Source organism: Streptosporangium sp. G12 (genome assembly GCF_052983175.1).
On sequence record NZ_JBRIQO010000030.1, the window covers coordinates 57,672 to 113,665 of the forward strand.

At 70.5% G+C, this 55,994-nt stretch carries 55 protein-coding genes, 1 tRNA gene, 2 pseudogenes and 2 riboswitches (2 of these 60 cut by a window edge); of the genes and pseudogenes, 27 read left to right on the top strand and 31 right to left on the bottom strand.

What is annotated here, in order from left to right:
• On the top strand, window positions 1–485 hold the 3' portion of the coding sequence (locus tag ACVCAG_RS37060; protein ID WP_440086928.1) for an ATP-binding cassette domain-containing protein. 475 nt of this gene lie to the left of the window's left edge; only the last 485 of its 960 coding nucleotides appear in the window; the start codon falls outside the window, past its left edge; its stop codon occupies window positions 483–485.
• A 19-nt stretch (window positions 486–504) separates the two neighbouring features.
• Window positions 505–1,254, top strand: a complete 750-nt coding sequence (locus ACVCAG_RS37065) for an ABC transporter permease (protein WP_440086929.1) — start codon at window positions 505–507, stop codon at window positions 1,252–1,254.
• Window positions 1,255–1,311: 57 nt separating this feature from the next.
• On the opposite strand, the gene ACVCAG_RS37070 is transcribed toward ACVCAG_RS37065, so the two are convergent.
• The 10 genes from ACVCAG_RS37070 to ACVCAG_RS37115 all read right to left on the bottom strand — a co-directional run bounded on the left by ACVCAG_RS37070 (window position 1,312) and on the right by ACVCAG_RS37115 (window position 10,516).
• The gene (locus ACVCAG_RS37070) at window positions 1,312–2,136 is read right to left on the bottom strand and encodes a MurR/RpiR family transcriptional regulator (protein ID WP_440071244.1); all 825 of its coding nucleotides are present in this window, start codon (window positions 2,134–2,136) and stop codon (window positions 1,312–1,314) included.
• A 250-nt stretch (window positions 2,137–2,386) separates the two neighbouring features.
• Complete coding sequence (hutU, locus tag ACVCAG_RS37075) at window positions 2,387–4,042, bottom strand: urocanate hydratase (protein ID WP_447191256.1); 1,656 nt, start codon at window positions 4,040–4,042, stop codon at window positions 2,387–2,389.
• Window positions 4,043–4,440: 398 nt separating this feature from the next.
• A complete protein-coding gene (locus tag ACVCAG_RS37080) occupies window positions 4,441–6,222 on the bottom strand; it encodes an ABC transporter transmembrane domain-containing protein (RefSeq protein WP_440086931.1) in 1,782 nt (593 codons plus the stop codon).
• A 347-nt stretch (window positions 6,223–6,569) separates the two neighbouring features.
• A complete protein-coding gene (locus tag ACVCAG_RS37085; RefSeq protein ID WP_447191257.1) occupies window positions 6,570–6,767 on the bottom strand; it encodes a hypothetical protein in 198 nt (65 codons plus the stop codon).
• Between the two features lie 162 nt (window positions 6,768–6,929).
• Window positions 6,930–7,391 carry a hypothetical protein gene (locus ACVCAG_RS37090; RefSeq protein WP_447191258.1) on the bottom strand — a complete coding sequence of 154 codons (462 nt, stop codon included), beginning with the start codon at window positions 7,389–7,391 and terminating at the stop codon, window positions 6,930–6,932.
• Window positions 7,376–7,600 (bottom strand): hypothetical protein, encoded by a 225-nt coding sequence (locus ACVCAG_RS37095; protein WP_447191259.1) that lies wholly within the window; start codon window positions 7,598–7,600, stop codon window positions 7,376–7,378. The genes ACVCAG_RS37090 and ACVCAG_RS37095 overlap by 16 nt, the downstream gene beginning before the upstream one ends.
• A gap of 69 nt (window positions 7,601–7,669) precedes the next feature.
• Complete coding sequence (locus ACVCAG_RS37100) at window positions 7,670–8,356, bottom strand: nucleotidyl transferase AbiEii/AbiGii toxin family protein (protein WP_362840868.1); 687 nt, start codon at window positions 8,354–8,356, stop codon at window positions 7,670–7,672.
• Window positions 8,353–8,793 (bottom strand): hypothetical protein, encoded by a 441-nt coding sequence (locus tag ACVCAG_RS37105; protein WP_440086935.1) that lies wholly within the window; start codon window positions 8,791–8,793, stop codon window positions 8,353–8,355. The genes ACVCAG_RS37100 and ACVCAG_RS37105 overlap by 4 nt, the downstream gene beginning before the upstream one ends.
• A 49-nt stretch (window positions 8,794–8,842) precedes the next feature.
• A complete protein-coding gene (locus tag ACVCAG_RS37110; protein ID WP_440086936.1) occupies window positions 8,843–9,595 on the bottom strand; it encodes a hypothetical protein in 753 nt (250 codons plus the stop codon).
• A 201-nt stretch (window positions 9,596–9,796) separates the two neighbouring features.
• The gene (locus ACVCAG_RS37115; protein WP_447191260.1) at window positions 9,797–10,516 is read right to left on the bottom strand and encodes a FadR/GntR family transcriptional regulator; all 720 of its coding nucleotides are present in this window, start codon (window positions 10,514–10,516) and stop codon (window positions 9,797–9,799) included.
• A gap of 87 nt (window positions 10,517–10,603) precedes the next feature.
• Between ACVCAG_RS37115 and ACVCAG_RS37120 the strand changes: the two genes are divergently transcribed.
• Genes ACVCAG_RS37120 through ACVCAG_RS37130 form a run of 3 tightly spaced genes read left to right on the top strand, consistent with a single transcriptional unit; the run spans window position 10,604 to window position 14,066 of the window.
• Window positions 10,604–11,947 carry a glutamine synthetase family protein gene (locus tag ACVCAG_RS37120; RefSeq protein ID WP_447191261.1) on the top strand — a complete coding sequence of 448 codons (1,344 nt, stop codon included), beginning with the start codon at window positions 10,604–10,606 and terminating at the stop codon, window positions 11,945–11,947.
• A 2-nt stretch (window positions 11,948–11,949) separates the two neighbouring features.
• Window positions 11,950–13,296, top strand: a complete 1,347-nt coding sequence (locus ACVCAG_RS37125; protein ID WP_447191262.1) for an aldehyde dehydrogenase family protein — start codon at window positions 11,950–11,952, stop codon at window positions 13,294–13,296.
• A 5-nt stretch (window positions 13,297–13,301) separates the two neighbouring features.
• On the top strand, window positions 13,302–14,066 hold the full coding sequence (locus tag ACVCAG_RS37130) for a 3-oxoacyl-ACP reductase (protein ID WP_447191263.1): 765 nt from the start codon (window positions 13,302–13,304) through the stop codon (window positions 14,064–14,066).
• Between the two features lie 59 nt (window positions 14,067–14,125).
• Here the strand turns inward: ACVCAG_RS37130 and ACVCAG_RS37135 are convergent, their stop codons facing one another.
• Window positions 14,126–15,145: a substrate-binding domain-containing protein gene (locus tag ACVCAG_RS37135; protein WP_440086941.1), complete on the bottom strand. Its 1,020-nt coding sequence runs from the start codon at window positions 15,143–15,145 to the stop codon at window positions 14,126–14,128.
• A 353-nt stretch (window positions 15,146–15,498) separates the two neighbouring features.
• Here ACVCAG_RS37135 and ACVCAG_RS37140 point away from each other — a divergent pair, with 353 nt between their 5' ends.
• From ACVCAG_RS37140 to ACVCAG_RS37160, 5 genes are all read left to right on the top strand, one after another.
• Window positions 15,499–16,194, top strand: a complete 696-nt coding sequence (locus ACVCAG_RS37140; RefSeq protein ID WP_447191264.1) for a gamma-glutamyl-gamma-aminobutyrate hydrolase family protein — start codon at window positions 15,499–15,501, stop codon at window positions 16,192–16,194.
• A 73-nt stretch (window positions 16,195–16,267) separates the two neighbouring features.
• Window positions 16,268–16,366, top strand: a riboswitch (glycine riboswitch).
• Window positions 16,367–16,461: riboswitch (glycine riboswitch) on the top strand.
• Between the two features lie 33 nt (window positions 16,462–16,494).
• Window positions 16,495–17,586, top strand: coding sequence for a glycine cleavage system aminomethyltransferase GcvT (gcvT, locus tag ACVCAG_RS37145; protein ID WP_447191265.1), 1,092 nt, complete (start codon window positions 16,495–16,497; stop codon window positions 17,584–17,586).
• Entirely contained in the window at window positions 17,583–17,975 is a 393-nt protein-coding gene (gcvH, locus tag ACVCAG_RS37150) for a glycine cleavage system protein GcvH (protein ID WP_440086944.1), read from the top strand. Before gcvT ends, gcvH begins: the two co-directional genes overlap by 4 nt.
• Before the next feature lie 73 nt (window positions 17,976–18,048).
• Window positions 18,049–19,425, top strand: a complete 1,377-nt coding sequence (locus ACVCAG_RS37155) for an L-serine ammonia-lyase (protein WP_447191266.1) — start codon at window positions 18,049–18,051, stop codon at window positions 19,423–19,425.
• A gap of 93 nt (window positions 19,426–19,518) precedes the next feature.
• On the top strand, window positions 19,519–21,612 hold the full coding sequence (locus ACVCAG_RS37160; RefSeq protein WP_447191267.1) for a hypothetical protein: 2,094 nt from the start codon (window positions 19,519–19,521) through the stop codon (window positions 21,610–21,612).
• A 224-nt stretch (window positions 21,613–21,836) separates the two neighbouring features.
• Here the strand turns inward: ACVCAG_RS37160 and ACVCAG_RS37165 are convergent, their stop codons facing one another.
• Window positions 21,837–22,499 (bottom strand): DUF6286 domain-containing protein, encoded by a 663-nt coding sequence (locus tag ACVCAG_RS37165; RefSeq protein ID WP_440086947.1) that lies wholly within the window; start codon window positions 22,497–22,499, stop codon window positions 21,837–21,839.
• A 140-nt stretch (window positions 22,500–22,639) separates the two neighbouring features.
• On the opposite strand from ACVCAG_RS37165, the gene ACVCAG_RS37170 reads away from it, so the two are divergent.
• Both ACVCAG_RS37170 and ACVCAG_RS37175 read left to right on the top strand, forming a co-directional pair.
• A complete protein-coding gene (locus ACVCAG_RS37170; protein WP_440086948.1) occupies window positions 22,640–23,746 on the top strand; it encodes an RNA-guided endonuclease TnpB family protein in 1,107 nt (368 codons plus the stop codon).
• 265 nt (window positions 23,747–24,011) lie between these two features.
• Entirely contained in the window at window positions 24,012–25,205 is a 1,194-nt protein-coding gene (locus tag ACVCAG_RS37175) for an amino acid deaminase/aldolase (protein ID WP_440086949.1), read from the top strand.
• A 235-nt stretch (window positions 25,206–25,440) separates the two neighbouring features.
• Here ACVCAG_RS37175 and ACVCAG_RS37180 read toward each other — a convergent pair whose 3' ends face one another.
• Both ACVCAG_RS37180 and ACVCAG_RS37185 read right to left on the bottom strand, forming a co-directional pair.
• On the bottom strand, window positions 25,441–25,956 hold the full coding sequence (locus tag ACVCAG_RS37180) for a hypothetical protein (RefSeq protein WP_440086950.1): 516 nt from the start codon (window positions 25,954–25,956) through the stop codon (window positions 25,441–25,443).
• Window positions 25,957–26,076: 120 nt separating this feature from the next.
• Window positions 26,077–26,406, bottom strand: coding sequence for a DUF3618 domain-containing protein (locus ACVCAG_RS37185; RefSeq protein WP_440086951.1), 330 nt, complete (start codon window positions 26,404–26,406; stop codon window positions 26,077–26,079).
• Window positions 26,407–26,517: 111 nt separating this feature from the next.
• Here ACVCAG_RS37185 and bcp point away from each other — a divergent pair, with 111 nt between their 5' ends.
• Window positions 26,518–26,982, top strand: coding sequence for a thioredoxin-dependent thiol peroxidase (bcp, locus tag ACVCAG_RS37190; RefSeq protein WP_447191268.1), 465 nt, complete (start codon window positions 26,518–26,520; stop codon window positions 26,980–26,982).
• A 187-nt stretch (window positions 26,983–27,169) separates the two neighbouring features.
• Here bcp and ACVCAG_RS37195 read toward each other — a convergent pair whose 3' ends face one another.
• Together ACVCAG_RS37195 and ACVCAG_RS37200 are read right to left on the bottom strand one after the other, a co-directional pair.
• Complete coding sequence (locus tag ACVCAG_RS37195; protein ID WP_440086954.1) at window positions 27,170–28,261, bottom strand: hypothetical protein; 1,092 nt, start codon at window positions 28,259–28,261, stop codon at window positions 27,170–27,172.
• A complete protein-coding gene (locus tag ACVCAG_RS37200; protein ID WP_440086955.1) occupies window positions 28,258–28,752 on the bottom strand; it encodes a SigE family RNA polymerase sigma factor in 495 nt (164 codons plus the stop codon). The genes ACVCAG_RS37195 and ACVCAG_RS37200 overlap by 4 nt, the downstream gene beginning before the upstream one ends.
• A 253-nt stretch (window positions 28,753–29,005) precedes the next feature.
• On the opposite strand from ACVCAG_RS37200, the gene ACVCAG_RS37205 reads away from it, so the two are divergent.
• The 10 genes and pseudogenes from ACVCAG_RS37205 (at window position 29,006) to ACVCAG_RS37250 (ending at window position 39,348) form a co-directional block, all read left to right on the top strand.
• Window positions 29,006–29,785 (top strand): transposase family protein, encoded by a 780-nt coding sequence (locus ACVCAG_RS37205; RefSeq protein ID WP_447191269.1) that lies wholly within the window; start codon window positions 29,006–29,008, stop codon window positions 29,783–29,785.
• Between the two features lie 156 nt (window positions 29,786–29,941).
• Window positions 29,942–30,723 (top strand): annotated as a pseudogene (locus tag ACVCAG_RS37210) (transposase family protein).
• Between the two features lie 226 nt (window positions 30,724–30,949).
• Window positions 30,950–31,990: a hypothetical protein gene (locus ACVCAG_RS37215; protein WP_440086957.1), complete on the top strand. Its 1,041-nt coding sequence runs from the start codon at window positions 30,950–30,952 to the stop codon at window positions 31,988–31,990.
• Window positions 31,991–32,158, top strand: a pseudogene (locus tag ACVCAG_RS37220) (IS5/IS1182 family transposase); the annotation flags it as partial.
• A gap of 549 nt (window positions 32,159–32,707) precedes the next feature.
• Window positions 32,708–32,780 (top strand) — tRNA-Leu (locus ACVCAG_RS37225).
• A 652-nt stretch (window positions 32,781–33,432) separates the two neighbouring features.
• Window positions 33,433–34,629, top strand: a complete 1,197-nt coding sequence (locus ACVCAG_RS37230) for a histidine kinase (RefSeq protein WP_440086958.1) — start codon at window positions 33,433–33,435, stop codon at window positions 34,627–34,629.
• 23 nt (window positions 34,630–34,652) lie between these two features.
• Window positions 34,653–35,318, top strand: coding sequence for a response regulator (locus ACVCAG_RS37235; RefSeq protein WP_440086986.1), 666 nt, complete (start codon window positions 34,653–34,655; stop codon window positions 35,316–35,318).
• A 9-nt stretch (window positions 35,319–35,327) separates the two neighbouring features.
• Window positions 35,328–35,888, top strand: a complete 561-nt coding sequence (locus tag ACVCAG_RS37240) for a DUF1707 SHOCT-like domain-containing protein (RefSeq protein ID WP_440086959.1) — start codon at window positions 35,328–35,330, stop codon at window positions 35,886–35,888.
• 171 nt (window positions 35,889–36,059) lie between these two features.
• Complete coding sequence (locus tag ACVCAG_RS37245) at window positions 36,060–36,830, top strand: ATP-binding cassette domain-containing protein (protein ID WP_440086961.1); 771 nt, start codon at window positions 36,060–36,062, stop codon at window positions 36,828–36,830.
• Between the two features lies 1 nt (window position 36,831).
• Window positions 36,832–39,348, top strand: a complete 2,517-nt coding sequence (locus tag ACVCAG_RS37250) for an FtsX-like permease family protein (RefSeq protein WP_440086962.1) — start codon at window positions 36,832–36,834, stop codon at window positions 39,346–39,348.
• 141 nt (window positions 39,349–39,489) lie between these two features.
• On the opposite strand, the gene ACVCAG_RS37255 is transcribed toward ACVCAG_RS37250, so the two are convergent.
• Window positions 39,490–39,759: a hypothetical protein gene (locus tag ACVCAG_RS37255; protein WP_344919251.1), complete on the bottom strand. Its 270-nt coding sequence runs from the start codon at window positions 39,757–39,759 to the stop codon at window positions 39,490–39,492.
• 94 nt (window positions 39,760–39,853) lie between these two features.
• The gene (locus ACVCAG_RS37260; RefSeq protein ID WP_440086963.1) at window positions 39,854–40,609 is read right to left on the bottom strand and encodes a toxin glutamine deamidase domain-containing protein; all 756 of its coding nucleotides are present in this window, start codon (window positions 40,607–40,609) and stop codon (window positions 39,854–39,856) included.
• A 327-nt stretch (window positions 40,610–40,936) separates the two neighbouring features.
• On the opposite strand from ACVCAG_RS37260, the gene ACVCAG_RS37265 reads away from it, so the two are divergent.
• On the top strand, window positions 40,937–41,761 hold the full coding sequence (locus tag ACVCAG_RS37265; protein ID WP_440086964.1) for an SAM-dependent methyltransferase: 825 nt from the start codon (window positions 40,937–40,939) through the stop codon (window positions 41,759–41,761).
• A gap of 150 nt (window positions 41,762–41,911) precedes the next feature.
• Here the strand turns inward: ACVCAG_RS37265 and ACVCAG_RS37270 are convergent, their stop codons facing one another.
• From ACVCAG_RS37270 to ACVCAG_RS37295, 6 genes are all read right to left on the bottom strand, one after another.
• Entirely contained in the window at window positions 41,912–43,603 is a 1,692-nt protein-coding gene (locus tag ACVCAG_RS37270; RefSeq protein WP_440086965.1) for a molybdopterin-dependent oxidoreductase, read from the bottom strand.
• A 124-nt stretch (window positions 43,604–43,727) separates the two neighbouring features.
• Window positions 43,728–44,411, bottom strand: a complete 684-nt coding sequence (gene rdgB / locus ACVCAG_RS37275) for an RdgB/HAM1 family non-canonical purine NTP pyrophosphatase (RefSeq protein WP_440086966.1) — start codon at window positions 44,409–44,411, stop codon at window positions 43,728–43,730.
• Window positions 44,408–45,124, bottom strand: a complete 717-nt coding sequence (gene rph / locus ACVCAG_RS37280; RefSeq protein ID WP_440086967.1) for a ribonuclease PH — start codon at window positions 45,122–45,124, stop codon at window positions 44,408–44,410. Before rph ends, rdgB begins: the two co-directional genes overlap by 4 nt.
• A gap of 5 nt (window positions 45,125–45,129) precedes the next feature.
• Entirely contained in the window at window positions 45,130–45,882 is a 753-nt protein-coding gene (locus ACVCAG_RS37285) for an MBL fold metallo-hydrolase (RefSeq protein ID WP_440086968.1), read from the bottom strand.
• A gap of 120 nt (window positions 45,883–46,002) precedes the next feature.
• A complete protein-coding gene (murI, locus tag ACVCAG_RS37290; RefSeq protein WP_440086969.1) occupies window positions 46,003–46,824 on the bottom strand; it encodes a glutamate racemase in 822 nt (273 codons plus the stop codon).
• A gap of 229 nt (window positions 46,825–47,053) precedes the next feature.
• Window positions 47,054–47,845, bottom strand: a complete 792-nt coding sequence (locus tag ACVCAG_RS37295) for an acyl-CoA thioesterase domain-containing protein (RefSeq protein WP_440086970.1) — start codon at window positions 47,843–47,845, stop codon at window positions 47,054–47,056.
• 350 nt (window positions 47,846–48,195) lie between these two features.
• On the opposite strand from ACVCAG_RS37295, the gene ACVCAG_RS37300 reads away from it, so the two are divergent.
• Window positions 48,196–50,088: a DUF3352 domain-containing protein gene (locus ACVCAG_RS37300; RefSeq protein WP_440086971.1), complete on the top strand. Its 1,893-nt coding sequence runs from the start codon at window positions 48,196–48,198 to the stop codon at window positions 50,086–50,088.
• Between the two features lie 219 nt (window positions 50,089–50,307).
• Here the strand turns inward: ACVCAG_RS37300 and ACVCAG_RS37305 are convergent, their stop codons facing one another.
• The 6 genes from ACVCAG_RS37305 to clpS all read right to left on the bottom strand — a co-directional run bounded on the left by ACVCAG_RS37305 (window position 50,308) and on the right by clpS (window position 53,458).
• Window positions 50,308–51,255: a cysteine synthase gene (locus tag ACVCAG_RS37305; RefSeq protein ID WP_440086972.1), complete on the bottom strand. Its 948-nt coding sequence runs from the start codon at window positions 51,253–51,255 to the stop codon at window positions 50,308–50,310.
• Between the two features lie 155 nt (window positions 51,256–51,410).
• Window positions 51,411–51,689 (bottom strand): MoaD/ThiS family protein, encoded by a 279-nt coding sequence (locus ACVCAG_RS37310; protein WP_030906436.1) that lies wholly within the window; start codon window positions 51,687–51,689, stop codon window positions 51,411–51,413.
• An 87-nt stretch (window positions 51,690–51,776) separates the two neighbouring features.
• Entirely contained in the window at window positions 51,777–51,914 is a 138-nt protein-coding gene (locus tag ACVCAG_RS37315; RefSeq protein WP_440086973.1) for a hypothetical protein, read from the bottom strand.
• A gap of 139 nt (window positions 51,915–52,053) precedes the next feature.
• The gene (locus tag ACVCAG_RS37320; RefSeq protein ID WP_350973579.1) at window positions 52,054–52,470 is read right to left on the bottom strand and encodes a M67 family metallopeptidase; all 417 of its coding nucleotides are present in this window, start codon (window positions 52,468–52,470) and stop codon (window positions 52,054–52,056) included.
• A gap of 9 nt (window positions 52,471–52,479) precedes the next feature.
• On the bottom strand, window positions 52,480–53,004 hold the full coding sequence (locus tag ACVCAG_RS37325; protein ID WP_362680058.1) for a DUF2017 domain-containing protein: 525 nt from the start codon (window positions 53,002–53,004) through the stop codon (window positions 52,480–52,482).
• A gap of 166 nt (window positions 53,005–53,170) precedes the next feature.
• The gene (gene clpS, locus ACVCAG_RS37330) at window positions 53,171–53,458 is read right to left on the bottom strand and encodes an ATP-dependent Clp protease adapter ClpS (RefSeq protein WP_329091067.1); all 288 of its coding nucleotides are present in this window, start codon (window positions 53,456–53,458) and stop codon (window positions 53,171–53,173) included.
• Window positions 53,459–53,498: 40 nt separating this feature from the next.
• Here clpS and ACVCAG_RS37335 point away from each other — a divergent pair, with 40 nt between their 5' ends.
• Together ACVCAG_RS37335 and ACVCAG_RS37340 are read left to right on the top strand one after the other, a co-directional pair.
• Window positions 53,499–54,788 carry a nicotinate phosphoribosyltransferase gene (locus ACVCAG_RS37335; RefSeq protein ID WP_440086974.1) on the top strand — a complete coding sequence of 430 codons (1,290 nt, stop codon included), beginning with the start codon at window positions 53,499–53,501 and terminating at the stop codon, window positions 54,786–54,788.
• A gap of 4 nt (window positions 54,789–54,792) precedes the next feature.
• Complete coding sequence (locus ACVCAG_RS37340) at window positions 54,793–55,368, top strand: nicotinamidase (RefSeq protein ID WP_440086975.1); 576 nt, start codon at window positions 54,793–54,795, stop codon at window positions 55,366–55,368.
• Window positions 55,369–55,374: 6 nt separating this feature from the next.
• On the opposite strand, the gene ACVCAG_RS37345 is transcribed toward ACVCAG_RS37340, so the two are convergent.
• Window positions 55,375–55,994 carry the 3' portion of a hypothetical protein gene (locus ACVCAG_RS37345; RefSeq protein WP_440086977.1) on the bottom strand. The gene runs 55 nt beyond the window's last position, so 620 of the gene's 675 nt are visible here — the last part of the coding sequence; its start codon lies off the right edge, out of view; its stop codon occupies window positions 55,375–55,377.

Sequence of the window (55,994 nt, forward strand, 5' to 3'; positions counted from 1 at the left end):
ACCACCCGCCGCTGTTCTTCCTCGACGAGCCCACCACCGGCCTCGACCCGCAGAACCGCGCCAACCTGTGGGACGAGGTGCGCTCCCTGCGCGAGCGGGGCACCAGCGTGCTGCTGACCACCCACTACCTGGAGGAGGCCGACGCGCTCTGCGACCGGCTGGTCATCATCGACCACGGCCGCGTCGTCGCGGAGGGCACCCCCGCCGAGCTCAAGAAGGAGGTCGCGGGCGACGTCGTCACGCTCCGCCTCGACCGGGCCGGCGAGGCGCGGGCGCTCCTCGACGCCGAGCCGTACGTCAGGGAGGTCCGCGAGGAGGAGGACGTCCTGCGCGCCTACCTCGACGACGGGGAGCACAACCTGCCCGCCCTGCTCCGCGCCCTGGAGGCCGGAGGGCTGCCGATCCGGTCGATCTCCCTGGACCGGGCCACGCTCGACGACGTGTTCCTGCGCCACACCGGCCGTTCCCTGCGCGACGCGAACTGAACGACGACAAGGACCTCCCGTGCTCCGACACACGATGTTGTTCCTGGGCTACGAGCTCAGGGCCACCCTGCGCAACCCCGTCTGGCCGCTGTTCGGCCTGATGCAGCCCGTCCTGTACCTGCTCCTCTTCGCGCCGCTGGTGGCCAACACCACCGCGGGCGGCACCATGGGCGACACGCTGCGGATGTTCACGCCCGGCGTGATGATGATGATCGCCCTGTTCGGCTCGCTCTTCGTGGGCTTCGGCATGATCAACGAGATCCGCAACGGCTACCTGGAACGGCTCGCGGTCAGCGCCGTATGGCGACCCGCGATCGTGCTGGGCCGCACCCTGCGCGACATGATCGTGCTGGTCGTCCAGGCCCTGCTGGTGATCGCGCTGGCCACTCTGATGGGCATGCGGGCCAGCCTGCCGGGGCTGGCGCTCATGCTGGTGCTGATGGCCGCCACCGGGCTGCTCGCCTCCGGCCTGTCGTACGGCATGGCACTGGCGCTGCGCGACGAGAACGGCATGTCGCAGATCATGCAGTTCTTCGCGATGCCGCTGATCCTGCTCACCGGCATCATGCTGCCCATGTCACTGGCCCCCGACTGGATGCGGGCGGTCGCGCAGTTCAACCCGCTCTACCACGCGGTCGAGGCCGGCCGGGCGCTGTTCGACGGCGACTTCTCCGACGGCTCGATCCCGCTGGCCTTCGGCCTCATCCTGGTCCTGTCCGCGGTCAGCCTGCGCTGGTCGGTCGGCTCGATGAGGCGGCTCGCCGGATAGGCCCGGCCCGATCCCGCGACGGCGCCTCCCACGGAGCGCGGCGGGGCTCTCGCGCCGTCAGTCGAGCTGCTCGGTGAAGACCCCGGCCTGGTCGGTCATCCGCTCGTACTCCTCCAGCCGGGCCTGCGTGCGCAGCGGTGCCGCGTCGGCCATGGCCTCCACCAGCACCATGGCCAGGGCCAGCGGCGCCGCGTGCGAGTCGAAGACCAGCCGCTCGCCGACGGGGGCGGCCAGCACCACGTCGGCCTCGAAGGGCACGTCCCGCCGGTCGGTGATCACCGCCGTACGCAGGCCGAGGTCGCGGGCGCCCCGCAGGGCCTGCACCGCCTCGGCCGGGTAGCGGGGCAGGACCACCGCGACCAGCCAGCCGGCCCCCGCCCGGCGCGCGGCGTGCAGCCCGTCGGCCAGCTCCGAGCCGCCGTGGGTCAGCAGGCGGACGTCGGGGTGGATCCGGCGCGCGAAGTAGGCGAACGTGGTCGCCAGCCCGCTCGACACCCGCAGGCCCAGCACCGGCAGGGGCTCGCATCCGGCCAGGTTGGCACCCAGCTCCGCGAGGTCGGAGGGATCGCTCAGCGTGTCGCGCACGCTCCGCAGGTTGTCGATCTCCACGTCGATCGCGGTCTGCAGGTCGTTGGCCCGAGACGGTTTCCTGCCGCCCACGACGAGGGGCCGCAGCGCCTGCCTGAGCTCGGGGTATCCCGCGAACCCGAGGACCACCGCGAACCTCGTCACCGACGGCTGGCTCACCCCGGCCCGGTCGGCCAGCTCCACGCTGGACAGGAAGACGGCCTCGGACAGGTGGTCGCCCAGGTAGCGCGCGATCCGCCGCTGGACGGGCGACAGCCGCCGCCCCTCCAGAAGCCGATCGAGTCCGTCGCCCACGCCCCCTCCAACCGCTCGAAGGCCCACGAGCATTCCCTCCCCCCGTCCCGCCCCGATGTCGTTCATACACCCGGCCGGGAGGAAGCGAGCGGCGCCCGGAGGATTCACTCCCCGGAATCGGGGCGCGGCACGGGGCACGGGGGCCGGGACACGGACCGACGCACGCGGATCGGGACACGGATCGGGACACGGATCGACGCACGTACGGCCCGGTCACGACCCGCGTATCCCGGTCACGACCCGCGCCCGGTCAGGACTCGCGCATCGGGATGCGCACGCCTCGCTCCTCGGCCACGGTGACGGCCTCGTCGTACCCGGCGTCGACGTGCCGGATGACCCCCGTGCCCGGGTCGTTGGTGAGGACCCGGTTGAGCTTCTCGGCGCCGAGCCTGGTGCCGTCGGCCACGGTGACCTGCCCGGCGTGGATGGAACGGCCGATGCCGACGCCGCCGCCGTGGTGGATGGAGACCCACGCGGCGCCGGAGGCGACGTTGAGCATGGCGTTCAGCAGCGGCCAGTCGGCGATCGCGTCGGAGCCGTCGGCCATGCCCTCGGTCTCCCGGTAGGGGCTCGCGACACTGCCGCAGTCGAGGTGGTCGCGGCCGATCACCAGCGGGGCCTCGATCTCTCCCGAGGCCACCATGTCGTTGAACCGCTCCCCGGCCAGGTGACGCTCGCCGTACCCGAGCCAGCAGATGCGGGCGGGCAGTCCCTGGAAGTGGACCTTCTCCCCGGCCAGCCGGATCCACCTGGCGAGCGGCTCGTTGTCGGGGAACAGCTCCAGGATCGCGCGGTCGGTCTTGGCGATGTCGGAGGCGGCGCCGGACAGCGCGGCCCAGCGGAACGGGCCCTTGCCCTCGGAGAACAGCGGCCGGATGTAGGCGGGCACGAAACCGGGGAAGTCGAACGCGCGGGTGTAGCCCGCGAGCTGCGCCTCGCCCCGGATGGAGTTGCCGTAGTCGAAGACCTCGGCTCCGGCGTCCTGGAAACCGACCATGGCCTCCACGTGGGCGGCCATGGCCTGGCGGGCCCTGCGGGTGAAGCCCGCCGGGTCCTTCTCCCGCTCGTCGGCCATGTCCTCGAAGGCCACGCCGATCGGCAGGTACATCAGCGGGTCGTGGGCGGACGTCTGGTCGGTGACGACGTCGATCTCGGCGCCCCTGCGGAGCAGTTCGGGCACGACCTCGGCCGCGTTGCCCTCGACCCCGATGCTCAGCGGCCTGCGCTGGTCGCGGGCCTCGTACGCCAGGCGCAGCGCCTCGTCGAGGTCGGCGGCGCGGACGTCCAGATAGCGGTGCTCGATCCGCCGGTCGATCGACCTGGGGTCGCAGTCGACGCAGATCGCCACGCCGCCGTTCATGGTCACGGCCAGCGGCTGGGCACCGCCCATGCCGCCGAGCCCGGCGGTCAGGGTGATCGTCCCGGCGAGGCTCCCGCCGAACCGCTTGGCGGCCACGGCCCCGAAGGTCTCGTAGGTGCCCTGCAGGATGCCCTGGGTGCCGATGTAGATCCAGGAGCCGGCCGTCATCTGCCCGTACATGGTCAGCCCGGCGGCCTCCAGGCGCCGGAACTCCTCCCAGTTGGCCCAGTCGGGCACCAGGTTGGAGTTGGCGATGAGCACCCGGGGGGCCCACTCGTGGGTGCGGAACACCCCGACGGGGCGGCCCGACTGCACCAGCAGTGTCTCGTCGCCCTCCAGGGTGGTCAGGGTACGGGTGATCGCGTCGAAGGAGCGCCAGTCGCGGGCGGCCTTGCCCGAGCCGCCGTAGACGACGAGCTGTTCCGGATGCTCGGCGACCTCGGGATCGAGATTGTTCTGGATCATGCGGAGCGCCGCCTCCTGCGGCCACCCCTTGGCGGTGAGCGTGGTACCGCGCGGCGCGCGCACGATCCGGCTGCCGGACATGCCCGACCTCCCCCTCAGGAATGAATGAATGTATTCATATTTGGTCACCCGGAGGCTACAGGTCAACCCGGAAAAGGGGGTGCCGCGGGCAGCACGCCCGCGACACCCCCGGTGGTGGCCGTAACGATCGTCACGCCCCCATCCTCGTCCCGCACGGACGGGACCGGGTGATCGAATGCGGCGAGCGCCCGATGGGCGCTCCGATGCGAAGGAGAGGCTTCGCACAGGCGGGGATTCCCGATTCACCGGACAGCGAATCAGCCCCCCGGCCCAGTGTCCGAATTATTCCTTTATGAGCGATATGAATTTACACAACCGAGCCAGTGGCCGCAGGACCAGGTGGGCGCCGGGAACCACGGCCGGCGGTGCCGGCCGACGGCCGGCACCGGGGCGCGACCCTAGGTGGGCAGCAGGAACTGGGTGGTGGCCAGCTCGCGGTAGAGGGCGTCGTCGGCGAGCAGCTCGTCGTGGGTGCCCACGGCCCGCACCCGCCCCGCCTCCATCACCACGATCCGGTCGGCCCCCGCCACGGTGGAGAGGCGATGGGCGATCACCAGCACGGTCGTCTCCGCCGCCACCTCCGCGATCACCTCGCGGAGCCGCAGCTCGTTGACCGCGTCGAGCTGGGAGGTGGCCTCGTCGAGCAGCAGGAGCCGGGGGCTGCGCAGCAGGGCGCGGGCGATGGCGACCCGCTGGCGCTCGCCGCCGGAGAGCATGATCCCCCGATGGCCGACCCGGGTCTCCAGCCCCTCGGGAAGCCGGGAGACCAAATCCTCCAACCGGGTGCGGGCGAGGACCCGCCAGATGTCGGCCTCGTCCACACCCGGCGCGGCGAAGACGAGGTTCTCCCTGAGCGTCCCGTCCAGCACCGGCGCGTCCTGCTCGACGTAGCCGAGACAGGCGCGCAGCTCGGCGAGCGGCCAGTCCGCGATGTCGCGGCCGTCGATCGTGATCGTCCCCGCCTGCTGCTCGTAGAACCGCTCCAGCAGGGCGAAGACCGTGGACTTGCCCGCCCCCGAGGGCCCCACCAGGGCGGTCAGCCCGCCCGCGAGCACCTCGAAGGAGACGTCGTCGTGGACGACCGGCCTGTCGTCGCCGTAGCGGAAGGCGACGCCCTCGAAGACGACCCCGGCCGGGACCCTGCCGACCTCGTACACCGCGCCGTCCGCCGCCTCGGCGGGCAGTTCCTCGATCTCGCGGATCCGCTTCACCGCGGCCAGGCCGTTCTGCACCTGGGTGAAACCGTTGACCAGCTGGCCGATGGGGGCGACCAGGTAGAACAGGTACAGCAGGAAGGCGATCAGCGAGGAGACCTCCAGCGAGCCCGAGGAGACCCGCGCACCGCCCACGCCGAGCACGGCCACGAAGGCCAGCTGCGCGGACACCCACGCCGAGACACCGGCGATCGAGGTCAGCCACGCGACGGCGATCCCGCGGTCGCGCGCCTCGCGGGCCGCCTCGCCCACCGCGGCGATCTCCCGCTCCTCGGCGCCGCTGGCCTTGACCGTGCGGAACGCCTGGAGCACCCGGTCGAGGACCGCGCCCATCTCGCCGACCGCGACCTGCGCCTGCATCGAGGCGCGCTGGATGCGGGGCATGATCAGGCTGACGAACCCGCCGACCACGACCAGCACTCCCAGCGTGATGAGCAGCAGCACCCCGTCGATGACCGCCATCATCACCACGGCGCCCACGAGCATGAACAGCGAGCTGACCGTCTCGACCACACCGTTGGTGAACACCGCCCGCAGCAGCGTGGTGTCGGAGGTCACCCGGGACATCAGGTCACCCGGCTTGAGCCGGTCGACCTCGGACACCCGCAGCCGCAGCATCCGGTCGACCAGGGTACGGCGGGCGGAGAAGACGATGCCCTCGCCCATCCGCTCCAGCACGTAACTGCCCAGCGCGCCGATGGCCGCGCCCAGGAGCACGGCGGCGGTCAGGCCGAGCACCGGGCCGAGCAGGGAGCGCTGCTCGCCGAAGGCGTCGATGACCGTCTTGGCCAGGAGCGGCATCGCCAGCCCGGCCAGCGAGCCGACGAGGCTGAGCACCCCGCCCAGCAGCAGCGCTCTGCGGTGGGGCCTTATGTACGCGACCAGCAACCGCCAGGACGCGGTCTCGGGCCGCGCGTCCCCCGGCCCCGTGTCGTCCCTGTCCCCCGGCCCCGTGTCCCCCGGCACTGTTTCGTCCGGCAATGTGACCCCCGGCAATGTCTTCCTCTCCGAAGCGACGTGGACGGCCTCCGGCCGCTTTTCCTGTCTACCGCGCATGAGTCCGTCTCGAGCGTCTCGCCCTGTTTCGTCGACAAAAGTCGATGCCGTCAACATAAGTTGACGGCATCGGCGTTGTCAATCCAGGTTGACCTCAAGGGGCGCACGAAGTGCGGGTGACGGGGAGTCCGCGCGGTCGCGGGAGGGTCGGGGGGCGCCTCGGGGCGGTCCGCCACATGCCGGTGTCCCGCCGATGCGGAGTCGGCTCCGAGGAGCCCATCGGCGGGACACCGGTGGCCGGTATGGCCGTGCGGGGGTCAGCGGCGGCGGGCGCCGTACTCCTTGCGCATCTCCGCGACGGTGTCCAGGATCTCGTCCTGGGTCTTCAGAAGCTTCGCCTCGGCCTCCTCGGTCCTGGCCTCGGCCACCTTCCGGCGGTTGCCCGTCCGGCCGGCGAGCTTCAGCTTGGCCCTGGCCTTCATTTCACGCAGGTTGAGCTTCTCCATGAGACCCATGATCAGCACCCTTCGGCAGAGAGGACCGTCAACTGCCCGGCGGGCGGCCGAGTATGCGTCACAGGAGTTTTCCCGTCCCTCTCGGGTCCCCGGCCTCACCACCGGCCCGCCTCCGGCGGCCCTCCGGATCCGGCGGGCCGGTTCTCCGAGTTCGGCGGACTTCTAGAGAGGAACCCACCCCAGCGGAGAGGCCCGCCTGAGCCTGGCTGCGGCGATCAGCTTGGGCACGCGTGAGGCGTCGCCGGACGTCACCCTCGCCGGCCCGCTTCCGGTGGCGGCGGTCGCGACCACGAGGGCGTCGACCACACATTCGTGTCCGTCCAGACCCGTGTCCTCAAGCAGCAGGGCGGCGAGGTCGGCGACCGCCTCAGAGGCGGGAATCACCGTCAGGCGTGACCGCTGCCAGGCCAGGCGCCTACCCACCTGGCCGGTACGGCGCACCTCGGCCAGGGTCACGATGCTGATCGCGGGAACGAACCCCTCCTGCCGGGCGACCGCGATACGCGCCACGATCCTGGGATCGTCCTCGGCGAGAAGCGAGAACGGCTGAGCGTCGAGAACGAACAGTGGGGTGGGAAACGCGACCTCCGGCGGCGCGTTCCGCCCTCTCACTCTCCGTGCCACGCGCGTCTGGCTTCTTCCAGATCCGCCTCCGACAGAGGAGCGACCCTGGTCTCGTGGTCCTCCACGATCTCCTGAGCCTTCAACAGCGCGAGCCCGTACCCGACCGACTGATCGACGAAGTGTGAGAAGCCCCGGGGACCCGTCCTGGACTCCACCTCCTCTGCGACGGATCGGCGCAGGGTGACCGACTTCTTGATCGTTGGATCCACGGGCCGAGGCATGGCCATACGCCAACTATGCCACTGCTGGTGGCATAGTTGGCGTCCTTTTCCGCTTCCTCAGTCGGGGTCGGGGACGTCGTCGTATTCGACGTCGCCCTCCTCGGCGCGGCGCAGGCCGATGTCCTCCACCCAGGCGCAGGCGAACCGGCGGATCTCCATGATCTGCTCGCCGTCCACGCCGTAGGCCTCGAAGTCCTCGTCGGCGATCAGGTCGACGAACTCCAGCCGCATCACCAGCTCGGCGAGCGAGAACTCCTCGTTGTGCAGGCGGGCGAGGTGTTCGAGCTCGCGGAAGCCGTACAGGTGGGAGACCGAGGCGATGTCGATGACGTCGCGGGCGAGGCTGCGCTCGTGCAGGGCCCGCATCTTCAGGCCGACCGCGTCGTCCAGGGAGACGACGGAGACGTCGCCGACGATCACGGGCTGCCGCTGGAACGCCTCCCTGAGCAGGTCGAACTCGCAGCTCTGCTCGGTCACCGGGTCGCTGACCACGAGGCGGCCCATCCGGGGCGTCACCTCCGTCAGGGTGACCTCCAGCCCGGCCTCCCTGAACGCCTCGGCCATTCCCTCGGCGACCTCGGGCAGCGGCGTCTCCGCGGCGGTGGCGAAGTCGAGGTCGTTGCTCGGGCGTTCGGTGAGGCCGTGCGCGTTCATCGCGTAACCGCCCGCCAGGACCAGCCCGAACCGGGTGCAGGCGGGCAGCGCGGCCTCCAGCATCCGCTGCTGGAAGGGAGGCAGGATCATCGTTCCCACCCCGGCGTCACGGCGCCCGCCCCGGTGTCACGACCCGCCGCGGTTTCCCGTACGGCGTCACGCCCGCCCCCGGACCCCGCCCCGGTGTCACGGCCCGCTCCGGCGTCAGGCCGCCACCCCAGGGCGGCGATCTTGGTTTCCCAGGCCCTCCGGTAACTCGGCCCGATGCCCCGGCGCAGGGTCGGCCAGTCGGCCACGAGGAGCTCGGCGTTCAGATACGACTCGGCGTCGGACCGGCCACCGCCGGTGATGACCGTACGGTAGAGGCTCATTCGCAGCAGCGGGTTCACCAGGTCGAACTCGGTGAGCCCGGACCAGCCGAGATGCACGGGCAGGGCGACCGTCCCCGTCGCCGGACCGCGCAGGTCGGCCAGCGATTCGGGGACGCGCTGCTCCACGCCGTCCCATCGGGACGGAAGCGTACTCACGTCCCCCAGTATGCCCGCCATTCGCCCGAGGTCCACGGGGCGCGCGGGCTCAGAGGCGGGAACGGCGGCGGGTGGAGGGGAGGTCGTGGCGGCCGGAGAGGAACTCCTGGAAGGCGATCTTGCCGCGGATCACCGGGCGGCGCCAGCGCTCCTCGCGGCCCTCGGCCCTGGCCATCTTGCGGGGCTGCGGGCGCCGGGAGTCCGGCGCGAAGAACCAGTGTGCCCAGGGCGATCCCGGGCGGGCCAGCCGTACCGCGCCGGGCACCAGGAGGATCGGGACGAACAGTCCGGCGAGACCCGTCCAGATCTTGCCCTTGAGCAGCGTGATCACGGCGAGCGCGAGGTTGGTCACGATGAAACCGACCGTCAGCAACGTGCCGCGGGGTTCGCTGTCGTAGTCCTCCCAGCCGAGGGGGCGCAGGCCGAGCAGGAGCAGGGCGGTGATCGCGACGGCGATGAACACGGCGTCGACCGACGCGCGCCCCTCCTCCTCCCAGTAGACGTCGTGCAGGTGCAGGATCAGCGCGAACTCGTCCAGGATCAGGGCGGCTCCGGTGCCGAAGACGGCGGCCGTCACCGCGTACCAGCCCTCGGAGACGCCCGAGACGACGAGACCGGACACCCCGCCGAGCAGGGTCAGCACCACCCCGAAGACCACGTGGTGGATGTGCATCTCACCCACGTTGACGTTGCCGAACCAGCCGATCTTGGCCCGGATGAGCCGGACGTTGATCCTGGTGAGCAGGAAGACGACGATCAGCGCGACGAAGAAACAGAACAGCGGCAGCCGTCCTGTGTCCATGATTCGCTCTCGGAACAAATCCCCCACCGTCCCCCCAGGCTATGCGAGGGAGGCCTCCCGTCAGGCACGGGAGGCACGACGGCACGGCGGTTTTCCCGGGCGTCCGCGCGGGGCACGGGCGCCCGCACGAGGTACAGGCGACCGTTGCGAGGCCTGGGCGTCCGCGCGAAACGCGGGCGCCCGCGCGTGGCACGCCGCGCGTCAGGTGAGGAACCCGCGCAGCAGCGCCGCGGTCCCCTCGAGGTGCTCGGCCACGGCGCGGCTCGCGCCCTCCGGGTCCCCGGCCAGGATGGCCGTCACGATCGCCTCGTGCTGGACCGCGGCGTGCTCGATGTTGCGCTGGAGCACCGGGATGGCGTTGAGCAGGTCGGCGACCCGGAGCCTGGCGTCGGCGCAGGCCCCGGCGAGCAGGGCGGAGCCGGTCAGCTCGGCGATGGCGAGGTGGAAGGCCGTGTCGAGGCGGCGGTAGTCGTCGGGCCCCGCCGAGTTGACCTCGCGCAGCCTCTCCCGCAGTGCCTCGCGCCGCTCCCCGGTCAGCGGGGCGGTGGCGAGCACCTGGGCCGCGCCGCACTCGACCGCCATCCTGAAGGTGAGCGCGTCGGACAGGTCGTCGGTGCCCATGTCGGCCACGGCCCTGCGCAGGTCGTCCCGGTGCGGGCGGGGCGGGGCGTAGGTGAGGAAGGCTCCGCCGTACCGGCCGCGGCGCACCTCCAGGTAGCCCGCGTCCTGCAGCTCGCGGATGGCCTCGCGCAGGGTGACCCTGCTGATGCCGAGCTGGGCGGCGAGCTCCCGCTCGGGCGGCAGTTTCTCGGCCACCAGCCCCAGTTTGATGACCTGGAGCAGGCGCTCCACGGTCTCCTCGAACGCGTTGCCCGCGCGCACCGGCCGCAGCACGGCGGTCAATCGCGACACCTCGTCCAATTATCCCCTCCGGCCCTTGACAAGGCTCCCCCCGCTACACGTCAATGGTCTGACACTAGCCCAATAGGACCCCGACGAGGAGGGCATGTGGACGTCACCGAGCTCCACGACGAGGTGCGGGCAGGGCGGATCGACACCGTGCTGCTGGCGGTCGTCGACATGCAGGGGCGTCTTCAGGGGAAACGCCTGTCGGGGCGCTACTTCCTGGAGGAGGTGCTGCGGCACGCCTCCGAGGGCTGCAACTACCTGCTCGCGGTGGACGTCGACATGAACACGGTCGACGGGTACGCCATGTCGTCGTGGGAGCACGGATACGGCGATTTTGTTATGAAGCCCGACATGTCCACTCTGCGCCGCGTGCCGTGGCAGGAGGGGACGGCCCTGGTGATGGCCGACCTGGTCTGGGAGGACGGCTCCGACGTGACCGCCTCGCCGCGCCAGATCCTGCGCCGGCAGCTCGCCCGGCTGGACGAGCGGGGCTGGGGCGCCTTCGTCGGGACCGAGCTGGAGTTCGTCGTCTTCGACGACACCTACGAGGACGCCTGGCGCCGCGGCTACCGCGACCTGACGCCCGCCAACCTCTACAACGTCGACTACTCCCTCCTGGGCACCGCCCGGGTCGAGCCGCTGCTGCGCAGGATCAGGCTCGGCATGGAGGGCGCGGACATGTACGTCGAGTCGGCCAAGGGCGAGTGCAACCTCGGCCAGCACGAGATCGCCTTCCGCTTCGGCGAGGCCCTGTCCAGCTGCGACAACCACTCGATCTACAAGAACGGCGCCAAGGAGATCGCCTCCCAGGAGGGCATGGCGATCACCTTCATGGCCAAGCCGAACCAGCGCGAGGGCAACTCCTGCCACATCCACATCTCGCTGCGGGACGCGGACGGGGAGCCGGTCATGGCCGGTTCCGGGTCACACGGCCTGTCGGCCGTGGGACGGCACTTCATCGCCGGGCAGATCGCGCTGATGCGCGAGCTGACCCTGCTGTACGCGCCGAACATCAACTCCTACAAGCGGTACGTGCCGGGCAGCTTCGCCCCCACCGCGGTCAAGTGGGGCGTGGACAACAGGACGTGCGCGCTGCGCCTGGTCGGCCACGGCCCCTCGCTGCGGATCGAGAACCGGGTGCCCGGCGGCGACGTCAACCCCTATCTCGCGGTCTCGGGGCTGATCGCGGCCGGCCTGCACGGCATCGAGAACGAGCTGCCGCTCGAGGACGCGTTCACGGGGAACGCCTACTCGTCCGGCGCGGAGACCGTGCCGAGCACGCTGCGGCACGCGCTGGAGCTCTGGGAGGGCTCCGGGTTCGCGACGGCCGCCTTCGGCGAGGACGTCGTGGCGCACTACGCGAACAACGCCCGGGTCGAGCTGGCCGCCTTCGACGCGGCGGTGACCGACTGGGAGCTTTTCCGGGGATTCGAACGGATGTGAACATGAAGATCATCAACCCGGCGACGGAAGAGGTCGTCGCCGAGGTCGGGATGGCGGACGCCGCCGAGACCGACCGGGCCGTGGAGCGTGCCAGGCGGGCGTTCGCGACCTGGCGGAACGTCGGCCCGGGAGACCGGGCCCGGCTGCTGCGCCGTTTCGCCTCGCTGGTGCGCGAGCACGCGGAGGAACTGGCCCTGCTGGAGGTCGCCAACTCCGGGCACACGATCGGCAACGCCCGCTGGGAGGCGGGCAACGTCGCCGACGTGCTCGACTTCTACGCGGGGGCGCCCGAGCGCAACCACGGCCTGCAGATCCCGGTGCCCGGCGGGCTGGACGTCACCTTCAGGGAGCCGCTGGGCGTCGTCGGCGTGATCGTGCCGTGGAACTTCCCGATGGTCATCATGACCTGGGGGCTGGCCCCGGCGCTGGCCGCGGGCAACACGGTGATCGTCAAGCCCGCCGAGTGGACGCCGCTCACCGCGCTGCGGGTGGCCGAGCTGGCCCTGGCCGCCGGCCTGCCCGAAGGGGTCTTCCAGGTCCTGCCCGGGGCCGGGGAGGTGGCGGGCGCCCGGCTGGTCGAGCACCCCGGCGTGGCGAAGATCGTGTTCACCGGCTCGACCGAGGTCGGCAAGGAGATCGCCGCCACCTGCGCCGGGCAGGTCAAGCGCCTCACCCTGGAGCTGGGCGGCAAGAGCGCCAACGTGGTCTTCGCCGACGCCGACCTGGAGCGGGCGGCGGCGACCGCGCCTTACGCGGTGTTCGACAACGCGGGCCAGGACTGCTGCGCGCGCTCCCGGATCCTGGTCGAGCGCTCGGTCCACGACGAGTTCCTGGCCCGGTTCGGGGAGGCGGTGCTGAACGTCAGGGTCGGCGACCCCCGCGACGAGGCCACCGAGATGGGCCCGCTGATCAGCGCCGAGCACCGGGACCGGGTGGCCTCCTTCGTCACCGAACCGCCCCACCTTCAGGGCGCGTGCCCGCCGGGGCCGGGGTTCTGGTTCCCCGCGACGGTCCTGACGCCCCGGTCGGCGGACGACCGGGCGTTCACCGAGGAGATCTTCGGGCCGGTGGTGTCGGTGGTGCCGTTCGACGACGAGGCGGACGCCGTGCGGATCGCCAACGACACCCCGTACGGCCTGAGCGGGTCCATCTGGACCCGCGACGTCGGCCGGGCGCTGCGGGTGGCCAGGGCGGTCGAGGCGGGCAACCTCAGCGTCAACTCCCATTCGAGCGTCCGCTACTGGACCCCGTTCGGCGGTTTCAAGCAGTCGGGCCTCGGCCGCGAGCTGGGCCCCGACGCCCTGTCAGCGTTCACCGAGATCAAGAACGTCTTCATTTCCGAGGAGTAGTAGCGATGCTGCGTTTGCAGGACCGGGTCACCGTCATCACCGGCGCCGGAAGCGGGATCGGCCTGGCCACCGCGCGCCGGTTCGCCGAGGAGGGCGCCCGCGTCGTGTGCGTGGACCTGGACGAGACGACCGGTCCGGCGGCCGCCGACGAGGTCGGCGGGCTGTTCGTGCGGGCCGACGTGACCAGCGAGGACGACGTCGCCCGCGCGTTCCGGACCGCGTTCGACACCTACGGCAGCGTGGACGTCGCGTTCAACAACGCGGGCATCTCGCCGCCGGACGACGACTCGATCCTGGAGACCGGCATCGACGCCTGGCGCCGGGTCCAGGAGGTCAACCTCACCTCGGTCTACCTGTGCTGCAAGCACGTCATCCCGTACATGCGGCGGCAGGGCAAGGGGTCGATCATCAACACCGCGTCGTTCGTGGCCGTGATGGGGTCGGCGACCAGCCAGATCTCCTACACCGCGTCCAAGGGCGGGGTGCTGGCCATGTCGCGCGAGCTGGGCGTGCAGTTCGCCCGCGAGGGCATCCGGGTGAACGCCCTGTGCCCGGGGCCGGTGAACACGCCGCTGCTGCAGGAGCTGTTCGCCAAGGACCCCGAGCGGGCGCAGCGCCGCCTGGTGCACATCCCGGTGGGCCGGTTCGCCGAGGCGTCCGAGATCGCCGCCGCGGTGGCGTTCCTCGCCTCGGACGACGCCAGCTTCATCACCGGCTCGGAGTTCCTGGTGGACGGCGGCATCTCCGGCGCGTACGTCACCCCGTTCTGACGCCCGTCACCGGCGTCCCCGGCACGCCCGTGCCGTCCGCCACCCCGTGACGGCGTCGGTCACCGGCGTCCCGGCACGCCCGTGCTGCCCCGTGGCGTGAGCCGGGCCGTCTCGGTCCGGACTCCGGTGACGTGCTCACCGGCGATCAGCGCCAGCAGGCTCCGCGCGGCCTGCGCCCCGGAGTGGGGGATGTCCCGGCCGAGAGCGGTCAGGGCCGGTCGCACCACCTGGGAGAGGGGCGAGTCGTCCCAGGCCACGAGGGACAGGTCCGCGGGCACCTCCAGCCGCATCTCCTGCGCGACCGAAAGCCCGGCGACGGCCATGATGTCGTTGTCGTAGACGATCGCCGTCGGCCGGTTCGCGCCGCTGACCAGCCGCCGCGTGGCCCGCGCGCCCTCCTCGCCGGTGTAGTCCGTGTGCACGATGGAGTGACCGGCCAGGCCGAGCTCGTCGCACGCGGCGGTGAAGGCCTGATCGCGCAGGACGGTGTGCACCAGCGCGGGCAGCCCGGCGACCCTGGCGATCCGGCGGTGGCCGAGTGCGGCGAGATACTCCACCGTCTCCCGCATGGCCGCGCCGTCGTCGGACCAGACGGCGGCGAGCGAGCCCGTCTCCGACGGATGGCCGATCACCACGGCCGGCAGGTCCAGCTCCTCGATCTCGGGGATGCGCGGGTCGTCGAAGTGCAGGTCGACCAGGATGACGCCGTCGACGCGGCCCTCTCCCCACCACCTGCGGTGCACCTCCGCCTCCTGCGCGTGGCCGGTCACCACCTGCAGGAGCAGGGCGTAGGAGCGGGCCGACAGCTCGCCCTCGATGCCGCTGATCAGCTCCATGAAGAACGGTTCCATCCCCAGGAACCGCGCCGGGCGGCACACGGTCAGGCCGACGGCGCGGGCCCGTGCCCCGTTCAGCGCGCGCGCCGCGCTGTTGGGCTGCCAGCCGATCTCCCTGGCGATGGCCTTGATGGTGTTCCTTCTCGCCTCCGACACGCCCGGCCGGTCGTTCAGCGCGTAGGAGACCGCGACCTTGGACACCCCCGCGCGACGAGCGATGTCGGCGATCGTCGGTCGCTTCACGAGACCCCCACCTGAACCGGTTATTCGACGCTTTTCCGCTGCGCACCCTACTACGCTCGTCTCACCCTCCGACGCTCTCCACGGCGGCCGGTGACCCGCGGTGATCGCCGGACCACGGCGGAACGCCCATGCCCGCGGCGACACCGGCGGCGGCGGCTTCGCCACCTCCCCGGCGGCGGATCCGCTTAACCACTTAACCCCCGCCACCCGCCGCGGCTCCGCCCGCACCCCGGCGGCGCCCCGCCCGTACCCCGGCGGCACCGGGGCTCGTCGGGGCCGGTAACGTGCGGGAGGGCGCCGGGATGGGCACACGGTGCCGGGACCTCGGTGCAAGCACGGCGAAACAGGAGACCATGTCCCGTCCCGTCATCGGCATCACCTGCTACGTCGAACCCGCGCGGTTCACCGTCTGGGAGACGACCACCGCGCTCCTGCCGTACGACTACGTCGACCACGTGGCCCGCGCGGGCGGGCAGCCGGTGATCCTGCCCCCGGCGGGCGACCCCGCGACGCTGGCGGGACGCCTGGACGGGCTGATCCTGGCCGGCGGCGGGGACGTCGGCCCGGAGCGGTACGGACAGGAGCCGCACGAGCGGACCGGCTACGTACGGCCGTTCCGCGACGACGCGGAGCTGGGGCTGGTCCGGGCGGCGCTGGAGCGGGGCCTGCCCTTCCTGGGCGTCTGCCGAGGCATGCAGATCCTGAACGTCTCGCTGGGCGGCACCCTGCACCAGCACCTGCCCGACGTGGTCGGCCACCCGGGGCACGCCCCGGCTCCCGGCCGCTACGGCAGGATGCCGGTGTGGCTCGCCCCCGGCAGCCGGACCTCGAAGATCTTCGGGGCCGAGACCGCGGACGTGGCCCACTACCACCATCAGGCCCTCGACCGGCCGGCCGCGGGCCTCACCGTGACCGCCCACGCCGAGGACGGCACGATCGAGGCCGTGGAAGTGGACGACCACCCCTTCGCCGTCGCCGTCCAGTGGCACCCCGAGACCGACGACGAGTCGGCCCTGTTCGAGGCGCTGGTACGCCACGCCATCCCCTGACCGGCGCGGATCGGGGCGGCGAGGGGATTTCGCTCGGCCGGTTCGGGCGGTTAGGCTGGCCGCTGACACCGATGAACCCCGTGCGGGAGAGCGTCCTGACACCCAGGCCAGGACCCCTGAAGGAGCAAGCCCTCCCCGCGAACCTCTCAAGGCAAAGGACCGTGCGGGTAGGTGCCCTCTGGAAAGCAGGTCCCACGGCCTCGCCGAAGGTGAAAGTCCGGTAAAACCCGGATGAAACTCTCAGGCACCGACGACAGAGGGGGAGGATGCTCTCATCTGTCCCTTGTCTGAGGTGCGCACATGTCCCGACCTACGCCGCTGCGCGGCGTGCACGAGTCCCTCGGCGCGACGCTGACCGACTTCGCGGGCTGGCTGATGCCGCTCCGCTACGGCAGCGAGTCGGCCGAGCACAACGCGGTCCGCCAGGCGGCCGGCCTGTTCGACCTCTCCCACATGGGCGAGATCTTCGTGACCGGGCCGCAGGCCGCGGAAGCCCTCGATTACGCGCTGGTCGGCCACCTGTCCGCGCTGGAGCCCGGCCGCGCCCGCTACACGATGATCGTCGACGCCGAGGGCGGCGTGCTGGACGACCTGATCGTCTACCGGCTCGCCCCCGCCGAGTTCATGGTCGTCGCCAACGCCTCCAACTACCCGCGGGTGGCCGCCGAGCTGACCGACCGCGCCAAGGGCTTCGACGCCGCGGTGGACGACCGCTCAGAGCGGTACGCGCTGGTCGCGGTCCAGGGCCCGCGCTCCGCGGAGATCCTGGGCGCGCTCACCGACGCCGACCTCGACGGGCTCAAGTACTACGCCGGCCTGCCCGCCGTCGTCGCGGGCCGCGAGGCCCTCGTCGCCCGTACGGGCTACACCGGCGAGGACGGCTTCGAGCTGTTCGTCGCGGCCGAGGACGCGGAGCCGGTCTGGGCCGCCCTCACCGAGGCGGGCGCGCCGCACGGCCTGATCCCCGCGGGCCTGTCCGCCCGCGACACCCTCCGCCTGGAGGCCGGGATGCCGCTCTACGGCAACGAGCTGTCGGCCGGGCTGACCCCGTTCGACGCCGGGCTGGGCCGTGTGGTGAGGTTTGACAAGCCGGGCGACTTCGTCGGCCGGGCCGCCCTCGAATCACGCAAGGACGTCCCGCCGTCCCGCCGCCTGGTCGGTCTGATCGCGACCGGCCGCAGGGTGCCCCGGCACGGGTACCCGGTGGTGGTCGCCGGCGACGGCACGGTCGTCGGCGAGGTCACCAGCGGGGCGCCCTCCCAGTCACTGGGCAGGCCCATCGCCATGGCCTACGTGGACAACGGCCTGTCGTCAGGACTGGCCGTGGACATCAGGGGCGGCCACGAGCCGGTCGAGGTCGTCGCACTGCCTTTCTACAGGAGGAAAAAATGAGCAGCATTCCCGAGGAACTGCACTACACCAAGGAACACGAGTGGATCTCCGGCATCGATGACGGCCTGACCCTCACCGTCGGCATCACCGCCTACGCCGCCCAGGCGCTGGGCGACGTGGTCTTCGTGCAGATCCTCCCCGAGGTCGGTTCGACGATCACCGCCGGCGACGCGGTCGGCGAGGTCGAGTCGACCAAGTCGGTGAGCGACATCTTCGCACCGGTCTCCGGCGAGGTCGTCGAGGTCAACCAGGCCGTCGTGGACGACCCCTCGCTGGTCAACAGTGACTCCTACGGCGACGGCTGGCTGTTCCGCGTACGCCTCGAGGGCTCCGCCGACGACCTGCTGTCGCCGGAGGAGTACGCCGCGCTCACCTCGGGTGAGTCCTAAGCCTCTCCCCCCTCGCGTCACGGCCACGCGCGTCCGGAGGGCGCGCGTGGCCGTCCACGCTGGAAGGATTCAGATGACGATCAGCGTCTTCGATCTCTTCAAGATCGGAATCGGCCCGTCCAGCTCGCACACCGGCGGCCCGATGTCCGCCGCCCACAAGTTCGCCCGCGGCCTCCACCAGGACGGGCTGCTGGAGAAGACCGCCCGGGTGAGCGCCGTCCTGTACGGCTCGCTGGGCCTGACCGGCAAGGGCCACGGCAGCGACAAGGCCGTGCTGCTCGGCCTGTCCGGCGAGAAGCCCGAGCTGGTCGACGTCGACACGGTCGACGAGCGGCTCGCCGCCATGCGCGAGTCCGGCACCCTCTCCCTGTACGGCTCCCGCGAGATCCCCTTCGTCATCGGCGAGGACCTCGTCTTCGAACGCAAGATCTCGCTCCCCGGCCACCCCAACGGCATGCGCTTCACCGCGCTGTCCGAGTCCGGCGAGACGATCCGCGAGAAGGTCTACTACTCGGTGGGCGGCGGCTTCGTCGTCGACGAGAACGCCACTGGTGCCGACCGGATCAAACCCGACGACACCGTCCTGCCGTACCCCTTCACCACGGCAGCGGAGCTGCTCGCCCAGTGCGCGGAGACCGGGCTGTCGATCTCCGGGCTGATGCTGGAGAACGAGCGGGCGTTCGGCCGCACCGAGGCCGAGATCCGCGCCCAGCTGCTCGTGCTGTGGCAGGTCATGAGCGAGTGCGTGCGGCGCGGCATCGGCAAGGAGGGCGTGCTGCCCGGCGGCCTGAAGGTCCGCCGCCGCGCCCACCAGCTCCACCGGCAGCTGCGGAGCGAGTCGCCGGAGAAGGACTCGCTGCAGACGATGGACTGGGTCTCGCTGTTCGCCCTCGCGGTCAACGAGGAGAACGCCGCCGGAGGCCGCATCGTCACCGCGCCCACCAACGGCGCCGCGGGCATCATCCCGGCCGTGCTCACCTACTACGACCGCTTCACGAAGGACTCCGACGACGAGGGCGTGATCCGCTTCCTGCTGACCGCGGGGGCGATCGGCGTGCTGTTCAAGGAGAACGCCTCCATCTCCGGCGCCGAGGTCGGCTGCCAGGGCGAGGTCGGCTCGGCCTGCTCGATGGCCGCCGCCGGGCTCACCGAGGTGATGGGCGGCACCCCGGAGCAGGTCGAGAACGCCGCCGAGATCGGCATCGAGCACAACCTGGGGCTGACCTGCGACCCGATCGGCGGCCTGGTGCAGATCCCGTGCATCGAGCGCAACGCGGTCGCCTCGATCAAGGCCATCGCCGCCGCCAGGATCGCGATGCGCGGCGACGGCCGCCACTTCGTCTCGCTGGACAAGGCGATCAAGACGATGCGCGACACCGGCCGCGACATGCTCGACAAGTACAAGGAGACCAGCCGGGGAGGGCTCGCGGTCAACGTCATCGAGTGCTGACCTCAATCCCTATCAAATTTCGCATCACGTGCAAGACCCCCCGAGCCCACGCCTATGCTGGGTGGCCATGTGCGCGGGACTCGGGAGGTCGCGGTGGTAACGGGAACGCACCCGGCAAGCCGTTCCCGTCGCTCCCAGCGCCCCGCGAACCCCTCCCGCCCCCTGCGGGTGCTCCGCTTCCTCGGGTCGCACTGGCTCTTCATCACCGCCCTGCTGGCGGGCGGCGGCCTGCGGCTGCTCGCCATGCTCGGCTACCGGCCCGCCCTGTGGTTCTGGGCCGACTCCTTCGTCTACCTGAACGCGGGGCTCGACCCCCGCCCCCTGGAGTCCCGCCCGGCGGGCTACGCGCTGTTCCTGTGGATCCTCAAGCCGCTGTCGAGCATCCCCGCGGTGGTCGCGGTGCAGCACCTGCTCGGACTGGCCGTGGCCGTCTGCGTCTACCTGCTGCTGCGCAGGCTGGGCGGGTTGCCGGGGTGGGGCGCGACGCTCGCCACGCTGCCGGTGCTGCTGGACGTCTACCAGCTCCAGCTCGAACACCTCGTCATGGCGGACCTGCTCTTCCAGTTCCTGGCGGTGCTGGCGGTCACGCTGCTGCTGTGGCGGCGGCGCCCCGCGGTGTGGGTCGCGGCACTGGCCGGAGCGCTGCTGGCCGCGGCGACCGTCACCCGCACGATCGGGCTGCCGCTGATCGCCGTGGCACTGGCCTGCATGCTGATCCGCCGGGCCGGATGGCGGGCGGTCGTCGCCGCGACGCTGGCCGCCGCGATCGGCCTGGGCTCGTACGCGGCCTGGTTCAGAGCCGAGCACGGCAGCTACGGGCTGACCAGGGGGAACGCCTTCCTCTGGGCGCGGACGATGACCTTCGCCGACTGTTCCAGGATCCACCCGGCCGGTCCCGAGGCGGCCCTGTGCCCCGTCGAGCCGCTCGGGCGGCGCGCGGCCCCGCCGGTCTACATCTGGGACGGCGGGTCGCCGCTGAACAAGGTCAAGGGCAGCTGGGCGGAGCGCGACGCGCTCGCGGGCGCCTTCGCCACCCAGGCGATCATGGCCCAGCCGTTCGACTTCCTGCGGGCGGGCCTGGCGGACGCGGCCCACATCTTCGACTGGAACCGGCGCGTCTACCCGGCTCCCGGGCCGCAGAGCGCCTACGTCTTCCCCGACACCGTACGGCCCTTCTCCTCGGGGGCGGCCTCGCAGGGAAAGACCGCCGAGCAGCTGACCGTGGCCTACCAGGGCTCGTCGGGGGCGCCGGTGATGGTCGAGCCGTACGCGGGCTGGCTGCGCGGCTACCAGGAGTACGCCTTCGTGCGGGGCCCGTACCTCGCGGTGATCCTGCTGGTCGGCCTGGTCGGGGTGCTGATGCGGCTGCGGCGGTTCGGCGGCGCGGTGCTGCTGCCCTGGGCGGCGGGGACCATGCTGCTGGTCCTGCCGCCCTTCATCGCGGCCTTCGACCACCGCTACGTCATCCCCGCCCTCCCGCTGGCCTGCCTCGCCGCCGGACTGGCCTTCGGGGTCAGGCACGAGGAGAACGAACCCGAGGCGGTGGACGGGAAACCGGACGAGGACCCGCCGTACGAGGGCCCCGGCGACGAGGACCCGTCGTACCGCACGACGGCCGAGCGGCCGGTGTACGCGAGCCCCGTCGGGGAGTCGGGGTACGGGCCGGGGTCGTACGACGAGCAGGCGCACCGGGATGGCGCGTACGGAAGCACCGCGTACGGGGGCACGACGGAGCCGCCGGTGTACGGCGCGACGGGCGAGCGATCCGCGTACGGCGTCACCGGCGAACGGCCGGCGTACGGCGTGACGGGCGAATGGCCGGTGTCCGGAGGGACGGGCGGGCGGCCGGGGTCCGGAGGAACGGCCGAGCGAGCGGCGTACGGCGCGACGGGCGAGCGGCCGGTGTCCGGAGGGTCAGCGGCGGCGGACGTGCAGGCGAACCACCACGCCGAGTTCTACCTCCCCGAGCGCTCGTCGGACCTTCCCCACCGCGTCCCTGTTCAGCCGGGCCACGAGTTTGCCGACATCGGTCGCGGGCGCGCAGCCCACCCCGATGCGCAGCCGCTCGTGCCGTATGTACCTGACGCGGACACGGGTGAGCCCTTCGACTTCTTTAAGAGCAACCCCGAGCATGGCGGTCCCCGTCCCGGACCGCCTGCCCCACCGTCCCCATCCCAGGGTGTGTAGCAGCCACCGCACCGCCAGGAGTGCCAGCGCCACCAGCAGCAGCGCCACCAGCCAGCCCAGCCACGGATGCGCGGCCAGCCAGCCAGGGAACCCCTTGCGCACGAGCCTGGCCCCGGGCGAATGGCCGGGAATGTCACCGCGTCCTCGCAGGAAGGCGTAGAGTCCCGCGCACACCAGCACCGCCCCGGTGACGGCCAGACCGATCCGGTTGCCCAGATAGGGCCTCATCGCGCCTTCTTCCTGCGCAGCCGTACGACGACGTCACCCGCGCACATCGCGCCCAGCCCGGACAGCCGGTCACCCACCGCCGCGCCCACCCGGCGCAGCACGGGCCCGGTCCGCTCGGCGTCGGTGAACACGGTGACCTCGACGATCCGCGACGTGAGCCGGACCCGGGCCCCGTTCACCTCGTCCACCGCCTCGGCGGCCTCCCGCAGCGTGCGGCGGAGCCCGGACCTGGTGATGCCGATCACCATGTGCGGGTCTCCCGACTCCAGCGGCACCAGCCGGGCCCGGCCCGGCAGCACGGCGAGCGCGAGCATCACCAGGCCCACCGCCATGGCGAGCGTCGACGCGGCGAACGTGGCGGGATCCGACCAGTTCCACGCGCCGGCCCCGTTGACGAGCCGCCGGTAGGGCACCCGCGCGACCGGCGACTCCATGAGCAGGCCCACCGTCACCGAGGCCGAGACCACCAGCACGGCGGACACCGTCAGGGCCGCGGGAACACCGGCGGGGGTCCTTCCCGGCCGCAGCAACCGCACCGACCTGCGCCGGACGTCCTGGAACTGCTCGGCCGCCGCCTTGCCTCCCGAGCCGCCGGTGGTGGTCCCCGCGCCGCCGGTGCCTCCCGAGCCCGCCAGGATGTCCTGGAGAGTAGTCGTCATCTAATAACTCCCGTGGATACTCCGGCCTTCAGGCCGGGGAGGAAGCGGGAGCGGGAAAGGGCTGTGGCGCCTGAGCGTGCCTGGACCCGCGCGACCCACTCCAGCCGATACTCAACTGATCTTGTTATATTGTGTGAGGAATGGCGCAGACCGTGAAGCGGGCGTTCAAGTTCCGCTTCTACCCGACCCCCGAGCAAGCCGAAGAGCTTGCCCGGACGTTCGGCTGTGTCCGCCTCGTCTACAACAAAGCCCTCGAACACCGCACCCGCGCCTACACGATCGAAGGCCGGAAAGTCTCCTACGTGCAGTCGTCGGCCACGCTCACCGAGTGGAAGAAAACCGACGACCTCCTCTTCTTGAACGAGGTGTCGTCGGTCCCGCTCCAGCAGGCCCTCAGGCACCTTCAAACAGCGTTCACGAACTTCTTCGCCAAGCGGGCGAAGTATCCGGCGTTCAAGTCCCGCAAGAAGTCCCGGCTGAGCGCCGAGTACACGCGATCTGCGTTCAAGTACCGGGGCGGTCAGATCACCCTCGCGAAGATGAACGCGCCTCTGAATGTCGTGTGGTCGCGTCCGCTGCCCGAGAGTGCGGAGCCGTCCACGGTAACCGTGTCGAAGGACGCGGCAGGGCGCTGGTTCGTGTCGATCCTGTGCGAAGACCGCATCGCCCCGCTTCCTGCGGCCGCGAACGTGGTCGGGGTGGACGCGGGCATCACGGCGTTGGCCACGCTCTCCACTGGAGAGAAGATCACCAATCCGAGGCACGAGCGGGCCGATCGCCGCAAGCTCGCCAAGGCTCAGCGCAACCTCGCCCGTAAGAAGAAGGGTTCTGCGAACCGGGCCAAGGCGAAGCTCGCGGTCGCCCGCGTCTATGCCCGTATCGCGGATCGGCGCCGCGATCATCTGCACAAGGTCACCACACGGCTTGTTCGCGAGAACCAAGTGATCGCCGTGGAAGACCTCACCGTGCGGAACATGGTGAAGAACCGCAGCTTGGCCCGCGCCATCTCCGACGCCTCCTGGCGTCAAATGCGGGAAATGCTGGAGTACAAAGCGCAGTGGTACGAGCGGGAACTGCTGGTCGTTGACCGCTGGTTTCCCTCGTCGAAGCTGTGTTCGGCATGCGGCACGATCCATCGGTCCATGCCGCTGGGCATCCGAGACTGGGTGTGTGCCTGCGGCACCGTTCACGACCGGGACGTCAACGCCGCGAAGAACATCTTGGCCGCCGGGCTGGCGGACAGGTAAAACGCCTGTGGAGCTGATGTAAGACCTCAAGGAGAGTCCTCTTTGGCGGGCAGTTGGCAGTGAAGCAGGAACCCTCACGGGCGACCGTGAGAATCCCCTCCCTTCGGGGAGGGGAGGATGTCAAGTGTGCGCGTTCGGGCAGGGCCGAGCCAGGAATCAACCACCCACTTGCGTGATCTTGAGGCCCTCCTGGCGGGAGCATTGACCACCCGTCCAGCAACATGAATATTGCTCATATTCGTGGGGGCCGGGTTATCCTGCGAACATGGACGACCGCCAGCGCTACGACCGGGCCACAGCGCACCTGGAACCCCCCTTCGCCGTCCTCGACCTGCCCGCCCTGCGCGCCAACGCCGAGGGAATGGTCCGCCGGGCCGGGGGCAAACCGATCAGGGTCGCCAGCAAGTCCATCAGGTCCCGGGCCGTGCTCGAACGCGTCCTCGCCATGGACGGCTTCACCGGCATCATGGCCTTCACCCTCCCCGAGGCCCTCTGGCTCGTCTCCACCGGGATGCGGGACGTGCTCGTGGCGTACCCCACCGTCGACCGCGCCGCGCTCGCCGAGCTGGCCGCCGGCCCGGTCGCGGCACGGGAGATCACGATCACGGTGGACCACGCCGAGCACCTGGACCTCATCGAGTCCGCCGTCTCCGGAGTCCACGACCGCCACGAGATCCGGCTCTGCCTGGACGTCGACGCGGGCTACCTCGCCTTCGGCGGCCGGTTCAGGGCGGGGGTCCGCCGCTCCCCCATCCGCGAGATCGGCCAGGCCGCCGACCTGGCCACCGAGATCGCGAAACGGCCCGGATTCCGGCTCGTGGGCCTGATGGCGTACGAGGCGCAGATCGCCGGAGTCGGCGACGACCCTCCGGGCAACCCCGTCCTGACCCGGGCCGTCCGCCTGATGCAGGCCCGGTCCCGGCGCGAGCTGATCACGCGCAGGGGCCGGATCGTCCAGGCCGTCCGCCAGATCACCGACCTGGAGTTCGTCAACGGCGGCGGCACCGGCAGCATCGAGAAGACCGCCAAGGAGAGGGCCGTCACCGAGATCGCCGCCGGATCCGGATTCTTCCACCCCCGCCTGTTCGACTTCTACCGGGGATTCACCGGCCGGCCCGCCGCCCTGTTCGCCCTGCCCGTCGTACGCCGCCCCGCCCCGGGCGTCGTCACCGTCCTCGGCGGCGGCTACCCCGCCTCCGGCGCTCCCGGCGACAGCCGCCTGCCCCAGCCCTACCTGCCGTGCGGGCTGCGCTACGACGCCGACGAGGGAGCCGGAGAGGTGCAGACCCCCCTCGTCGGGCAGGCCGCCGAGGACCTGCGCGCCGGCGACCGGGTCTGGTTCCGGCACGCCAAGGCGGGTGAGCTCTGCGAGCGCTTCGCGAGCCTGCACCTGATCGACGGGGACGAGGTCGTGGACGAGGTCCCCACCTACCGGGGCGAGGGCCGTACCTTCCTCTGACCCGCCGCCCCTGTCTCCTCCCCGGATCCACGGCTGGAACTCCGGCAGAGCGGCGTCCCTTCCGGACCCGGCCCCGTCCGGAACACGGGAGCGGACCCCGGCACGAGGAACGGGCACCCGCCGCTCCAGCGGCGGGTGCCCGTTCCTGCCACACCTCTGCCCCTCCCCCGGGCACTACGGCCCCCGGCGCTCCGCGCCCGGAGAGACCGCGCTCCCGAGGAACCTCAGGGGGATCTCAGAAGCCCAGGTCGAGCTCTTCCCACCTGCTGCACCTGTGGGTCGACCAGCTCCGGTACTTGACCTGACAGGTCTTGACCCGCACCTCGCTGACGTCGTGCGCCGTGACGCGGAAGCGCTTGGTGTCGTCGTAGCTGCACAGCCTGTCGCGCTTGGCGACGTCCCAGTCCTCGTCCTCGGACGAGACGACCTGGACCTCGACGTAGGCGCAGCGACCGCCCTGGCGGAACGTGCGCCTGTCACCGTCGTACAGCTCGCCCCGCAGCCTGAACGTGTTGTCGTCCTCCTCGTCGCCCCTGACCGAGTACTCGGCCTCCAGCGTGGCCAGGCCGTTCCTGGACTCCTGCTCGAAGCTGTCGTCGACGTCACGCGCCGAGGACGCCGAGGACGCCGAGGACACAGCCGACGCGGACGAGGCGGACGCCGGTGTCGCGGCGAAGGCGGCCGGAGCCACCGTCAGCACGAGACCCGTGGTCGCCACCACCGCGATCGCGGCGCGAATGATGTTTTTCATGGATTTACCCCTCCCTTTCACCTACCCGCGATGTTCCGCGAGCGGGAAAAAGGTCACATGAGTAAACCCCTACTCAATTCGGGGCCGCCGACCGGTCGTCGGCGACACCGGAACCCCCGGTCAGCGACGCCGGCGCCGCCACAACACGACCACCGCGCCGAGCGCCAGCACCGCCCCCACCCCGATCAGGATCGGCGCCAGGTCCGGCCGGTCGTCCGCCCACAGATCCTCGGGCTCGCCGGCGAGCCTGACCGGCTTCGGTCCCGTCACGCCCACCATGTCACCGACCTGGGTGACGAGATGCTCCGCGTTCGCCCTGACCTTGGCCACACCGCGTGCCGCGACCCGCTTGGGGCTCACCCGGTCCGCGATGGCGTCCACCGTCTGAGCCAACTCCGCGCGCGTGCGCTCGATCTGCCGCTCCAACTCCGCGGGATCGGTGTCCGCCATGGCGCTCCTCCCCTACTCCTTGACATTGATCAGTCTGTCAGGTCCTGCCCACCCACGGCACTTCGGACAGGCCGGTAAGTTGACCGGGGAACCATTCCTCGGAGGAACACCATGAAACTCGAGCCGGGCGACGCCGCCCCGGACTTCACGCTTCCCGCCGCCGACGGCACCACCGTGTCGCTGGAGACACACCGCGGTCGGCGCGTCATCCTCTACTTCTACCCCGCCGCGATGACCCCGGGCTGCACCAAGCAGGCCTGCGACTTCCGCGACAGCCTCGCCTCGCTGACCGCGGCCGGATTCGCCGTGCTCGGCGTCTCGAAGGACAGCCCGGCCAAGCTCGCCAAGTTCGCCGAGCACGACGCCCTGACCTTCCCGCTCCTGTCCGACCCCTCCCTCGAGGTCCACAAGGCCTACGACGCGTACGGGGAGAAGATGATGTACGGCAAGACGACCGTCGGGGTCATCCGCTCCACCTTCGTCATCGACGCCGACGGAAAGATCGAGAAGGCTCTCTACAACGTGAAGGCGACCGGCCACGTGGCCCGCCTCCGCCGCGAACTCGGCATCGACTAAAATGAACCTTTTTCAACTTGTTGTCGCAGGTCAACAGGCGGTGAGCGGATGACCGAGGCTGCATGGCCCGCAGGGATGCGGGCCATGCGGCGCTCAGATGGCACCCGAGGGAGTTGCTCCGTCGCTGTTCTGGAGCCTGTGCAGGGCAGGATGGAAAAGGCTCCTTGGTAGAGGGCCGACTACGCGGTCAGCGCACCAGGCCCGGTACCACCTTCACCCCGTCCTCGCGGAGCGTGAACAGTTCCCTGCTTTTGCCCGTCCGTATGTCCACCGCGTAAACCACCGATGGCCTGTCCGGTGATTCCGGTGCGGCCAGCGTGGTCACCTCCGTGGTGTTCAGCCAGCCACCGAGCCGTAAGGGGTAGAGCCCTTCTGAGATGCCGGATATCGGGATGCGGGTTTCCCGGCCGCCGCTTACCGCGTCGAAAACGACGATTGAGCCGTCCCGCCGCACCATCGGCTGCCGGTCCCGATCGACGGTCTGCCCCAGCCGGGCGAGCGTCCGCCCGTCAGACGCGAGAGCGCTGTAGTCGTACGTGAAGTCCCGGATGGTGATCGGGTCATGGCCGAGCACCCACACTTGGCTGGTCATGTCGTACGGCTTGGCGAGCACGACGGGTCCAGACCCGTCCGACACGCTCACCGGCCACCACCCGCGCTTGAGGTCGGTCACCGTCCCCCGCTGCACGTCCACCAGCTTGTTCGGCTTTCGCCGCCCGCCCCACCCCGACACGACGAACCGCAGCCCGCCGGGAGACAGCCGCAGGGCGTACTCAACCGCGAAGTCCTCTGCGGGCTGCTTCAGCGGCGCCTTCCACGTCCTGCCGCTCGCCAGGTCGCGCACCACGATCGCGCGATGTTCCGAGCTGTAGTAGGCGATCCTGCGGCCGTCCGCCGTGACCTCCAGCGGCCCCTTCTCGAACGCCTCGGCCAGCTCGTAGGTGTCGCCCCCGCCGGTCACGATCCGCCAGGCGCGCCTGGCGCACGGATCTCCGGTCATCGGGCAGCTCTGCCTGTACGCCTGCTCGACCGGCCCGACCCCCTTGGCGGGCAGCGGGAGCACCGTCGTTTCTGGCGGGGTAAGCACCACCGGGGGGGCAAGGTGCATCTGCGGGAGCAGCGTGGCGCCACCGCCCGCGATCAGGCAGGTCACGGCGGCGGCCGCCATGACCAGGCGGGTCGTGCGCCTCCTGCGCGCCCCCCGCACCGCCCGGGCCGCCAGGTCGACGGCGGGCGCCTGCTCGGCCAGCGCGTGCAGGTCCTCACGTAGTGTGTTCACCGGTACACCTCCTGAGGGGTGATCGCGCGCAGTTTCGACAGCGCGTAGTGCGTCTGGCTCTTGACGGTGCCGATCGAGACGCCCATGAGCTGCGCGGTCTCGTGCTCGGAGCGGTCCTCGTAGAAGCGCAGCACGATCACCGCCCGCTGCTTCGGAGTGAGCTGGGCCAGCGTGTGCAGCAGGGCCAGGCGGCGCACGGTCGCCTCGTCGTGCGGTTGCCGGGACTCGGCGAGTTCCGGCGCTTCGGCTCCGAGGAGCTCGACGTGCTTGCGCCGGCGCCAGGAGATGCTCTGGTTCACCAGGGCCTTGCGGGCGTAGGCCTCGGGGTTGCCGCCTTTGGCGAGCTTGGTCCAGTGGGAGGCGAGGCGGGTGAGGACTGTCTGCAACAGGTCCTCGGCGAGGTGGGGGTTCCCGGTGAGCAGGTACGCCGTCCGCATCAGCGATTGCTGGCGAGCGTGCACGAACTCGTGGAACCCCTCGTAGCGGTCCATGTAGAGAAATAACTCCGCCGAAGGGCTTCAGGTTGGAACGTCAGCGTAACGACGGGCACGCGAGCCGGTCGGCTATGAGGTGATCGCGGTTGTCTTCGCCGGTGGGACGGGGCACTGAGTCTTTTTCATCCCCTGGCAGCGGACTGCTGGACACAGCATGATCGAAAGACCGGTGTTCGCCTAACGACATAGAAAAACCCCTGGTAGACGGGTTGATCACCACAACCATCACCGTCACAACCAGGGGTTTCGGATGCTGTTCTATCGTGCTGCCGTCGATGTGTCGCGTTCAACGCTGAACTACGTCGCCGGCCTGATCCGCCGGCACCGCAAGGCGATCGGGTCGGCCTGGCGGCGGCTCAACCCCGGACAACAGGCCCTGCTGGTACTGGTCTACCTGCGCAAGGGCGAGACGTTCGTCGAACTCGGCGCGGGGTTCGCAGTGTCGACGGCGACCGCGTGGCGATATGTGCAGGAGACGGTGGCGTTGCTGTCGGCGCGCTCGCCCGAGCTCGGCCAGGCGCTGCGCAAGGCCCAGCGGAACGGGCTGCACTACCTGGTGCTGGACGGCACGCTGATCCGCACCGACCGCATCAAGGCCGATCGACCGTACTTCTCCGGCAAGCACCGCGTGCATGGAATGAACGTCCAGGTCATCGCCTCGCCGGACGGGACGATCCTGTGGACCTCTGGAGCCCTGCCGGGCACGGCGCATGATCTGAGCGCCGCCCGCATCTGGGGCATCCTGCGTGCGCTGGAGCAGGCCGGAATCATCACCCTGGCCGACAAGGCGTATCAGGGAGCCGAGGGCCCGGTCGCCACGCCGTACAAGGGCAAGAACAAGCCCGCGTCACAGAAACAGGCCAACCGCTCCCCCGCCAAGCTCCGCGGACCCGGCGAACGCGCCAACGCCCAGCTGAAGAGCTGGAAAATCCTCCGGAAACTACGCTGCAGCCCCGCCAAGGCCGGCCACCTGTGCAAGGCCATCGCCGTCCTTCAAAACCACCGCGTCGCACAGGCCGCCAGAGGATGAAAAAGGTTCCCTGACACATGGCGAGGAAGACGGAGCCCTTTTCATCGTGATCATACTGGTCACGGTGGGCGTCGGGGACCCAGAGATCGATGAGGGCGAGGCTCCAGGTAAGACAGCAGTCGGTCAAGATCCGATGCCCCGACCGGGAGTCTCGCCGTGCTGTCTTACCCCGCCACGATCCCGCTGTCCAGCCGAACCCTGAACCACCTTGCCGAGCGCATCCGCAACCACCGCCACCAGCGTCGATCCCGGTGGCGGCGCCTCGACCCCGGCCGACAGGCCCTGCTCACCCTCGCTCACCTGCGCAACGGCGACACCTACACGCGCCTGGCAGCCGGGTTCGGCATCGGCGTCGCCACCGCCTGACGCTACGTCCGTGAAGCCGTCGACCTGCTCGCCGCAGCCGCGGACGACCTGGCCACCGTCATGGACCGTATCCTCAAGCTGGCGTACGCGATCCTCGACGGCACACTGATCCCGATCGACCGTGTAGCCGACCAGAAGCCCTACTACTCCGGAAAACATAAGCGGCACGGCATGAACGTGCAGGTCATCGCGGACGCAGTAGGTCGCCTGGTCTGGGCCTCGCCAGCGCTGCCCGGCGCCACCCACGACCTCAGCGCCGCCCGCGTCACGGCATCATCGACGCGCTGACCAGCGCCGACGTGATGACCTTCGCAGACAAGGGCTACCAGGCAGCCGGTGGGAGCGTGCGCACGCCGTTCAAGCGCCACCGGTACCGGCCGAAACTGTCCCGCCGGCAGAAGGCCGTCAACCGCGCACACGCCCGCGTCCGGGCTCGCGGCGAACGGGCCATCGCCACGCTCAAGACATGGAAGATCCTGGCCAAGCTGCGCTGTTGCCCCCACCGCACGACCGCGGTCGTGCAGGCCGTCCTCGTCCTGCACCGCGTCGAGACCAGCCGCTACTCAGGATGAAGACGGCTCAGTGATTCCTTGGCGGCGCTGTTCGAGGTGAACCGGCCCCTGCTCGCGGCAACGTACCGGATGCCGGGGCTCACAAAGTAAGGCCGAAGACCCGATGCAAGAAGCTGGTCAAAGCGGGCGATTTCAGGTCAGCTGCACCATCCGACGAGTGTGAAAGCATGCGACGATGCCAAACGATGCTCTTCACGGCGGTCCCGTCCAGGTCGCTGCCCGTCTCGTGGCCACTGCCGCAGCCCCGCTCGACCCCGCATCGGCGGACGCCCCCCAGGTGCTGCACTGGCCCGGGCGCAGGCTGCTGGTGCAGCGCGGGGACACCGAGCTGGCCGTCCGCGACCTGGACGGGGAGGGGACAGAGGTCCGCTTCCCCGCGCCCTGGCCTCGCCGGTACGGCTCGGTGACAGTCTCGCCCACGGGTGATGTTGCCGTGTTCGCCGGCGTGCACGCGTTGCGAGCCGTGGATTCGACCGGTGCCGTGCGGTGGGAGATCCGGCATGGTTGTTGGTCCCCCGCCGGGTGCACCGGGGCCCATGCCTCGTTCTCCGAGTACGCCGACGACTACCACCACGGCCACGCGGACGTCGGCTCGGCGGCAATCTCCGCGGACGGCAAGCTCCTGTGGGCACACGTCCGCAACCGCGAGGGGCGCGACGTCAACGAGGAATGGCTGATCCTCGACCCCGCCGACGGCACGGTACTGACCCGGGCCGACACGATGACCGTGGGATCGGGCTCCCTCCACTTCCCCCATCCGAACCCGGCCTACATGGGGCTGACGGTCGGCGAGGGCGAGGAGAACTCGCCCGTGTTGTGGGGACACTGGGACGGCGCGAACCTCACCGTCCAGCGGTTCATCGAGGAGGTCCTCCTCGCCGTGAGTCCGTCCGGGAAGCACTTCCTGACCACGGACCTGGGGCAGTGGACCCTCTACCTGCACCGGGCGGAGGATGGCATCGAACTGCGGCATCTGGACGCCGACGAAGCCGTGCCCTTTCCCGCAAGCTCGGACGACGACCGCGTTCGGTGGGACTACGAGGCGGCGGCGTTCCCCTACGACGACACCGCCGTGGTCGGCACCGAGGACTCCGCGGAGGACCCCCGCCACTGGTTTGTCGACCCGCACACGATGGCCCTGCGCGGCCGGATCGCCTACCCCTTCCCTGTCTCGGGACCTCCCCGATCGGCGGGGCAGGGCGCCTGGTACACGGTCTCCAAGGACCAGACCACTCTCCACCTGTGGAACCTGCCGCACCGGGAATGAGTCAAAGGCCTCCACGCCACGGCCCTGGCACTCGGCGAACGCACCGCCGCCACGCTCAAGACATGGGAGATCCTGGCCAAGCTGCGCTGCTGCCCACGCCGCGCGACCGCGATCGTGCAGGTCGTCCTCGTCCTGCACGTCACCGAGACCGCCCGTCAGCCAGGATGAAAATGGCTCAATCCTTTTTTCGCCATTTAATACGACGTGAGCATGCCCCAAGAATTGTCAGTCCCATTGCCTGGGCTTGGGGCGTGCCCATCAAATACAAATACACCCCAGAAATGCCGGCGGAGGCCGCAGCCGACTCCCTCAGCATCGCCGACGTCCTCCGCCGCCTCGACATCACCATCGCGGGCGGCAATTACACCCACGTCAGCCGCCGGCTGAAGCGCTTCGGAATCGACACATCGCACTTCCTCGGCCAAGCGCCTCGGCGAGGACAGTCCTCGCCGAGGCGACGCGGCCCGGAACAGGTCCTGACCGTACGACCAGAGAGTAGCTCTCGCCCACATCCGAGGCAGCTCAGGCGCAGCATGATCGCGATCGGGGTGCCGTACCGCTGCACGGGATGTAGGATCGGGAACGTCTGGCAGGGCCAGGCATTGATACTGCACGTTGACCACATCAATGGCAACTGGCTGGACAATAGAAAAGAAAATCTGCGCTTTCTCTGCCCGAACTGCCATTCACAGACAGAGAATTTCGCAGGAAAATCAAGGGGCCGTAGTCCAACGGCAGAGACACACGGTTTAGGTCCGTGACAGTTCGGGTTCGAATCCCGACGGCCCTACAAAAAATTCAATCAAAATCATACGGTCGATATAATATTCATAGACACCGGCGTAACGATATCGGCCCAGGATTCATTCTTCATAGAATACTGTCGAAGCGAAAAACGCTTCGCGTCGAGATCCGCGGTCATACGCAGGGCCATTCAGTTGCTACGCGAGTCCGTCCTCGGAGAGGAGCGCGCCGCCGCGTCCGTCGAGACCGGTGACACGGGTTCGCCTGGCCGCGCCGTGCGGGGCGACTCCGGCGAGTCGCCCGCGTAGGGTCCGGCCTCGTCCGGAATGGCGCGATGTCCACCCCTGGACGGGAAAACCTCCGGGAATCCGCGCGGGTGAGCGGGTGAGGTCACCGAAACATCCGAGCGAGCGGGCAGCGCTGTCCGGCGTGGCGGCTATCCGGCGTGGTGCGGGAGAAACGTCAGGTCGCGCGGTCCGTCCTCGGGGCCGCGCGACCCGGCGTCGTTGTGATCGATCACCACAAACTATCTCCCTTTACTCACCCCAGAGGGCGCTCCCGGAAACCATGGTGCCCCAGATACCGTAAAGGCCGCGTAAGCCGTGCCATATGTGCGGCTCGATGTGCGACCTGAGTCGTACACCGGACTCCCCCTTGAGGGGGAAGGGCGCTGATCTGCGCATACGTATCGTGGTGATGTGTTCGGCAGACTACGCGCCTGGAGCGGGCGCCATCCCAGGATCACGGACTCCCTGTGGCTGGCTCCGTTCCTGCTGGTCTCGCTGCTCAACGTCTGGACCGTCGGGATCGACCTGGCGGCCTGGGGGGCGGAGAGGCTTGGGCCGTGGGGGTTCGCGGGGCTGACGCTGCTGTTGTTCGTGCCGCTGTTCTGGCTGCGCGAGCGTCCCGTCGCGGTCTTCGCGATCATCTCGCTGGCCTCCTTCCTCCAGTGGCTTCTCGGGGTGCAACCCCTGGTCTTCAACATCTCCGTGCTCGTCGCCATGTACGGCGTGGCGTCGCGGCGCCCGCTGCGCTGGGCGGTGGGGGCGGGTCTGGTGGTGGAGCTGGGGTTGTTCCTGGTGTTCGGGCGGGTGCCTCAGGGCCTTGACCCGAGTGCGTTCGCCACGGCCTCGGCGTTCGCGGTCGCGGTCTGGATGGCGGGGATCTACGCGAACACCCGCCGCCGTTACCTGGAGGGTCTGGAGGAGCGGGCCGAGCGGGCCGAGCGGGAGCGCGATCAGCAGGCCAGGCTGGCGGCGGCGGCGGAGCGGGCCCGGATCGCCCGTGAGCTGCACGACGTGGTCGCGCACAACGTGAGTGTGATCATCGTTCAGGCCGACGGGGCGGGGTACGCGATCGACAGCGATCCCGAGCAGGCGCGCAGGGCGATGCAGGCGGTCTCGGCCACGGGCCGCAGGGCGCTGGCGGAGATGCGGCGGATGGTGGGCGTGTTGCGGGCCGACGGTGTCCAGGAGGAGTACGCTCCGCAGCCGAGCCTGTCGCAGCTGGACGGTCTGGTGGCGCAGGTGCGGGAGTCGGGGTTGCCGGTGGAGTTGCGGGTGTCCGGCGTTCCCCGGGAGCTTCCCGAGGGGGAGCAGCTCACGGTTTACCGGATCGTGCAGGAGGCCCTCACCAACACCCTCAAGCATGGCGGTCCGGACAGCAGGGCCACGGTCGAGATGGAGTACGGCGTGCGGGAGCTGCTCTTGCGGGTGACCGACGACGGTCGCGGGGCCGCGACGCCGGAGCGTGAGGGCGGGCACGGCCTGGTCGGCATGCGGGAGCGAGTCGCGCTGTTCGGCGGGAGCGTGGAGGCACGGCCCGTTCCGGGTGGCGGGTTCCGGGTGGTGGCGCGGTTGCCGATCGGCGACACCGGGGCGGGTCGGGCGGCTTGACGGAGCGCGCGGTGGGTGACCAGGTGATCCGGGTGATGCTGGTCGACGATCAGGAGTTGTTGCGCACCGGTTTCCGGATGGTTCTCGGCGCCCATCCCGGGATCGAGGTCGTCGCGGAGGCGGGTAACGGGGCGGCCGCGGTGGAGACGGTGCGGACGGTCGCCGTCGACGTGGTGCTGATGGACGTGCGGATGCCGGTCATGGACGGGGTGGAGGCGACGCGGCTGATCCGTTCTGCGGCCGGCGGGCCTCGGGTGCTGATCCTGACCACGTTCGATCTGGACGAGTACGCGTTCGCGGCGTTGAAGGCGGGTGCGTCGGGGTTCCTGCTGAAGGATGTGCCGCCCGCCGATCTGGTGAGCGCGATCCAGTCGGTGCACAGCGGGGACGCGGTGGTGGCTCCGAGCACGACGCGGCGGTTGCTGGAGCGTTTCGCGGTGCATCTTCCCTCGGCGGGGGCGGCCGAGCCCGCGGTGCTGTCCGGGTTGACCGCTCGGGAGCGGGAGGTGCTGGTGCTGGTGGCCAGGGGGTTGTCGAACATGGAGATCGCCGGTCGGCTGGAGCTGGCGGAGGCGACGGTCAAGACGCACCTGGGCCGGATACTGGCCAAGCTGAGTCTGAGGGATCGGGCACAGGTCGTCGTGTACGCCTATGAATCAGGGATCGTGACTCCGCATTCGGCCGACTAGCATGATCTCATGACGCATCCTGACGGCCGGCTTCGCGCGTCGCACGCCGACCGGGACGTGGTTATCGAGCAGCTGCGCGTGGCCGCCGGAGACGGGCGGCTCACCCTGGAGGAGCTGGAGGAGCGGATCGAGCGGACTCAGGCCGCCAGGACGTACGACGACCTGAGAGCCCTTACCGCCGACCTGCCGCGGACCGACGGGACACTCGCCGTGCCGGGCGATGTCGGCGGGGTCCTGGAGTTGCGGACGAAGAGCGGGCAGGTCCGCCAGAAGGACTACTGGGTGGTGCCCGCGCGCATCGTGGCGAGCTGCACCTCGGGCAACGTGAAGATCGACTTCACCGAGGCGGTGTGCTCGCATCGCGAGGTGCTGCTGGAGGCGACCTGCGGGATGGGCGGCATCCTGGTGATCGTGCCGCGCGGGTGGACGGTGCGGATCGAATCGGTGACGACGAACATGGGCACGATCAGCAACAAGGCCACCGACCCGGGCCGTCCGGACGCGCCGGTGCTGCGCGTCACCGGCAAGGTCGGCATGGGCAGCCTCAAGATCAAATACCCGCGAAGGTAGCGCCGCCTCGGCCGAATGGCCGAGGCCCGTGCTACGGCGGAGGTCGTGCCCGTCCTTCTCCGGACCCCCTCCCCGCACCCCAAGTCAGGCCTAACGCCTGATGGATCCCTCTTTCCCCGTCAATAACGTTTGGTCCGTCATAACGCCATACGTTGTTGAAGGAGAGCTGCCGTGACCATCACCGGAGAGGTCGGCGCGTGGGACGCGCGGGGAAGCGCGGCGCCGGCCGTGACGGCCAGAGGTCTCACCAAGGTGTACGGCCGGGGGGACACCGCCGTGCACGCGCTGCGAGGGGTGGACGTCTCCTTCTCGACGGGCGCCTTCACCGCGATCATGGGCCCTTCGGGGTCGGGGAAGTCCACGCTGATGCACTGCCTGGCCGGGCTGGACACGGTGAGCGGCGGTCAGGTGCGCATCGGGGACGTGGAGCTGACAGGGCTCAACGACAGGCAGCTCACCATGCTCCGCCGCGAGCGGATCGGCTTCGTCTTCCAGGCGTTCAACCTGCTGCCGACGCTGACGGCCGAGCAGAACATCCGGCTCCCGCTGGAGATCTCCGGGCGGCTCGCCGACCCCGCGCTGTTCGACCTGGTCGTGGAGACCGTGGGCCTGCGCGACCGGCTGGGTCACCGGCCGTCGGAGCTGTCGGGCGGCCAGCAGCAGCGCGTCGCGGTCGCCCGCGCCCTGATCAGCAGGCCTCAGGTCATCTTCGCCGACGAGCCCACCGGCAACCTGGACTCGCGCAGCGGCGCCGAGGTGCTGTCCTTCCTGCGGACGTCGGTGCGCGAGCTCGACCAGACGATCGTGATGGTCACCCATGACCCGGTGGCGGCCTCGTACGCCGACCGCGTGGTCTTCCTGCGGGACGGCCTGGTGGTCAGCGAGCTGACCGGGCCGACGCCGCAGTCGGTGCTGGACACGCTGATGAAGCTGGAGGCGTGAGGTGCTGAGGACGACGCTGGCCGGGTTGCGGGCGCATCGGCTGCGACTGGTACTGACGTCGCTGGCGATCGCGCTGGGGGTGGGCTTCATCGCGGGGACGTTCGTGCTGACCGACACCATCGAGGCGGGTTTCACCCAGAGGTTCGCGGCGGCGGCCGACCGGATCGACGTCGCCGTGACCCCCCTGGCCGGGGGGAACGGCGACGAGACGCCGGCCGTCTCCGAGGCGACCCTGGAGAAGGTGCGCGCCGTGGACGGCGTGGCCGACGCCCAGGGGTTGGTGCGGGGCACGTCCGCCCTGCTCGGCAAGGACGGCAAGGCGGCCGGTGACTTCCCCACCGCGGGGATCTCCCTGCCCGAGGGCGACCTGAACCGTACCTCGATCGTGAGCGGTGCGGCCCCGAGGACCGCGACGCAGGCCGTGCTCGACGAGGACACCGCCAGGACCAGGGGCTTCAGGCTCGGTGACGTCATCGCGGTGCTCGACACGAAGAACGTCCGGCACGAGTTCACGCTGGTGGGCCTGTTCGACATCGGCCTGGACCAGGAGCTCGGATACTTCGGCGCGGTCGGCTACACCACGGACACGGCCAGGAAGATGACCGGGCAGAAGGGGTACCGGGAGGTCGACGTCGCCGCCGCCGAGGGCGTCACCCAGGAGGCGCTGCGCGGCTCGGTCGCCGCGGCCGTGGGCGCGGGTCACGAGGTCAGGACCGGTGAGCGGTACGCGGCGGACCTGGCCAGGTCCAACGGCGCCAACGGCGACTTCCTGATGCTGGGCCTGCTGCTGTTCGGCGTGGTGGCGATGTTCGTGGCCGCGCTGGTCATCTACAACACCTTCAACATCCTGGTGGCCCAGCGGACCCGCGAGATGGCGCTGCTGCGGTGCATCGGGGCGACGCGCGGGCAGGTCTTCGGGTCGATCGTGCTGGAGTCGGCCGTGGTCGGCCTGCTGTCGTCGGTGCTCGGCCTGCTGCTCGGCTACGGCCTGGGCGCGGGGGCGCTCGCCGTGCTCGCGATGTTCGACGCGCCGATGCCCTTGGACGCCGCCGTCACCCTGGCGCCGCGCACCATCGTTTTGGGCCTGGTCATCGGCCTGACGGTCACGGTCGTCGCGGCGCTGCTGCCCGCGCGGGCGGCGACGCGGGTGGCGCCGATCGCGGCGCTGCGCTCGCAGGCCGAGGAGCAGACCTTCAGGACCGGCCTGGTACGGATGATCTTCGCGGGGTTGTTCCTGGTCGCGGGCGTGGGCACCGCGGTGGCCGGGATGTCCATGAAGCCCGGCGAGACCGCCCTCGTGGTGGTCATGGCCGGTTGCTCGCTCGTCTTCCTCGCGGTGCTGGTCCTCGGGCCGGTGATCGTCAGGCCGCTGTCCGCGTTCGCGGGGTGGGTGCCCGCCAGGATCTTCGGCGTGCCCGGCAGGCTGGCCGTGGACAACTCCCGGCGCAACCCGAAGCGGTCGGCGACCACCACCGTGGCGCTCACCGTGGGCGTGACGCTCATGACGGTCATCTCCGTCGTCACCGGCACCGTGCGGGTGACGTACACCCAGCAGCTCGACGAGCAGTTCCCCTTCGACTACATGGTGCAGACCCAGGAGCGCGACTCGGGCCTGCCCCGCGCGATCGCCGAGAACCTCCGGACCAGTCCCGAGCTGGCCTCGGTCATCGCCTTCCGCGAGACCACCGCCAGGCTCGCGACCGGGACCGCGAAGTACGACGTGGGGACCTTCACCCCGGCCCCGGGCTTCAACCCGCCGCTCGACGCGGGCTCGCTCGACCGGCTCGGGCCGGGGACCGCGCTCGTCGCCGAGCGCGTCGCCGAACGGCTCAAGCTGGGGGTCGGCGACCGGATCACCGTACGGACGGCGAAGGCGGGCGCGGTCGGCCTGACGATCGTGGGTCTCTCCGACATCGACGCGAGCCTCGCCAGCCTGACGGTGCCGGAGCGGGACTTCGACCGCTACTTCGGTGAGGTCGGCGACAACCGGGTGATGATCAAGCATCGGGACGGCGTGAACCCGGACCGGGCGCTCGCGGCGGTCGAGGCGGCGACGGAGCCTTACCCGACGGCGAAGGTCGCCAGCTCGACGGCGATGCGGGGTCAGTTCGACGAGGCGCTCGACATGATGCTGATGATCATCACGGGGCTGCTCGGCCTGGCGGTGCTCATCTCCCTGCTGGGCATCGCCAACACGCTCTCCCTGTCGGTCCACGAGCGCACCCGCGAGTCCGCGCTGCTGCGGGCGCTCGGCCTGACCCGGCCCCAGCTGCGGCGGATGCTCTCGGTCGAGGCGCTGGTCCTGGGCCTCATCGGCGCGCTGGTCGGCGTGGTGCTGGGCGTCGCGTTCGGCTGGGCCGCCGCGCAGACGATGACCGACAACGTCATCTTCCAGCTGCCGGTGCCGCAGATCCTGTCGTTCGTGGTCCTGTCCGGCCTGGCCGGGGTGGTCGCCGCGGTCCTGCCCGCCCGGCGCGCGGCCCGCGCCTCGGTCGTCGGCGCGCTCGCGAGCGGCTGACCCCGGCCGGGCCCCGCCCCGCAGCGGGACCGGGAGGGGCGAGCGGCTCGCATCCCGGACCGGAGGGGCCGGGTGGCACCGCACCCGGCCCGCCGGGGCCCGGCCCGACCGCACCCGGGCCGGGCCGGCCGGGACGTCTCGCTATCGGGGGCGGCGTCCCGGCCACTGCTCGGCCACGGTCTCGGGGTTGAGCAGCGGCCGGATGACGATCTCGCCGGTGGCTCTGTCGATGACCACGCACCCGGAGCCGACGGTGTCGGGCAGCACGCTGGGATCGTCGGACTCGGGCTCGTTCGACCAGGCGACATAGCCCTCGTTGAAGGCGTAGATCCTGATCTCGACGGCGGAGCCGGGGCCGCGGACCCCGTTGAAGTACTCCTCCGCCACCGCCCTCGCCTGGTCCGGGTTCACCCTGTTCTCCTCGTCTCGCTCGTCTTGCTCGTCTCGCGGAAACCCGTCAGCGCGGGGGAGGGCGCCGGGATCGGGAAAGGCACCGGGGAAGGCGTCACAGCCGCCGCCCCTCCCTGTCGATCACGACGCAGAACACGCCGGTCACCGACTCGTACGGCGGCTCCACCGCCATGTGACCCCGCTGCGCGTCGATCCAGATCACCTCGCCGTCGAAGTTCACCGCGTTCCACGCGTGGCTGCCCCCGGCCGGCCAGCGGTTGATGATGACCGCGGAGGAGCCGTGCCCCCCGGCCAGCAGCGCCTGCGCGATCGGGAGGTAGGAGTGACGGCCCTGCCCGACGTACTGGAAACGCTGCCCCAGCCACCGCTCCGCCCTGGCCACTCCCCCGGCCTCGCCGCTGAGCAGCGGCTTGCCCACCCGGTCGTACTCGGGCCTGCGCGGCGCGGCCACCGCGGGGGTGCCGTACCAGGTGGAGAGCACCGACAGGGCGCAGTCGATCGCGTTGGTCGCCCGGAACGGGTCGTCCGCCGGGCCCGTCCCGTTGATCAGCCTGATCCACATGCCGCGCGGGTCGGGGAAGCGGCGCGGGGTGCCCTGCTCGGTGAGGGGGACGGCCCGCAGCATGTCCTCCTCGGTCTGCGGATCGGGCCTGGCCAACCCGCCCGCCACCCCGTACGGCCTGCACTGGTCCAGCCGCGCCGGACCCCAGCGCATCCGCTCCCGCTCCCGCTCGCGCGGCGCCGGTGCCACGACCGGCACCTGGACCTCCAGCTCGAAGTCCCGCCACCGCTGCCCGTCCACCGTCACCACGGGGTTGTAGACCCCCGCGGGCAAACTCCACTCGTTCACGGCTCCCCCGTCACCATCCCCTGGGAGCCAGATAGTAGGGCGGCCCTCTCCGCGACAGGGAAGAGTTGACCATTTACAGCCCGGCGACCGCCCTGGGACGGGGCGGCGGAGAAGCCGCCGCATGACGGGGACAGTGGTTTGGGGCCGTTCAGCGGTACGGGCCTCGCACTGGGCGGAAGGTCAAAAACGCGGGAATCTGGCTCAGATCTTCCCCCTTTCTCCTGATATTCAGGGTTATTATCTGCCCAGTTCCCCGCGATCAAGCGGGGCCCCGATCGGAACGAAGGTGGCGAGGTGTCCGAGCGCGGCGAGGATGGGGACGGGGCGATGCCGAACAAGGGTCGGCTTCCCGCGGAGATCGACACGACGAAGCCCAGCATCGCGAGGGTCTACGACTGGTTTCTGGGCGGGAAGGACAATTTCGCCATCGACCGGCAGGTCGCCGAGGCGGCCCTGAAGATCTCCCCGGGAGCCCAGGAGGCCGGGCAGCAGAACCGGGCCTTCCTGCAGCGGGTCGTGCACCACATGGTGGCCGAGGCGGGGATCAGGCAGTTCATCGACATCGGATCGGGCCTGCCCACTCAGGGCAACGTGCACCAGGTGGCGCAGGAGGTCGATCCGGCGGCCCGGGTGGTCTACGTGGACAACGACCCCATGGTGCTGGTCCACGGGCGGGCGCTGCTCGCCGCCGACAACAGCACGACGGTCATCCAGGCGGACGCACGCGACCCGCGGTCGATCCTGGAGAACGCCCAGGTCAAGGAGTTCATCGACTTCAGCGAGCCGGTGGGGCTGCTGATGCTGAGCATCCTGCACCATCTGAACGACCACGACGATCCCGCGGGGGTGGCGGCCACGCTGCGCGCCCCGCTGGTGTCCGGCAGCTTCGTGGCGATCTCGCACTTCTGCAATCCCGGCGAGGTGCACCCGGCGGCGTCCCAGCAGGCCACGACGATCGAGAAGCTCTTCAACGAGAACCTCGGCACCGGCCGCTGGCGCACCATGGACGAGATCACGGAGTACTTCGGCGACTTCGAGCTGGTCGAACCGGGCCTCGTCCCGCTCCCCGAGTGGCGTGACGAGCCGAGCTTCTTCGTCAAGAACGCCCTTCTGTACCACACCTACTACGGCGGCCTGGCCCGCAAGCCCTAGACGAACCTCGGCCAAGCGCCGATCCGCGGCACGGCCGCGCCGTTCACCCGGGACGGCCGCCAGGTCCGCCGGCGGCCGTCCCGCACAGGCGGGAACACGATTCCCCCGCATCGGTCGCAGACCGCGCGGGGGACGAAATCACGGCCCGGGTCAGGCGACCTCGACGGTGATGGTGTGCCAGCCGGTGGCGCCGTCCGGGGCGATGGGGACGCGGTCGCCGGTCTGGGTGTAACCGGTGGCGTCGGTGGCGCGGACCTCGATGGTGTGGCTGCCGGGGGTTGCGTCCCAGTCGTCGAGGACCCACTGGCGCCAGGTGTCGGCGGTGGGGGCCTCGGCGAGGCGCGCCCGGCGCCACTGGCCCCGGTCGACGCGGACCTCTACCGCGTCCACGCCCTTGTGCTGGGCCCAGGCGACGCCCGCGACGACGGTCTTCCCCGCCGGGACGGTCGCGCCGTCCCTGGGCAGGTCGATGCGCGACTCGGTCTTGATCGGGCCCTTGGCCGACCACCCCCTGGGCGTCCAGTAGGCCTCGTCCTGGTCGAAACGGGTGACCTTGATGTCGGTGACCCACTTGGTGGCCGAGACGTAGCCGTAGAGGCCGGGGACGACCTGGCGGACCGGGAAGCCGTGGTCCACGGGGAGCGGCCTGCCGTTCATGCCGAAGGCCAGCAGGGCGTCGCGGCCGTCCATGACGACGTCGACCGGGGTTCCGGCGGTCCAGCCGTCGGCGGAGGTGCTGAGCAGCATGTCCGCGTCCTTCCGGACCCCCGCGTCGCGCAGCACCCCGGCCAGGCTGACGCCCAGCCAGCGGGCGTTGCCGATGTAGGGGCCGCCGACCTCGTTGGAGACGCAGCACAGCGTGACGTCGGCCTCGACCACGGCGCGTTTCATCAGGTCGGCGAAGGTGAGCTCCACGGGCCTGTCGACCATGCCGTGGATGGTGAGGGTCCAGTCGCGCGGGTCGACCTGGGGAACCACCAGGGCGGTGTCGACCCGGTAGAAGTCGTTGTTGGGGGTGACGAACGGCGACAGTCCCTTGATCCTCAGGTCGACCCCGGCGGGCAGCGCGGGGAGGGGTTTCACGGGCGGGGGCAGCGTGACGGAGCCGCGCGCCGCGCTCACCTCGGCCCGCCCCGAGAACGCGCGCCCGGCCAGTCCCGCCACCCCGGCGAGGGCCACGCCGCCGACCGCGCCGGTCAGCAGGCCCCGGCGGTCGAAGGCGCGCAGGTCGTTCCCCGCCCGCATGACGGACGGCGTCGACGGCTCGAGGTGCTCCCCTGCCTCCGGCGGGGACTCGGGCGTGACCGGTCGCAGTTGTGCCGGCCCGGTGCCGAGCGCGGCCCCCGCCGCACCCACGGCACCGGACACACCTCCATACGAGACGGCCGGGTCATCGGCGGGTACGAGGGCCCGGCGGACGAGCCATCGCAGGGCGAGCATGGCGGCGCCGACCCCGGCCAGCGTCGGGACGACGTCCATCGGCCCGGAGCCGGGACGGGTCAGCACGGCGGCGACGCCGATGAGGCCGAACACGGCCAGCCCCGCCGTCCCGTACCGGAGGTCGCGGACGGCGGCCCTTCCCAGCGCGGCGGCGACGGCGGCCAGGATCAGCAGGATCCCGGCGAGCAACACGGTCTTGTCGCTCTCGCCGAAGGTGCGGATCGCCCATTCCTTCAGCGGGGCCGGGGTGAGGTCGACAACGGAGTTGCCGACCGCGACGACAGGGAAGGCCGCGGGTTTCACCAGACCTGCGGCGAACAGTGACACCCCCACCGCGACCGCACCGGACACCAGGCCGATCAGCGCCGAGGCCCAGAGGGGCATGCGCCTGTTGCTCTGCATGACCCCGACGCTACGCCCATACGGGACCGCAGGTTCTTACGCGCCGATTACAGGCACCGTCCCGCGCCGGTCACGGGCGCCCTCCGGCCACCCGCGGGCACCGTCCGGCGATCCACCGGCGTCCTCAGGCGATCACTTCGGCGATGATCGGGGCCAGCGCGCGGAAGGCGCGGCCCCGGTGGCTGATGGCGTCCTTCTCCACCGCGGACAGCTCGGCGGTGGTCCGGGTCTCGCCCTCGGGGACGAGGATCGGGTCGTAGCCGAAACCGCCGCTGCCGCGCGGAGCGTCGATGATCACACCGTGCAGCGCTCCCTCGGTCACCCGTTCCTCCCCCGACGGGAGTGCCAGCGCCGCCGCGCACGCGAAGTGCGCGCCCCGGTGCCCCTCGGGCACGTCGGAGACCTGCGCGAGCAGCAGGTCGAGGTTGGCCCGGTCGTCGCCGTGCCTTCCCGACCAGCGGGCGGAGAAGATGCCGGGCATCCCGTTCAGGGCGTCGACGCAGAGGCCGGAGTCGTCGGCGATCGCGGGCAGGCCGGACTGCTGGGCGACCGCGTGCGCCTTGAGCAGGGCGTTCTCCGCGAAGGTCAGGCCGGTCTCGGCGACGTCGCCGATCTCGGGGAACTCCTCGAGCCCGACGATCTCCACCGGGATCGAGGCGTCGGCCAGGATCCGGCGCAGCTCGGCGATCTTCCCGGCGTTCCGGGTGGCGAGGACCACGCGTGCCCGGTTCGCACCGGACCCGGCCTGGCCGGTCTCGTTCGCACCGGACCCGGCCGTTCCGGTCTCGTTCGCACCGGACCCGCTCATGCCAGTGCCTCCCGCTGGAGCCGGGTGAGCTCGGCGCACCCGGCCGCGCCCAGGTCGAGCAGCTCGCCGAGGGCGGCGCGGTTGAACGGCTTGCCCTCGGCGGTGCCCTGGACCTCGACGAACTCGCCGGAGCCGGTCATCACCACGTTCATGTCCGTCTCGGCGGCGACGTCCTCGGTGTAGCAGAGGTCGAGCAACGCCGTGGAGCCGACGACGCCGACGGAGACGGCCGCGACCGAGTCGATCAACGGGTCTCCGCCGCACATCTTGCGCTTGCGCATCCACGCGACCGCGTCGACCAGTGCCACGTACGCCCCGGTGATGGCGGCGGTGCGGGTGCCGCCGTCGGCCTGGAGCACGTCGCAGTCGATGACGATCGAGTTCTCGCCCAGCGTCTTGTAGTCGACGCAGGCGCGCAGGGAGCGGCCGATCAGGCGGGAGATCTCGTGCGTACGGCCGCCGATCTTGCCGCGGACCGACTCGCGGTCGTTGCGGGTGTTCGTGGCGCGGGGCAGCATGGCGTACTCGGCCGTGATCCAGCCCTGACCGCTGCCCCGGCGCCAGCGCGGCACGCTGTCCTGCACGGAGGCGGCACAGAGCACCTTGGTGCCGCCGAACTCGACGAGCACCGAACCCTCGGCGTGCGCGAGCCAGTCGCGGGTGATGGTGACGGGGCGGAGTTGATCGGGAGAACGTCCATCTGCGCGAGCCATGAAACTCACCCTAGGTCATACCGGACCCCGCTCCGTGCGAGTTCCATGCGCCCGCCGAACCCGCCGCGGGAGGCGTCCTCCAGGACGCGGTCGCGGTCGTTCCAGGGCACCAGATGGGTGAGTACCAGGGTGTCCACGTCCGCCTTGGCCGCGTGCTCGGCCGCCTGGCGGCCGTTCAGGTGCAGACCGGCGGGCAGGCCCGGCTTGTCGATGTGTGACGCCTCGCACAGGAGCACGTCGACACCCGAGGCGAGCTTGACCAGTTCGGCGCTCTCACCGGTGTCGCCGGAGTAGGCCACCGAGCGCCCGCCGTGCGAGACCCTGAACCCGTAGGTCTCCACGGGGTGGTTCACCAGCGCGGCCGTCACCTCGAACGGGCCGACCTCGAACGTTCCCGGCGTCAGGCCCACGAAGTCGAAGGCCGTGTCGAGCGGCGGCTCGTCCGGCATCGCGTAGGCGGAGTTCAGCCGCCTGCGCGCGTCGGCGGGCGCGTACACCGGTATCCGGGGCAGCGGGCCCTGCGGAGAATAGGTGCGGACCACGTGGTACGGGCACATGTCGAGGCAGTGGTCGGCGTGCAGGTGCGACAGGCATATCGCGTCCACGTCGTACAGGCCTATGTACTTCTGGAGCGCGCCGAGCGCGCCGTTCCCGAAGTCGAGCAGCATGCGGAACCCCTCCGCCTCCAGCAGATAGCAGGAGGAAGGGCTGTCAGGCCCGGGGAAACTCCCCGAGCATCCAATGATCGTCAATTTCACGGCGGCCTCCTACGGTTACTGTGCGGCGCCGCGTGTCACGGCGCGGGCGCCGGTGGCCGGTATCCGCCCCCCTTCGTCCGCCACTCCCGGCTGCTCCCCCTACGGAGCGCCTGAGCACCGTCACACGCGATGCCCGTTGTGCGGGACATCCCCTACTACCGCCACTTCGACCGCCTGGATCTCCGGCCCGAGGAACCGTCGTCCGAGGTCGGCGAAGAGGCCCGCGTCACCGGTGGCGCGGAAACGGTGCCTGGGCGCGCCCCCTACGGCGGCCAGGCTCCGGTCGTGCAGGACGCGGTAGACGTCCTTGGCCGTCTCGTCGGCGCTGGACACCAGCGTGACGCCGTCTCCCACCACATAGGAGATCGGCCCGGCGAGGAGCGGGTAGTGCGTACACCCCAGAATCAGCGTGTCGCACCGGTCGGCGAGCACCGGCGCCAGGTATTCGCGGATGACGTCGATGAGTTCGTCGCTCATCGTCTCCCCCCGCTCGACGAACTCCACCAGGCGCGGCGCCGCCACCCCGGTCAGCCGGACGTCGGGAGCCGCGGCGAACGCGTCCTGGTACGCCATCGACGCGATCGTGGCCCTGGTCCCGATCACCCCGACCCTGCCGTTGCGGGTGGCCCGCACGGCACGGCGCGTCGCGGGCTGGATCACCTCGACGACCGGGACGTCGTAGCGCTCCCGGGCGTCGCGGAGCACGGCCGCGCTGGCACTGTTGCACGCGATCACCAGCATCTTGACGTCGTGCTCGACGAGGTGGTCCATCACCTCCAGCGCGTAGGCGCGGACCTGCGCGATGCTCTTGGGGCCGTACGGCTGCCTCGCCGTGTCCGCCACATAGAAGATCGACTCGTTGGGCAACTGGTCGATGATCGCCCGGGCCACCGTGAGACCACCGACACCACTGTCAAAGATTCCAATGCTCGCTTGCGACACAGTTCCCAAGGCTAGGCGACCTGGGACGGCCGATCACGGTAAGAATCCTCACAACGCCGATTACCAGCTCAGCCATGTATTTTTCGTAACATCCCGGCGCACGAGGTCCTGCCGGGGACCACGGCGCCGCACGAGGTCCCGCCAGTCCTACGGCCCCGCACGAAGCCCTGCCGAGCCCCGCGGCGCCGCACGGACGCCAGGGGTCGTCCGTGGGACGCGACCCGGGACGTCAGCCCCGCCCGACGCGGGCCAGCTGGCGGGACTGGGCGACCAGGCGTCCGGTGGAGTCCCAGACCTCGACGTCCTCGTCGAACCAGCCGTCGCTGATCAGACGGCCTCCGGCGATGAGGGTGAGCCAGCCGGGGGCCGGCAGGGCGCGCAGGTGCCAGGTGAGGTCGACCGTGGGCGCCCAGCCGCGCTCTCCGGCGGAGAAGACCACCGGCGGGAGGGCGTCCACGGCCAGCGCCAGCACGTACGGGTCGGGGTCCTGCGGCTCGGCCAGCCGGAAGTAGGCGCGGGCCTCGGGCCTGCCGGTGGGCCTGCCGTCGAGCCAGCCGATGGTGGGAGGGTCGAAGACCAGCTCCATCTGGGCGTTGAGCGTCATGTTCGACTCGGCCTTGGGAGCGGGCAGCGAGACGCACCGCTCGATCGGCGGCATCGCCACCGAGGGCTCGTCCGTCCAGTCGGGCGCGGCGTCACCGAGGGTCGCGGTCGTGACGAGCCCCTCGATGAAGGACGTGCCGTCCTGGACCAGGGTCGCCCGGGTCATCGTGGCGGTGCGGCCGGTCTTGACCTGCTCCAGGCGCACCTGCGCGGGACCGGGCCTGGCCGCACGCAGGAACTGGACACCCGTGGTCACCGGATGCTCGTGGGGAGAGGCGTCCACGACCGCGCGCAGCAGCACGGCCATCAGGTAACCGCCGTTGAGGGGGCCGCCGATCGAGTATCCGGTGTCGAGGCACACGTCGTAGGTGGTCTCGTCCACCCTGATGGCCGCTGTCGCCTCGTCGAACTTCGTCATTCACGCTCCCGAACCTTGTTCTAGAAAGGCCACTTTACCCATTCCGTACGACCTTCGCCTCCCCCGGCCCCGGACGGCCCGCCCGCCGGAGCCGGACCGGCCCCGAGCCAGGGAGCCGAAACCGGCCGGGACATCGGAGTCCATGGGAAGCACAGGGGGCGGAGGGGCGGAAGAAACAGCAGCGACCTGCGGGAATAGACCGACAAAGCAGACAACGGTCTATAAAGCACCGCTGAACAGGGGTTGATCCCGCTTAGATGCACCAATCACATAGTTAGTTCAATGCAAGCGGGTTGCTAGCAATGTGCACTAACTTCTCCCTATCCGCTAAGCCCACTTTGTGAGTGATCATGCCTGCCAACAATCCCCCCGACCAGTCGCCCACGCCGGGTCAGAACCCCGACAGGACGATCGCCTACCGATGGAACGAGGGCGCGCAGCACAACGACCAGCCGCACACACAGGCCTATCCGCAGAACGGCCAGCCCGGATATCCCCAGCCTTCCGGCGGCTACCAGCAGGGGCAGCCCTACCCGCAGCAGGGCCAGCCCTACCCGCAGCAGAACCCCCAGCAGGGCTACCAGCAGCAGCAGCAGCCGTACGGCCAGCAGGGTTACGGCCAGCAAGGCCAGCAGGGCCAGCAGGGCTACGGCCAGCAGGCCGGTCAGCCGTACGGCCAGCAGCAACCCGGCTACCAGCAGCAACAGCAGCAGAACTACGGCCAGCAGGCGTACGCGCAGCAGGGCGGGAACTGGCAGCAGGGTCCCGACTTCCTGAGCGCCGGGCCGCCGGCCGGTCCCCCCGCGCGCAAGAGCGGCGGTAAGGGCTGGCTGCTCGCGGCGATCGCCGCGCTGGTCGTGGCCCTCGTGGGCGGCGGCGGCTTCTTCGCGGTCAACCTGCTCAGCGGCGGCGGCGCGCAGCCGCACGACGTGCTGCCCGGCAACGCCATCGGCTACGTGCGCCTCGACCTCGACCCTGCCGCGAACCAGAAGGTGGCGCTGTTCACCATCGCCAGGAAGTTCACGGTCACCAAGGACTCCTTCACCGGCGAGGACCCGCGTCAGGCGATCTTCGACCTGATCAAGAAGGACGCCGACAGCCTCGGCAAGGTCGACTACGCCGCCGACATCGAGCCGTGGCTCGGCGTCCGCGTCGGCGTGGCCGCGCTGCCCCCGGCCAAGGCCGGCGCCGAGCCCGGCGCCGTGGTGGCCGTCCAGGTCACCGACCAGGACAAGGCCACGGCGGGCATCGCCAAGCTGATGGGCAAGGAGAAGTACGGCATCGCGTTCCGCGACGACTACGCGCTGCTCGCACCGACCCAGGCAGAGGCCGACAAGGCCGTCGCCGCCGAGCCGCTGTCGGGGAACGCCAACTTCTCCGACGACCTGAGCGCCCTTGGCGAGACCGGCGTCCTGTCCTTCTGGGCGGACGCGGGCAAGATCGCCGGACTGGCTCCCGAACTGGCGGCCCAGGACCCCACCGCCCTCGCCCAGATCAAGAACGTCCGCGTGGCGGGCGCCCTTCGCTTCGACGGCGAGTACGTCGAGCTCGCGGGCATCAGCCGCGGCGCCGAGAGCCTGGACATGGGCACTCCCGAGGCCTCCAAGATCGGCACGCTTCCGGCCTCCACCGCCGGCGCGATCTCGATCTCCGGTCTCGGCGAGGTGATCGGCAAGCAGTGGGCGCAGGTCATGAAGTCGGCCGACCAGGCCGCGGGCGGCGGCGTCCAGCAGTTCGCCGACCAGGCCAAGCAGAGGTACGGCCTGGCGCTCCCCGACGACCTGGTGACGCTGCTCGGCAAGAACATCACCCTCGCCATCGACTCCGGCGGCCTCAACACCAGCCAGCCGAAGTTCGGCGCGAAGATCGTCACCGACCCGGCCAAGGCGCAGGAGGTCGTCGGCAAGATCGAGAAGTTCCTCGCGGACTCCGGGACGGCCGTCCCGCAGCTCGCCAAGGTTCCCGGTGACGGCGTCTTCGTCCTGGCCAGCGCGCAGGACTACGCCGCCCTGCTCAACAAGGACGGCACCCTGGGCGACAGCGAGACCTTCCAGCTCGCGATCCCCAACGCCGGCGAGGCGACCTTCGCCCTCTACGCCGACCTGGACAAGGTGGAGAACCTCTATCTCAGCGGCCTCCAGGGCGAGGAGAAGGCCAACCTCCAGGTGCTCCGCGCCGTGGGCATGAGCGGCACCCAGTCGGGCAGCGAGGCGTCCTTCTCGCTGAGGCTCCTGTTCAACTGACCGACCTAATCCATCCGGCTCCCTGATCCTGTTCGATCAGGCCTCCCCAGATCCCCGGCCGGGCTCCGGCCCGCCGGGGATCGTCCCCGCCCGGGGACGGCGAGGGCGGGCGTCCCACCGGGACGCCCGCCCTTCGTCATCGACATGCCATTCGCCGTCGCGGTTTCTCCCGACCGCAGATCCCGCCACCGCGAGAAAGCCCCCTGGGACCTACCCGGACTAGGCCCAGAGCTGGCCTTCGAGCCGCTCCTCTGCCTCGTCCAGCGTCCCCTCGTAGGCGCCGGTGGACAGGTACTTCCAGCCGCCGTCCGCGACCACGAACACGATGTCGGCCCGCTCGCCCGCCTTGACGGCCTTGGCCGCCATGCCGAGCGCGGCGTGCAGGGCGGCGCCGGTGGAGACCCCCGCGAAGATGCCCTCCCCGGCCAGCAACTCCCGGGTGCGCCGGAGCGCGTCGGCCGAGGAGACCGAGAAACGCGTGGTGAGGACGTCGGCGTCGTACAGCTCGGGGATGAAGCCCTCGTCCACGTTGCGCAGTCCGTACACCAGCTCGCCGTACCGCGGCTCGGCGGCGACGATCTTCACGTCGGGTACGTGCTCGCGCAGGAACCTGCCGACGCCCATCAGGGTGCCCGTGGTGCCCAGACCGGCCACGAAGTGGGTGACGGACGGCAGGTCCTCCAGGATCTCCGGCCCCGTCGACTCGTAGTGCGAGCGCCAGTTGGCCGGGTTGCCGTACTGGTAGAGCATCACCCAGTCGGGGTTCTCCTCCGCCAGGCCCTTGGCGACCCTGACCGCCTCGTTGGAGCCGCCCGCCGCGGGCGAGGAGATGATCCGCGCCCCCCACATGCGCAGCAGCTGGCGGCGTTCCTCGGAGGTGTTCTCCGGCATCACGCAGATCAGCTTGTAGCCCTTGAGCCTGGCGGACATCGCCAGCGAGATGCCGGTGTTGCCGCTCGTGGGTTCGAGGATCGTGCAGCCCGGCTGGAGGAGCCCGTCCTTCTCCGCCTGCTCGATCATCCACAGTGCCGGACGGTCCTTGATCGAACCTGTCGGGTTTCGGTCTTCGAGCTTGGCCCAGATCCGCACGTCCTCCGAGGGCGAGAGCCTGGGCAGGCCGACCAGCGGGGTCCGGCCGACTGATTCGATCAGTGAGTCAAAACGCATGGTGTACGGCTTCCGCCTCGGGTTGACCTTGTGGTGACAGACCTTTGCCTCGCGGTGACGGCCCTGGAACCGCGGCGTACGCCACCCGCCCCGCGGGACCTCGCCGGATCTCTCGGGAGATCACGAAGTCTCGCGGGACGGGCGGCGCCGCGCGGCTAGCGGGAGCCGCCGGCCACGGCGGGCAGGACGGTGACCGTGTCGCCGTCGGCGACCGGCGTCTCCAGCCCGCCCAGAAAGCGGACGTCCTCGTCGTTCAGGTAGACGTTCACGAAGCGGCGCAGCGCGCCCTTGTCGACCAGGCGCTCCTTCAGCCCGGGATGCCGGGCCTCCAGATCGCCGATGAGCTCCTCGAGCGTGGCGCCCTTGGCGTCGACGGCCTTGGCACCGTCGGTGTAGGTGCGCAGGATGGTCGGAATGCGAACCTCGATGGCCATCGCGGGTCAATCTCCTTGCGTCGTCATGGGAGTAAAGCCCACCGGATCAGAACACCGGCGAGCACCGGAGGATTCCAGAAAAGCCGGTCAGCGACAGTCGTAGACGACGACGGAGGGCGTGTGCGCGAACAGGAAGTTCTGTACGGACGCGACACCCGCGTGCCGCGCCCGGGGGCCGGGACGCGAGAGCACGACGTCCTCCTGGCTCGGGGCGACGGTCAGCATGCTCGCCAGTTTACCCAAAGGGACCATTCGCCTCACGGCCGTACCGGGCACCGATGCCGTACGAATCCGGGACACCACCCGGACGGTGACGGTCGCCCGGAAACGTGAGGCCTCGGACATGAGACCCGGACGGTGACGGTCACCCGGAGGTGATCGTCACCTCCTCCTCGCTCACGACGCCGTCGACGATCCGGTACGAGCGGAACTCGGCCTTCTCCCCCAGCTCCTCCCGGGTGGAGACCAGCACGTAGTGGGCGTTCGGCTCGGAGGCGTAGGAGATGTCGGTACGGGAGGGATAGGCCTCGGTTGCGGTGTGGGAGTGGTAGATGACCACCGGCTCCTCGTCGCGGTCGTCCATCTCCCGCCAGACGCGCAGCTGCTCCAGCGAGTCGAACCGGTAGAACGTCGGCGACCGCTCGGCGTTCTCCATCGCGACGAACCGTTCGGGAGAGTCGGAGCCGACCGGGCCGGCGATCACGCCGCAGGCCTCGTCGGGATGATCCGCCCGAGCGTGCGCGATGATCCTGTCAACCAGTTCCCGAGAGATCGTGAGCATGACTGGAAGTTACCAAAGGGCACGGACCAGGGTGTCCTGGAGGTAGGTCAGCCAGTCGTAGATGACGTACGCCGGATAGCGGGGGTCGCTCTCCGACATGTCGGCGATCTCGTCGTGCACCTCCTCGGTCACCTCCAGCCGGGTGCCGAGCGCGAGCCGCACGTCGTTCAGCGCGCGCATCCACGCCTGCGCCTGCTCCCTGGTCAGCTCGACCCGGCCGGGCTCGGCGCTGTCGAGCATCGTCTTGGCGTCGGCCCGCTTGCCCTCGCGCAGCGTCGCCTCGGTGTATCTGCGGAACTCGGCGGCCGCCTCGCCGTCCTCGTAGGCCGAGGGGAACAGCCGGGCCAGCACCGGGTCGTCGGACTGCTCGGAGGCGCCGATGCCGAGCGCCTTCTCCAGGGGGTCGTCACCCGTCTCCCCCGGCTCGATCAGGCCCAGGATCTGGGTGACCAGCGAGCGCAGGATCGACACCTCGGCGGCGTCGAAACCCGTGATCACGCCGCCCTCGCGCCCCGGCTTGAACCCCGAACTCATCTCTCGCCCACCATTCCTCGCGGACTCCACCCGAGATCCGCCCGCCACCCGCCGCCCGGCCGTCGCTCGGGGCCTCGGCGCTCCGGACCTCGGCGCTCCGTGCCCGAAGGCTTCGAGCCCGGCCGCCCGCCGCGCCGCGACGAGTGACGCCGGGCCGCCCGCGCGCTCACGAATCCCGCTGGACGGTGGCCCACAGCCCGTACGAGTGCATGATCTGCGCGTCGCGCTCCATCTCCTCGCGGGTGCCGCTGGAGACCACGGCCTTGCCCTTGTGGTGCACGTCGAGCATCAACTTCTCGGCCTTCTCCTTGGAGTATCCGAAAACGGACTGGAAGACGTACGTCACATAGGACATCAGATTGACCGGGTCGTTCCAGACGATCGTCAACCATGGCAGATCGGGTCTTACGTCGATTGACGGACGCTCGACCTCCGTTGGAGCGGTGCTACCCACATTCACCAGTCTGCCCTACCCCGGGCTTAGTCTTCGACTCGTGACAAAGAGCATGAGCACCGCGTTGCTTACCGATCACTATGAGCTGACGATGTTGGAGGCGGCGCTGAGAAGCGGGGCCGCCTCCAGACGGGCGGTCTTCGAGGTGTTCGCGCGCCAGCTGCCCGGCGGGCGGCGCTACGGGGTCGTGGCGGGAACCGGCCGGGTGCTGGACGCGCTGGAGTCCTTCCGCTTCGACGAGGAGTCCCTGGCGTTCCTGCGGGACAACGAGGTGGTCGACGAGCCCACCCTGGAGTTCCTCGCCGGATACCGGTTCTCCGGGAACGTGGACGGCTACGCCGAGGGCGAGTGCTACTTCCCCGGTTCCCCGATCATGACGGTGGAGGGCACGTTCGCCGAGGCCGTGCTGCTGGAGACCGTGATCCTGTCGATCCTCAACCACGACTGCGCGATCGCCACCGCCGCCACGCGCATGATCCGCGCGGCCGGGACGAGGCCCCTCATCGAGATGGGCTCGCGGCGCACCCACGAGGCGGCGGCCGTGGCCGCGGCGCGGGCCGCCTACCTCTGCGGGTTCTCCTCCACCTCCAACCTCATGGCCGGCCGCGAGTACGGCATACCGACCGCCGGGACCGCGGCCCACGCGTTCACCCTGCTCCACGGCTCCGAGGAGCAGGCCTTCCAGGCCCAGATCGCCTCTCTCGGCCCCGGCACCACGCTGCTCGTGGACACCTACGACGTGGCCCAGGCCGTACGGACCGCGGTGGAACTCGCCGGGCCCTCCCTCGGAGCGGTCCGCCTCGACTCCGGCGACCTCGGCCAGGTCGCCCACGAGGTCCGCGAGCAGCTCGACGCGCTCGGCGCCCACAAGACCCGGATCATCGTCACCAGCGACCTCGACGAGTACGCCATCGCCGCGCTCGCCTCCGCCCCCGTGGACGGCTACGGCGTCGGCACGTCACTGGTCACCGGCTCCGGCTCGCCCACCGCCGCCCTGGTCTACAAGCTCGTCGCCCGCGAGGACGCCGAAGGGGTGGTGCGGCCGGTGGCCAAGAAGTCGGTGGGCAAGCCCAGCCGGGGCGGGCGCAAGGAGGCCTTCCGCGAGCTCGACGCCGGTGGCACGGCGGTCGCCGAGCTGGTCACCGTCTCGGGCGAGCGCCCCTCGGACGCCCGCCCGCTGCAGGTTCCGCTGCTCAGGGAGGGGGAGATCGTCGGGCGCGAGAAGCTGGACGAGGCCCGCGCACGGCACCGCGAGGCCGTCGCCGAGCTGCCCTCGAACGCCCACCAGCTGTCCCGTGGCTACGCCGCGATCCCCACCGTGTTTGACTGATCGCATGCCAACCGCACTCATCATCGTCGACGTCCAGAACGACTTCTGCGAGGGCGGCAGCCTTCCGGTCGGCGGCGGCGCCGAGGTGGCCGCCGCCATCTCCAGGCACGCCGCCTCACACGGCTACGACCACGTCGTGGCCACCCGTGACCATCACGTCGACCCCGGCTCCCACTTCGCCGCCGAACCCGACTACGTGAGCACCTGGCCCGCCCACTGCGTCGCCGGGACCCCGGGGGCCGGCTTCCACCCCGCCTTCGACACCGCACGCGTCGAGGAGGTGTTCAGCAAGGGTGCCCACAGCGGCGCCTACAGCGGCTTCGAGGGCGTCACCGCCGACGGTACGAGCCTGGCCGACTGGCTCGGCGAGCGCCGCGTGGACGCGGTGGACGTCGTCGGGATCGCCACCGACCACTGTGTGCGGGCCACCGCCCTGGACGCGGTCGCGCACGGCCTGTCCGTTCAGGTGCTCCTCGACCTCACCGCCGGGGTGTCCGCCCCGACCACCGAGGCCGCCCTCGCCGAACTCCGCTCCGCCGGAGCCCGCCTCGCGGGCACACCCGTGGTCCGCCCGGCCTGACGTCTCTCAGCTCTGCGGCATCCCCAGAAAAAGGATCATCCGGTCGAGCTTCCCGTCCATGGTCCGGTGGTTCTCCTTCAGCTCGCCGATGTCGCACGCCATGGCCTTCATGTCGCGCTTGACCCCGACCATGTCCTCCGCCAGGACCGCGACATCCTGTTTGACCCCGTCGAGGTCCTCCTTGGTCGCACACCTCGCGACCTCCACCCGAAGCTCGGCCACATCCTCCTTGACCTCGGCCATGTCCACCTTGAGCCCAGCAACATCCACCTTGAGCCCGGCCACATCCTCCTTGACCTCGGCCATGTCCACCTTGAGCCCAGCAACATCCTCCTTGAGCCCGGCCACATCCTCCTTGAGGCCAGCGACATCCTCCTTGACCTCGGCCATGTCCACCTTGAGGCCAGCGACATCCTCCTTGACCTCGGCCATGTCCACCTTGAGCCCGGCCACATCCACCTTGAGGCCAGCGACATCCTCCTTGACCTCGGCCATGTCCACCTTGAGCCCGGCCACATCCTCCTTGACCTCGGCGAGGTCTTCCTTGGTCGCGCACTTCGCGACCTCCTGCCTGACCTCGGCGAGGTCTTCCTTGGTGGCGAGGGTGTCCATCCTCGCCATGATCT

Excerpts from the sequence above, each read along its gene's own strand:
- hutU (WP_447191256.1), bottom strand. The coding sequence starts at position 4,042 with ATGTCCGGCAGCCGGATCGTGCGCGCGCCGCGCGGTACCACGCTCACC.
- ACVCAG_RS37085 (WP_447191257.1), bottom strand. The coding sequence starts at position 6,767 with ATGGGTCTCATGGAGAAGCTCAACCTGCGTGAAATGAAGGCCAGGGCC.
- ACVCAG_RS37100 (WP_362840868.1), bottom strand. The coding sequence starts at position 8,356 with ATGATCCTGCCTCCCTTCCAGCAGCGGATGCTGGAGGCCGCGCTGCCC.
- ACVCAG_RS37110 (WP_440086936.1), bottom strand. The coding sequence starts at position 9,595 with ATGGACACAGGACGGCTGCCGCTGTTCTGTTTCTTCGTCGCGCTGATC.
- ACVCAG_RS37125 (WP_447191262.1), top strand. The coding sequence starts at position 11,950 with ATGAAGATCATCAACCCGGCGACGGAAGAGGTCGTCGCCGAGGTCGGG.
- ACVCAG_RS37130 (WP_447191263.1), top strand. The coding sequence starts at position 13,302 with ATGCTGCGTTTGCAGGACCGGGTCACCGTCATCACCGGCGCCGGAAGC.
- ACVCAG_RS37140 (WP_447191264.1), top strand. The coding sequence starts at position 15,499 with ATGTCCCGTCCCGTCATCGGCATCACCTGCTACGTCGAACCCGCGCGG.
- gcvT (WP_447191265.1), top strand. The coding sequence starts at position 16,495 with ATGTCCCGACCTACGCCGCTGCGCGGCGTGCACGAGTCCCTCGGCGCG.
- gcvH (WP_440086944.1), top strand. The coding sequence starts at position 17,583 with ATGAGCAGCATTCCCGAGGAACTGCACTACACCAAGGAACACGAGTGG.
- ACVCAG_RS37155 (WP_447191266.1), top strand. The coding sequence starts at position 18,049 with ATGACGATCAGCGTCTTCGATCTCTTCAAGATCGGAATCGGCCCGTCC.
- ACVCAG_RS37165 (WP_440086947.1), bottom strand. The coding sequence starts at position 22,499 with ATGACGACTACTCTCCAGGACATCCTGGCGGGCTCGGGAGGCACCGGC.
- ACVCAG_RS37170 (WP_440086948.1), top strand. The coding sequence starts at position 22,640 with ATGGCGCAGACCGTGAAGCGGGCGTTCAAGTTCCGCTTCTACCCGACC.
- ACVCAG_RS37175 (WP_440086949.1), top strand. The coding sequence starts at position 24,012 with ATGGACGACCGCCAGCGCTACGACCGGGCCACAGCGCACCTGGAACCC.
- ACVCAG_RS37180 (WP_440086950.1), bottom strand. The coding sequence starts at position 25,956 with ATGAAAAACATCATTCGCGCCGCGATCGCGGTGGTGGCGACCACGGGT.
- ACVCAG_RS37185 (WP_440086951.1), bottom strand. The coding sequence starts at position 26,406 with ATGGCGGACACCGATCCCGCGGAGTTGGAGCGGCAGATCGAGCGCACG.
- bcp (WP_447191268.1), top strand. The coding sequence starts at position 26,518 with ATGAAACTCGAGCCGGGCGACGCCGCCCCGGACTTCACGCTTCCCGCC.
- ACVCAG_RS37200 (WP_440086955.1), bottom strand. The coding sequence starts at position 28,752 with ATGGACCGCTACGAGGGGTTCCACGAGTTCGTGCACGCTCGCCAGCAA.
- ACVCAG_RS37205 (WP_447191269.1), top strand. The coding sequence starts at position 29,006 with ATGCTGTTCTATCGTGCTGCCGTCGATGTGTCGCGTTCAACGCTGAAC.
- ACVCAG_RS37240 (WP_440086959.1), top strand. The coding sequence starts at position 35,328 with ATGACGCATCCTGACGGCCGGCTTCGCGCGTCGCACGCCGACCGGGAC.
- ACVCAG_RS37265 (WP_440086964.1), top strand. The coding sequence starts at position 40,937 with ATGCCGAACAAGGGTCGGCTTCCCGCGGAGATCGACACGACGAAGCCC.
- ACVCAG_RS37270 (WP_440086965.1), bottom strand. The coding sequence starts at position 43,603 with ATGCAGAGCAACAGGCGCATGCCCCTCTGGGCCTCGGCGCTGATCGGC.
- rdgB (WP_440086966.1), bottom strand. The coding sequence starts at position 44,411 with ATGAGCGGGTCCGGTGCGAACGAGACCGGAACGGCCGGGTCCGGTGCG.
- rph (WP_440086967.1), bottom strand. The coding sequence starts at position 45,124 with ATGGCTCGCGCAGATGGACGTTCTCCCGATCAACTCCGCCCCGTCACC.
- ACVCAG_RS37295 (WP_440086970.1), bottom strand. The coding sequence starts at position 47,845 with ATGACGAAGTTCGACGAGGCGACAGCGGCCATCAGGGTGGACGAGACC.
- ACVCAG_RS37300 (WP_440086971.1), top strand. The coding sequence starts at position 48,196 with ATGCCTGCCAACAATCCCCCCGACCAGTCGCCCACGCCGGGTCAGAAC.
- ACVCAG_RS37305 (WP_440086972.1), bottom strand. The coding sequence starts at position 51,255 with ATGCGTTTTGACTCACTGATCGAATCAGTCGGCCGGACCCCGCTGGTC.
- ACVCAG_RS37310 (WP_030906436.1), bottom strand. The coding sequence starts at position 51,689 with ATGGCCATCGAGGTTCGCATTCCGACCATCCTGCGCACCTACACCGAC.
- ACVCAG_RS37315 (WP_440086973.1), bottom strand. The coding sequence starts at position 51,914 with ATGCTGACCGTCGCCCCGAGCCAGGAGGACGTCGTGCTCTCGCGTCCC.
- ACVCAG_RS37320 (WP_350973579.1), bottom strand. The coding sequence starts at position 52,470 with ATGCTCACGATCTCTCGGGAACTGGTTGACAGGATCATCGCGCACGCT.
- ACVCAG_RS37325 (WP_362680058.1), bottom strand. The coding sequence starts at position 53,004 with ATGAGTTCGGGGTTCAAGCCGGGGCGCGAGGGCGGCGTGATCACGGGT.
- ACVCAG_RS37340 (WP_440086975.1), top strand. The coding sequence starts at position 54,793 with ATGCCAACCGCACTCATCATCGTCGACGTCCAGAACGACTTCTGCGAG.